Source organism: Stenotrophomonas sp. YJH_SMC_81 (genome assembly GCF_059370875.1).
Genome location: NZ_JCAFUB010000006.1, coordinates 56780 through 111224, shown reverse-complemented (window position 1 = coordinate 111224; position 54445 = coordinate 56780). Strand labels below are relative to the sequence as shown.

The following is a 54445-nucleotide window of genomic DNA, read 5'->3' as shown; positions in this document are numbered from 1 at the left end:
AGAACCGTGGCTTCTGGCTGCGGACGCTGCACCAGTGGCACTGGATCAGCTCGGCGGTGTGCCTGATCGGCATGCTGCTGTTCGCGGTGACCGGCCTGACTCTCAACCATGCCGCGAAGATCGAGGCCAAACCCCAGGTGCAGAACCAGCATCTGGAACTGCCGGCCGAGCTGCTGGGCCAGCTGGGCACGCGCGAGGACGGCAACGCGCCGATTCCGCGCCCGGCCCGGCACTGGCTGGACACGCAGCTGGGCATCGCCATCGGCGGCCGCCCGGCCGAGTGGTCGGCCGAGGAGATCTACCTGTCGCTGCCGCGCCCCGGTGGCGACGCCTGGCTGAGCATCGACCGCGAAACCGGCGCGGTGGAGTACGAATCGACCTCGCGCGGCGTGGTCTCCTACCTCAACGACCTGCACAAGGGCCGCAACGCAGGCCCCGCATGGGGCTGGTTCCTGGACCTGTTCGCCGTGGCCTGCCTGGTGTTCTGCATCACCGGCCTGTTCCTGCTGCACCTGCATGCGCGGCAACGGCGCATGACCTGGCCGCTGGTCGGCCTCGGCCTGATGATCCCGCTGTTGATCGCCCTGCTGCTGATCCACTGACTTCCACCGTGAATTCCATCCGTTCCTCCGGAGCCGCCCCATGCGCGTCACCCTGACCATCGCCCTCAGCGGCCTGCTGGCCACCTCGCCGGCCTATGCCACCACCCTCGACATCAACGTCGAAGTGCCCAAGCTCAACGTGGCCGAGTACCACCGCCCGTATGTGGCGGTGTGGCTGGAAGGCGCCGACCAGAAGGTCGCGGCCAACCTGTCGGTCTGGTACCAGCAGACCAGCAACAGCGAGGGCCACGGCACCAAGTGGCTGCCCGACCTGCGCCAGTGGTGGCGCAAGAGTGGCCGTACCCTGCAGGTGCCGGTGGACGGCGTGACCGGCCCGACCCGCCCGGCCGGCAAGCACACACTGTCGTTCAGCGACAGGCAGCCGGCACTGAAGCAGCTGGCCCCGGGCAACTACACCCTGGTGGTGGAGGCGGTGCGCGAAGTCGGCGGCCGCGAACTGCTGAAGATCCCCTTCACCTGGCCGGCCACCGCCGCGCAGAGCGGCAAGGCGCAGGGCGCCACCGAACTGGGTCAGGTCACCCTGTCCGTCAAACCCTGAAAAGGGGACGGAGGGGATTAAGTCGTAATCCCCTTCTCCTTGCCGCATCACCCCGCATCCACTGGAGTCTTCCGCATGAAGCGCACGCTCGTCCTCGCCGCCGCCCTGGCCGCTGCCCTTCCCTTCTCCGCCCTGGCCCACAAGGCCTGGCTGCTGCCCTCGCAGACCGTGATCGCCGGCAACGCACCGTGGATCACCGTCGACGGTGCGGTCTCCAACGACCTGTTCTACTTCAACCACGTGCCGCTGCGACTGGAATCGCTGGTGATCACCGCGCCGGACGGCAGCACCGTGCAGCCGCAGAACGCGACCACCGGCAAGTACCGCAGCGTGTTCGACATCGAACTGAAGCAGGCGGGCACCTACCGCATCGCCTCGGTCAATGACGGCCTGTTCGCCACCTACGAGCAGAACGGCGAGCGCAAGCGCTGGCGCGGCAGCGTGGCGACCCTTGGCGAACTGCCCAAGGACGCGAAGAAGCTGGAACTGAGCCAGTCGATCGGCCGCGTGGAGACCTTCGTCACCAACGGTGCACCGAACGATACCGCGCTGAAGCCGACCAACCGGGGGATCGAGCTGGTCGCTGTCGGCCACCCGAACGACCTGTTCGCCGGCGAGGAAGCCACCTTCCGCGTGCTGGTCGATGGCAAGCCGACCGCTGGCCTGGAGTTCGAGATCGTGCGGGGCGCCACCCGCTACCGCAACGCACAGGACGAACTGAAGCTCACCAGCGACGCCAAGGGCGAGATCAAGGTGACCTGGCCGGAAGCCGGCATGTACTGGCTGGAAACCGGCACCGAAGACAACAAGACCTCGGTGAAGCAGGCCGCCAAGCGCCGCCTGAGCTACGTCGCCACGCTGGAAGTGCTGCCGCAGTGATGTGGACCACGATGCCGGGCACACCCCGGCATCGCCGCCACGACGCATCACCATGACTGATCCCCAGCTCGACATCGCCCGCCTCGGCGGCACCACCATGGGCACCACCTGGAGCGTGTCGCTGGTCGCGCCGCGCCAGCGCGACCTGCATCCACTGCATGCCGGCATCCAGGCGCGGCTGGATGCGGTGGTGGCGCAGATGAGCACATGGGAGCCCGGCTCGAACCTGAGTCGCTACAACCGCGCCAACGCTGGCCAATGGTGCGTGCTGCCGGCCGAGACCCGCCACGTTCTGGCCTGCGCACACGCCATCGCTGCCGCCAGTGACGGCGCCTTTGACCCCACCATCGGTCCGCTGGTTGCGCTGTGGGGCTTCGGTGCACACGCCGGCGAACGCCGCCCGCCCGACGACGCTACCCTGCAGGCCACGCGTGAGCGTTGCGGTTGGCGGCGCCTGCAGTGGCAGGGCGATGCGCTGCTGCAACCGGGTGGACTGGAACTGGATCTCTCGGCGATCGCCAAGGGCTTCGGCGTCGATCACGTTACGGCTTGGCTGCGTGAGCAAGGCATTGCGGCAGCGCTGATTGAAGTCGGCGGCGAGCTGGCCGGCTACGGCCGCAAACCGGATGGCCATCCCTGGCGCGTGCTGGTGGAATCCGCACCCGAAGAAGACGCGCACAGCGAAACACCACTGCGGGTGCTGGCGTTGGATGGCAAGGCGGTCGCCACCTCCGGCGATCGCTGGCATCAGTACCAGGCCGATGGCGAGGTCTACAGCCACAGCCTCGACCCGCGCAGCGGCAGGCCGGTGCGCCAGGTCGCCGCAGCGGTCACCGTGGTGGCAGACGACGCGATGCATGCTGATGCCTGGGCCACCGCACTGACCGTCCTTGGTCGCGAACAGGGCATGGCACTGGCCGAGCGCGAAGGCCTGGCTGCACGCTACCTGCAGCGTGCAGCGGACGGCGCGCGGGAGTTCCTTAGCAGCGCCTTCCAGCGCCTGCTCGACGAGCAGGATGCATGAGCACCCGGCCGTCACGCGCCTGGCTCGGCAACGCCCTGGTCCTGCTTCTGCTGGCGCTGATCGGTTCGGCGTTGCTGCGCCTGCATCTCGGCGAAGCCTGGTGGCAGGGCGCGCCACCGGCGCGGCAGTCGCAGATCGCGGTGCTCGCTACGGCGTTGTATGCGCTGACCTGCGCCGCACTGTGGTGGCGTGGGCGCCCGCGCGACGATGCCGCCTCCGCTGACACCGCGCCGATCCTGCTGGTCTGGTCCAGCCAGACCGGTTTTGCCCGCGACCTGGCCGAACGCAGTGCCGAGGCATTGCGTGGTGCCGGCGTGCCGGTGCGCGTGCGCGGTCTGCACGACGTCGACGCCGCGTTGCTGGCCGACAGCCAGCGCGCGCTGTTCATCGCCAGCACCACCGGCGAAGGCGATCCGCCTGACCACGCGCTGCCGTTCCTGCGCGATGTCATGGTCTCGCCGCCTTCACTGCAGCACCTGCACTACGGCGTGCTCGCACTGGGCGACCGCAGCTACGGTCACTTCTGCGGATTCGGCCACCAGCTTGACCAATGGCTGCGCCAGCACGGCGCGCATCCGCTGTTCGATGCGATCGAGGTCGACAACGCCGATCCGGCAGCGCTTCGTCATTGGCAACAGCTGCTGGGACAACTCGGCGGCGGCGCCAGTGAACTGCCCGACTGGAGCCCGGCCGAATACCAGCCGTGGACGCTGCTGCAGCGCGAACATCTGAACCCGGGCAGCCCCGGCGGTCCAGTGTATTGGTTGCGCCTGCGGCCACCGGCCGGCGCAGATGTGCAGTGGCAGGCCGGCGACATCGCCGAGATCGGCCCGCAGCATGCGTCGCACACCGTGCGTGCCTGGCTGGACGCACAGCGCTTCGATGCGGACAGGGTGCTGGATGACGGGCAGACGTTGCTGACACGCGTCGCGCGCTCGCACCTGCCTTCATTGGTTCCCCCGGGTGATCTGCCCGCATTGCTGGCGACCCTGCAGCCGCTGCCGCATCGCGAGTACTCCATCGCCTCGGTGATGGCCGACGGCGCGGTGGAGCTGCTGCTGCGTCGCCAGCTGCGCGCGGACGGCACGCCTGGCATCGGCAGCGGCTGGCTGTGCGACCACGTGGCCATCGGCGAGCCGGTGCAGCTGCGCCTGCGCCGCAATGACAATTTCCATGGCGTGCCCGCCGATGTGCCGCTGCTGCTGATCGGCAACGGCACCGGCATCGCCGGCCTGCGCGCCCACCTGCACGAACGTGCCCAGCAGGGCGCACGCCGCACCTGGCTGCTGTTCGGTGAGCGCACCGCTGCACACGACTTCCATTTCGGCGACGAGCTGCAGGCAATGCTGGCGAGCGGAACGCTGGCGCGGCTGGATGCTGTGTTCAGCCGCGATGGCGGTGCGCATCGCTACGTGCAGGACCGGCTGCTGGCCGAAGCAACAACGCTGCGGCAGTGGGTGGATGACGGCGCGACGATCCTGGTCTGCGGCAGCCTGCAGGGCATGGCCCCGGCCGTGGATGGGGTGATCGAGCAGGTGCTGGGCGCCGCAGGCAAGGAAGCGCTGCTGCTGGCCGGTCGTTACCGGCGCGATGTGTATTGAGGTTGCCCCATCCACGCATGGCGTGGATCTACAGCGGGTTCGAGCCGCCTTCTGGTGGGTGCGAACCTTGGTTCGCACCATGACGCGGTGTCGGTGGCCCCATCCACGCATGACGTGGATCTACTGAACGGCGTCAATGCGTGCGAACCGCCTCCTGGTGGGTGCGAACCTTGGTTCGCACCATGGCGCGGTGTCGGTGGCCCCATCCACGCATGGCGTGGATCTACTGAACGGCGTCAATGCGTGCGAACCTTGGTTCGCACCATGGCGCGATGTCGGAGGCCCCATCCACGCATGGCGTGGATCTACTGAACGGCGTCAATGCGTGCGAACTGCCTCCTGATGGGTGCGAACCTTGGTTCGCACCATGACGCGGTGTCGGTGGCGCCATCCACGCATGGCGTGGATCTACTGAACGGCGTGTCCGGGCAGCGTGGCAATCGCACACCCGTAGATCCACGCCATGCGTGGATAGCGCCCACCGGCGCCGAGGAATCATCCCGCCGCCGCACTGACCCGGATCGCCAGCAACTCGCCCCCGCCCTGCAACGCATGCCTTTGCCGTTCACCGGCCGCCAACCACGCGGTATCGCCAGCGTGCATCGGCGGCAGACCGCTGTCAGCCCCAAATTCGGCATGACCGGCCAACAGGTAAAGCGCCCAGGCCACGCCTGGTTCGCAGAAGAAGAACATCGAGCCCACCAGCGGCCGATGCAGGAGTTCGGCCTGCAGCAGGTCGCGCTTCCACATCAGGTTGAAGTCGTGGGTGGTGCCGTCGACCAGTTCGCCGTGCAGCGTTTCCTCGCCCGCAAAGCGCACGCGCCCATGCGGCGGCAGGACTTCGGCCACGCGGCCATCCTCGAAGCGCAGGCGCACGCCATTGCCCTGCAGCAGCACCAGCTCGCGCTCCACGCCGGGAAACGCGGAGAACGCCGCGTCCAGCTCGATCTCGGCCACCGACAGGCGCAGCGCCCAGTCGTCGCCCTGCGCAGGCAGGCGCAGGATCTCGCGCGTCCAGCCCAGGCCGTTGCGCCAGCGTTCGCGGCGGTAGTCCAGGCGGGAGATGACCTGGCTCGGAGTGTGCAGCAGGGAGTCGACGTTCATCGGCGCATTGCATCACGCCGCGCGCCATCGTGCATCACCGCGTGGCCAGCGTGCCCTGGCCGCCGCACCCGCCGGCCAGCAGCTGCGAGTGTTTCAACCAGTCCTGGTCGGGGTAATAGGCGAACACCATCGTGCCGCCACGCAACGCATCGATCAGTGGCTTGGCCACCGACAGGCGCACCGCCGGACAGCCCAGGCTGCGGCCCAGCCGCCCCTGCAGCTGCGCGGTGGCCGGGTTCACATATGGCGCGCCGTGGATGACGATCGCGCGTTCGCGCGCGCGGTCATTGAAGCCCGGTTCCAGCCCGGCCAGGCGCAGCGAATACCCGTTGCCGCCCATGTAGGTCTCCTGCGCGGTGAACGCGCCGAGGCTGGACATGAAACTGCCATCGCGGTTGGAGAAGTGCTCGGTGCGGTTCTCGCCGCTGTTGCGGCCATGCGCCACCCATTCCTCGAACAGCAGGCGCTGGTGGGCCAGGTCGAACACCCACAGGCGCGGCTCGGTGGACGGCCGCGAGTAATCGATAACGCTCAGTCGATCACCGTTGATGCCAAGCTCCGGCCGCTGCAACGCACAGCGCATGGCGTGCGCCGCCAGCTGCAACACGTGGCGGTCGGCCTTGGGCGCACTGCGCGACAGCAAGGCAGCCAGATCATCGGCACTGGTGGCGAGGGCGGGCGTCTGTGCCAGCGCCGGGGCGCTGGCCGAGGTCGCCAGCAGGCCGAACGCGGCCAGCCGGCACAGGCGGGATGCAGTCATGGGCACAACGAAGGGACTCAGTTGCCCTTGAGGGTGGACCCTGGCGGCTCGGATTCCAAGACCGGCTGCATTCCGGATTCAGCCGGGCTTGGGCGGACCGCCGGCAGCGAGGTCACCAGCAGGGTCGTGCCTGGCACCAGCACCCGGTACAGCTGGCGGGCGAACTCGGCCGGCAGCGCCATCGGCAGCGAGGGGGTGGCCAGCAGGTCCGGCGTGGCCTGGGCACGGTCCTGGCCCAGCAACGGGTAGGCCGTCCACTGGTGCAGGCGCTGGTTCGCGTCCAGCGGGCTGGGCGTATCGCTGTAACCCTGCCCCATCACGAACAGGGTGGTGCCCTGGAAGGCCGGCAGCGCGTCGGCCTTCAGCGGCGACTCGCCGATCATCACGCCATCGCGCAGCACGTACAGGCGCTGGTCATGCAGGCTGACCAGGATGCCGACCTGCCCGGCCGGCGCCGCGCTGTCGTTCCACCAGGCCTGTGCCGACGCCCCACCCTCCGTCTCCGGCAGGGCCTGGCCGCGTGCATTGACCGGCGCCAGCACTGACGGATAGGCCAGGGTCATCGGCGAGCTCTTGGCATCGGCCACCACGACGGTATCGCCACGCTGGGTTTCGCTGAACAGCTTCTGCGCGAAGGCCTGCGGCAGGCGCACGCAACCGTGCGAGGCCGGATGCCCGGGCAGGCTGCCGCCATGCAGGGCGATGCCATCCCAGGTCAGCCGCTGCATGTACGGCATCGGCGCGCTGTTGTAGAGGTTGGACCTGTGGTCCTTGTCCTTCTGCAGGATGGTGAACACGCCGGTCGGTGTCTCGTGCCCGGCCTTGCCCGAGCTGATCGTGGTCAGGCCGATGGCAATACCGTTGCGGTAGACGTAGGCACGCTGCTCATCGAGGCTGACCACCAGCACGATCGGGCCGGTCGGCGAGATTTCCGGATGCCACAGGTATTCGCCCGGCTTCAGGTCGGTCGGCCCGCGCACCTCGGCGGTGCCGGCGGTGGCAGCTGCGGGCTTGGCAGCCGGTGTCGTCGCAGCGGCATGGGCCAGCAGCGGCAGGGCCAGTGCAAGGGCGAGCATCAGGGTCGTGGGGCGGTGCGGAAGCATCCAGCGGGGGTCCTTTCCATGCAGAGCGGCCAACGTACACCATCGGCCCGTGGTGGCCGCGGCAAAACCAGGCGCCGGAAATGAAACTGCCCGGCGACACAGCCATGTGTCGTACCGGGCAATCGTTACGTCCTTGTCGGCCTGCTGCCGCCCCCTCGCATCCTGCGCTGTGGGGGTAGCGTTGCATCCTGCACGCGGCCGCGTCTGTCCTGTTTGTATCTCAGCCCCTTCCACAGGTCTGTGATGCCACCATCCTGGTGATTGATGCCGCGTCCTGCGGCGGTCGGTGGTCACGGCCTTCCTGTCCGCGACCGGTGAACCAGCCTCCTGCCGGTTCCGACGATTCCTGCTGTCAGCGCCTGGGTACGGTCCGCACCGGTACCGATCCGGGTACCGGATCCGCCGGCAACAACCTGTTGCCTACGGTGATCCGCTGTCGATTCCGTTCGACGATCGCTTTCCCTATCCCCTTCACCTGCGCCAGGTCCTCGACGCGATGAAACGGGCCGTGTCTGCGCCGGTGCTCGACGATCGCCTCGGCCTTGGCGGCCCCGACCATCGTCAGTCCCTGCTGCAGCGCCTGCGCATCGGCGCGGTTGATGTCGATCGGTTCGGCGGCATGCGCCCCAGCGATCCCCACTACCAGCACCAGTGCCCTCAACACGACACTCCAAGGCACGACGTGTATCTCCCTGTGATTCTGGCCGCCCCGACCGGCAATCCCGTCGGCAGGAACAGTGTCCGTCACCACATGTGCACAGCCTATCGGTTTCCCGGATTTCCGTAAGCCAGCCAAATACCCGACGTGATGTAGGAAAAACCCTACCCGCGGCACAGGCGTAGAATGGCGCGATCACAGCCCATGCAACCGGAGTATCAGATGGACAGCGCCAAGCTCGGCCAATTCGTCAATGACAAGTGGGACAGCGAAATCGTCCCGCAGTTGGTCGACTACATCCGCATTCCCAACAAGTCGCCGATGTTCGACGCCAATTGGGTGCAGAACGGCTACATGGAACAGGCGGTCACCCTGATGGAGAACTGGGCCAAGGCCCAGCAGCTGCCCGGCCTGACGGTTGAAGTGGTGCGCCTGGAAGGCCGTACCCCACTGATCTTCCTGGAAATTCCGGCCACCGGCGCCGAGACCGGTGACGACACCATCCTGCTCTACGGCCACTTGGACAAGCAGCCGGAAATGACCGGCTGGGACGACGATCTCGGCCCGTGGACCCCGGTCCTGCGTGGCGACAAGCTGTATGGCCGCGGCGGTGCGGACGACGGCTACGCCATCTTCGGCTCGCTGGCCGCGGTGCTGGCGCTGCAGGCCCAGGGCCTGCCGCACGCGCGCTGCGTGGTGCTGATCGAAGCCTGTGAAGAGTCCGGCAGCTACGACCTGCCGGCCTATGTCGACCACCTGGCCGACCGCATCGGCAAGCCGTCGCTGGTGGTCTGCCTGGATTCGGGCTGCGCCAACTACGACCAGCTGTGGTGCACCACCTCGCTGCGCGGCCTGACCGGCGGCAATTTCACCGTGAAGGTGCTCAACGAAGGCGTGCACTCCGGCGATGCCTCCGGCGTGGTGCCGTCCAGCTTCCGCCTGCTGCGCCAGCTGCTGTCGCGCATCGAGGACCAGGACACCGGCCGCATCCTGATCGACGGCATGAACGTGGAGATCCCGGCCGAACGCCTGGAACAGGCCAAGCGCGCCGCCGAAGTGGTCGATACCGAGATCTTCGAGAAGTTCCCGATGGTCGACGGCCTGCGTCCGATGAACGAGGACCTGACCGAGCTGGTGCTCAACCGCACCTGGCGCCCGGCCCTGTCGGTCACCGGCGTCGGCGGCATGCCGCCGCTGGAATCGGCCGGCAACGTGCTGCGCCCGCAGACCTCGGTGAAGCTGTCGCTGCGCCTGCCGCCGACCGCCGATGGCAAGACCTGCGGCGAACTGTTGAAGGAAGCGCTGCTGCGCGATCCGCCGAACGGCGCGCAGGTCACCCTGGACCTGGAAAAGGCCTCTACCGGCTGGAACGCCCCGGCGATGGCGCCGTGGCTGACCCAGGCCATCGAGGACGCCAGCCAGGCCTTCTTCGGCAAGCCGGCAATGTACATGGGCGAAGGCGGCTCGATCCCGTTCATGGGCATGCTCGGTGAGAAGTTCCCGGGTGCGCAGTTCATGATCACCGGCGTGCTCGGCCCGCACTCCAATGCGCACGGCCCGAACGAGTTCCTGCACATCCCGATGGGCAAGAAGGTCACCGCCTGCGTGTCCAAGGTGATCAGCGAGCACTACGCCGCCAGCCTGCGTGGCGAGACCAGCGGTTCGCCGGTGGCTGCCGACAGCGGCACCCGCCACGGCGACCACGGCTGCTGCTGATCCGGCACCGGTGACGGACGCAGCCTGGCCTTGCTAGGCTGCGTCCACACTCAAGCGGAATCCGCGCGCATGAATGGTCTGTTCGGCAGCAGCAGCTGGTTGTACATCCTGCTGGTCGGCTTCTTCGTCGGCCTGCTCGGGCGTTTCTTCATGCCCGGCAACAACCGCATGGGCTGCCTGCTGACCATCGTGCTGGGCATTCTCGGTGCACTGCTGGCCGGTTGGTTCGGCCAGTACATGGGCTGGTACGCCCCCGGCGAACCGGCCGGTTTCCTCGGTGCGGTGGTGGGCGCGGTGGCCGTGCTGGCCGTCCTGCGCCTGTTCAGCGGCCGCCGCTGACCCCGTACCTCCTTCCCCTCCTGTTCCCGACGTTGGCGCGCCCGGCGCGCCCGGATATGCCCGCATGACCGAACCCGCCTCCGATCCCCAGCGCAGCGCGCGGCGCCTGCAGTGGGCCCGTACCCAGCTCGACGATGCCAGCGCGGTGGTCGAGCGCGCTTCGGTCGATGCCGGCATGCGCAGCTACTGGCGTACCACCAGCACCCGTGGCAGCCACATCGTGATGGACGCCCCACCGGGGCTGGAAGATCCGCGGCCGTGGCTGCGCATGCGCGGCCTGCTGCACGACCACGGCCTGCGCGTGCCCGCACTGTTGGCGCAGGACCTGGAGGCCGGCTTCCTGCTGCTGGAAGATCTCGGCGGCCCGACCCTGGCCAGGATCCTCGACGAGCGCAATGCCGATGAATGGTTCGGCCGCTCGATCGAACAGCTGCTGCGCCTGCAGGCGATTCCGGTACCGGCCGACTTCGGCCAGTTCGGCGAAGCGCTGCTGCAGCGCGATGCCGGCCTGTTCGACGAATGGTTCCTGCAGCGTCACCTGAACCTGGAACTGGACTGCGGTGAGCTCGAGGGGCTGCAGCTGGTGCATCGCCGGTTGATGGACAACGCGCTGGGCCAGGCCCAGCTGATGACCCACCGCGATTACATGCCGCGCAACCTGATGCCGGTCGACGACGGCCCCGCGGTGCTGGATTTCCAGGACCTGGTGCGTGGCCCGATCGCCTACGACGCGGTGAGCCTGTTCAAGGACGCCTTCCTGAGCTGGCCGCTGCAGCGCGTTGACGCGTGGCTGGCGCAGTACCACGAACGCGCGCGCGACGCCGGCCTGCCGGTGCCCGACCGCGCCACCTTCCTACGCGATGCCGACTGGATGGGCATCCAGCGCCACGTGAAGATCCTCGGCCTGTTCTGCCGCCTGCGCTACCGCGACAACAAGGGCCATTACCTGGACGACGCACCGCGCTTCATCGGCTATCTGGATGAAGTGCTGCCACGCTATCGCGAGCTGGCGCCTCTGCAGCAGCTGCTGGAAAACCGCATCAAGCCGGCGCTGGCCGAACTGGGCGCACCGATGCGCGTGGCCCGATGAAGGCGTTGGTCTTTGCCGCCGGGCTCGGCGAGCGCATGCGCCCGCTGACCCTGCACACACCCAAGCCGCTGCTGGAAGTGGCCGGCAAGCCACTGATCGTCTGGCACCTGGAGCGCCTGGCAGCGCTCGGCGTGCGCGAGGTGGTGGTCAACACCGCGTGGCTGGCCGAGCAGTTCCCGGCGACGCTGGGTGATGGCAGCCAGTGGGGCCTGCGCCTGCATTTCCTTTACGAAGGGCAGACCCCGCTGGAAACCGGCGGCGGCATCCTCAATGCACTGCCGGTGCTGGGCGATGCCCCGTTCCTGGTGGTGAACGGCGATATCTGGACCGATTTCGATTTCGCCACGCTGCCGCGCGAGCCGCAGGGCCAGGCACATCTGGTGCTGGTCGACAATCCGGTTCAGCACCCGAACGGTGACTATCGGCTGGATGCACAGGGCCTGCTGCACCACGACCGCGCAGGGCCATGCCTGACCTATGCCGGCATCGGCGTGTACCGCCCCTCGATCGTGGCCGACTGGCGCGCGGTGATCGGCGATGCGCCGGGCAGCGAGCGGCTGCCGCCGAGGTTCTCGGTGGTGCCGCTGCAGAAGCATTTCATGGCGCAGGGGTTGATGACGGGGCAGCACCATCGGGGGCGTTGGACCGATGTCGGGACCGTGGATCGCCTGCGCGCGCTGGATGTGGAGCTGGCGGCGAACGGCTGAGCCCCTCGTGGCTGGACGCCCACGGAAGAAAGGAAAGAAAAGCAAAAGCGGGTCGCTTCGCTGCGCTTGCTCCGGTGACGACCAACGGTCGTCACCCACCAACAGCAGTCAACAGTCAGCAGTGCAGTACGCAGTCCCGGCAGATCGCGGGAACCTGTCGAAGGCGGGGTGGCTCAGGTTGCGGGGGCGTGAGCGCCATGGATGGCGCGATCGAGGCTACATGGACGTACTTGCGCCGTCCCCCGCAACCTGACCCACCCCGCCTCCCCTCAGGAAGCCAGCCTTTGACGTTGACGTTGCTTCTGCGGGTGCAGGGCGCAGCCCTGCCAACAAACCCCGCCCTCAGTAACGAGGCCGGCCTTCTTCCAGCACCTGGCGCAGGAACGGCACGGTGATCCGCCGCTTCGCCGCCAGCGATTCGCGGTCCAGCCAGTCCAGCAGGGTGATCAATCCACCCAGCTCACGGCCGGTGTGCGACAGCAGCCATTCGATGGCCGCTTCGTCGATGGCCAGGCCGCGTCGCAGTGCACGCTCGCGCAGCACCGCAGCACGACCTTCCTCATCCAGCGGCTGCAGCAGCACGCGCACGCACTGGCCCAGGCGCGAACGCAGGTCCGGCAGCACCAGGCCCAGCTCGCCCGGCGCCTTCTGCGCCGTGTACAGCACGGTTACACCTGCAGCGCGCGCGCGGTTGTGGAAATCAAACAGCGCGATCTCGTCCTCGCGATTGCCGGCAACCTCGTCCAGCCCGTCCAGCGCCACCAGTTCGCGTGCGTCCAGCCCATCCAGCGCTGCACGAACGCGGCCGGCGGCGCTGGCCAGTGGCACGTACGTCGGCAAGCGCCCGGCCTGCTCGGCGCTGGAGCACATCGCCAGCGCCTGGTGGGTCTTGCCGGTTCCCGCCGCACCTTCCAGGTAGACCCAGTCGTGGCTGGCGCCAACCGCGATCGCGCGCAGCTGCGCCAGCGCGCCATCCGGCGCGCCGATGAAGGTCTCCAGGCGCTGGTCCCGCGGGTAATGCAGGGCCAGCGGCAGTTGCGGCACACCCATCACTTCAGGTCGGGGCCCTTGTCGTTCGGAACGATGATATGGGGGGCGTCCACTACGCCATCAAGCACGATCGCCGGCTTCTCGCCCACGTACAGCTCGCTCTGTCGGTAGCGCTGATGCGCATAGCGCAGCAGAACATTGGTCACCGCCGCCACCGGCAGCGCCAGCAGCATGCCGAGGAAGCCGAACAGCTGGCCGCCGGCCATCACCGCAAAGATCACTGCCACCGGGTGCAGGCCGATCTTGTCGCCGACGATACGCGGGGTCAGCACGTAGCTTTCCAGCAGCTGGCCCACGGTGAACACCACGCCCACCAGGATCAGCAGCTTCAGGTCGAAGCCCTGCGCCTGCACCAGTGCCGCGATCACCGCCATCAGCACGCCAGTGGTCGCGCCCAGGTACGGTATGAAGCTGATCAGGCCGGCAATCAGGCCGATCAGTAAGCCCAGCTTGAGGCCGACCAGCGTCAGGCCGCCGGCATAGATCACGCCCAATGCCAGCATCACCAGGAACTGTCCGCGGATGAACGCGCCCAGCACCTCGTTGGACTCGCGCGCCAACGCGCTGATGGTGCCGATCTGGTTGCGCGGAATGACCGACGCCACCCGCTCGACCAGCTTGTCCCAGTCGCGCAGGAAATAGAACGCCAGGATCGGCAGCAGCAGGATGTTGACCACCCAGGTCACCATCGCAAAGCCCGAACGCGAGACGTAGCCCATGAATGTGGTGGCGAAGCCGCCGGCCTGCTGCCAGTGGCTGCGCACCCATTCGATCAGGCGGTCCGGATCCAGCCACTGCATCACTTCCAGGCCGGTCTTCTGCTCGAACCAGGGGATCCCCTTCTCCATCAGCCACGCCTGTGCCTGCGGCGCGACCGCGATCAGGGTGGTGATCTGGCGCTCGATCATCGGCACCAGCACCAGCAGCAGCGCCACGATCACCAGCACCATCGCCGCGAACACCAGCACCACGCCGGTCATGCGCGAACGGCCGGTGGCCTCGATGCGGTCCACCAGCGGGTCGCCCAGCCACGCCAGCGCCAGCGCCAGCACGAACGGGGTCAGGATCGGTGCCAGCAGCCACACCACCCAGCCGACCAGGCCGGCGAACAGGATGTACTTCAGGCGGCGCAGGAACTGCGCGATTTCGGCTTCCGGGGTCAGGGTCATCGCAAACGGTACTCGTTGCTGACCGGCACGGCCACCGGGGCACCGGTGGTGTCATCGATCGGGGTCGGCAGGGCCGGCAGCGTCGCGCTGGGCACCAGCACGCCGTTGTCGCCCAGCATGCGGTTGAAGCCGGCCAGGCCGGTGGTCATCTCCAGGCTCAGCTCCAGCTGGCCGGCCGAGGCGTGCAGCGGGGTGACATTGCGCACCACCGGCACCTCGCGCAGCCCGGCGGCAAGGCGCAGGTAGTCGTCGGCACTGTTGATGCCGGTGACCACCACGCGGTAGGTCCCGGCCTGGCCGACGGCGGCACCCGCCTTGGCATAGCGCCTGACCAGCGCGTCGGCGGCGCCGTCGGCACCGGCGGCCATCGCGCGCATGGCGTTGGCGTCCTTGCTGGTCCACTTGTTCAGCTCACGGCCGTTGTCGACGAACACCCAGTCCGCCTGCCAGCCGCCGTTGGCGCGGTAGAGCTTGCCGATCAGCTGCATCGGCGGCGCGTAGCGCGACGAGGCGCGGGCCACGGCGGCACTGTCCTGGCGCCAGATGGCACCGGCCAGCGCCTGTTCGGCGGCACCGCCGCTGGGCAGGCCGAGCTTGTAACCCCGCTCGATGGCGCGGTTCAGCAGCGGGCGGGCGGCGTTGGCCTGCTGCACGCTGACCAGGCGCGGGCCACTGCCGTCGTCGACGGCCAACCACACCACCGGCTTCGGCCGCGGCTGCGGCCACAGCGGCAGACCCAGCGCCGAGACCAGCGAGTCAACGTCATCCTCGCGGAAGCGGGCCACCAGCAGGGTCCTGAAGCTCGGCGCGCCGCTGGCGCCCACGCTCTGGTCCTGCTTGTAGTCGTAGCTGGCCACGTAGTCCTTGGCGTTGCGCAGCGCCTGCACCACGCCGGGGCGGGACATCACGTTGCGGTCGCCCGACAGTTTGCCCAGCACCACGCTCAGGGCACGGGCCAGGGCGCCGTTGCGATCGGCTTCGGCCTGGCTGTTGACGGGCACTTCGGCCTCGTACGCACCCGAGGCGGTGGCAACATCTCCCTCGGTGCGCAGGCCGCTCTGGGCCATCGTGGCCACCGGCAGGCTCAGTGCAAGGAGCAGGGTCAGAATCAGGCTGCGGCGCATCAGGACATCCATTGGCTCGACGAATCCGGGGGAATTGTTGCCCGAATACGGCCTTTGCGCCAATGCGGCCTGTTAAAATCGCTCGTTCAACCCCTGCCAGCGCCGACGCCCGTGACCAACACCCCGTCTTCCGCCCCCTCCCCCCTCACCTACCGTGACGCGGGTGTCGACATCGACGCCGGCAACGCGCTGGTCGAGCGGATCAAGCCCCTGGTCAAGCGCAGCTTCCGCCCGGAAGTGATGGGCGGCCTGGGCGGCTTCGGCGCCCTGTTCGACCTGTCCAACAAATACCGCGAGCCGGTGCTGGTGTCGGGTACCGACGGCGTGGGCACCAAGCTGAAGCTGGCCCACCAGCTGAACCGCCACGATACGATCGGCATCGACCTGGTCGCGATGTGCGTGAACGACGTGCTGGTGCAGGGCGCTGAGCCGCTGTTCTTCCTGGACTACTTCGCCACCGGCAAGCTGGACATCGACACCGCCGCAGCGGTGGTGGGCGGCATCGCCAACGGCTGCACCGAGGCCGGCTGCGCGCTGATCGGCGGTGAAACCGCTGAAATGCCCGACATGTACGCCCCGGGCGAGTACGACCTGGCCGGCTTCACGGTCGCTGCGGTCGAGAAGAGCGAGCTGAAGGACGGCGCCAGCGTGGCCGCCGGCGACGTGCTGATCGGCATCGCCTCGTCCGGCCCGCATTCCAATGGCTACTCGCTGGTGCGCCGCATCTACGACCGCGCCGGCCGCCCGGCCGACCTGGAACTGGAAGGTGGCGTGAAGCTGGTCGATGCGCTGATGGCACCGACCCGCCTGTACGTGAAGCCGATCCTGTCGCTGCTGAAGTCGCACGGCGACGCCATCCACGGCATGGCCCACATCACCGGTGGCGGCCTGACCGAGAACATCATCCGCGTGGTGCCCGACGGCCTCGGCCTGGACATCCAGGCCTCGTCCTGGACCCTGCCGCCGGTATTCCAGTGGCTGCAGAAGCAAGGCGCGGTGGCCGACAGCGAGATGTGGCGCACTTTCAACTGCGGCATCGGCTTCGTGCTGATCGTCGCGCCGGACCAGGTGGCTGCGGTGTCCGAGGCGGTCAAGGCGCAGGGCCTGGAGCACTGGACCATCGGCCAGGTGGTCACCGCCGAAGGCGCCGAGCGCGTCCGCATCGGCTGAACCCGACCCCGAGGAGCCCGCATGGACGCAACGCCCCCCCTGGCACCCACCCCGGTACCGCCGCCGTTGGCGGCCGTGCCGGTCTTCAGCAGGCAGGACGCTGACCACCTGCGCGCGCTGTCCATCGCGCACTACGTGTTCGGCGGCCTGATCGCGCTGCTCTCGCTGTTTTTCATTCTGTACATCGTGCTCGGCATCAGTGCGCTGAGCGGCCATCTGCCGATGAACTCCGGGGGCCAGCCCTCGTCGCCGGCCGAACAGCGCCTGTTCGGCTGGGTGTTCACGGTGCTGGGGACCGTGTTCGTCGCCGGTGGCCTGGGCATGGCCGCATTCGTCATCCAGGCCGGACGCTGCCTGGCCCAGCGTCGTCGCCACCTGCTGTGCCTGATCGTGGCCGGCCTGCTCTGCCTGTGCGCGCCGCTGGGCACCGTTCTGGGGGTATTCACCCTGGTTACGCTGCTGCGCCCGCAGGTCAAGGCCGCCTTCGATGCAAGGGGTGCAACGACATGACGACACCCGGCGCACCACCGCCACTGCCGCAGCAGACCCTGGCGCAGCTGCAGCTGGCCAGCCACCTGCAGACGCTGAAGGTGCTGTTCTACGCGCTGGCGGTTTTCCACTGGATGGCCGCGCTGGCATTCCTCGGTTTCATCGGCCTGGTCGCCAGCTCACGCGGGCTGGCCGATGGCGCGGTACTGGCCACGGTGTACGGGGTCATTTCGCTGCTGGCTGCCGCGCTTGGCGTCGTGCAGCTGCACACCGCACGCCTGCTGTCGCGCCGCACCGGGCTGGCCTGGTGCCAGCGCGCGGCCTGGCTGGCGGTACTGGCTGGCCCGCTGGGCATGGCCCTGACCGCCTATGCCTGGGTGTTCCTGTCCAAGCCTGACATGGCCGCACTGTTCGACCGTGGCGACCATCTCAGCGTCTGAGCTTGCCGGCAGACGCCCCCTCCCCTGATCGACTCCCCATGTCCGCGCCTGCCCTCTCCACGACCGCCTCGCCTGCCGCTTCCCGTTTCACGGGCCCCAAGAAGCTGGCCTTCGCCGCCGTGCTGGCGGTGTTCGCGATCAGCTGGATCCACCCGCTGTGGCCCACCGAGCAGGCCCTGCACAGCACCCTGACCGTGATCGGGCTGGCCGCACTGCTATGGGTCGACCGCCGGGGTGGCTGGCTGGGCAACGGTGCCTTCATCGCGATCTGCGGCTTCATTGCACTGCACTGCGTGGCTGCGCGCTGGCTGTACTCGAACGTGCCCTACGACGCATGGGCGCAGACGCTGACCGGCTGGTCGCCGAATGTGGCGTTTGGCTGGCAGCGTAATCATTTCGACCGGCTTATCCACTTCCTGTTCGGCGTCTGCTTCACGCCTGCGCTGCTGCAGCTGGCACGCCATGCCTGGCCGGCGCTGCGCCGCGGCCAGGCTTTCACCCTGGCGGTGATGGCAGTGATGTGCGCCAGCCTGGTCTACGAGTGGTTCGAGTGGGCCATCGCACTGGCCCTTTCGCCCGACGCCGCCGAGGCCTACAACGGGCAGCAGGGCGACATGTGGGACGCGCATGCCGACATGCTGCTGGCGACCGTGGGCAGCCTGCTGAGCTGGCCGTTGATCCGCCGGAGTGCCCGGCAATGACCACGCCCACCCGCATTGCCGTGCTCGCCTCCGGCCGCGGCAGCAACCTGCAGGCCATCCTTGATGCAATTGCCGACGGCCGCCTGCCCGCCGAGGTTGTCGGCGTGTTCTCCGACCGCCCAGCCGCCGCCGCGCTGCAACGGGTCGGTGCACGCCTGCGCTGGGCACATGCGCCGAAGGAATTCGACGACCGCGCCGCCTACGAGCAGGCCCTGGGCGATGCACTGGCCGCGGTCGCGCCGGACTGGATCGTCTGCGCCGGCTACATGCGCATTCTCGGCGCAGCCTTCGTGCAGCGCTTCAATGGCCGCCTGGTCAACATCCACCCCTCCCTGCTGCCACTGCACAAAGGGCTGGATACGCATGCGCGGGCGCTGCACGCCGGCGATGCCGAGCACGGGGCCAGCGTGCATCTGGTCGTTCCCGAACTGGATGCCGGCGCCGTGCTGGCCCAGGTACGGGTACCGGTGATGCCCGGCGATGACGCCGACAGCCTGGCCGCGCGCGTGCTGGCGGTGGAGCATCCCCTGTTGATCGCCACCCTCCAGCTGCTGTGCGCCGGCCGCCTGACTGAACGGGAGGGGCAGCCGCACCTGGACGGTCACCCCCTGTTTAGCCCACTGGCCCTAGATTCCGCCGGGAACCTGAACCGGTAACGCCCACGCACACGCCCCGCTGACTGCGGGGCTGGCATCCTGCCCCCCTCCTGCAGCTCCTGTCCTCCATGAAGACCACGACCCTGCTGTCCACTTCATTGCTGCTGTCGCTTGTCGTGCTTCCCGGCGTGGGTTGGGGCCAGGTGCAAGCGCCTGCGGCCCCTGCGCAGCCGGCGCCCGTAGTACAGCCGCCCGCAGAACCGGCCGTGCCGATGCCCCCGGCGCTGGCCTGGGAGCCGCCGCCGCTGCAGCCGTTCACCGCGACCTACCAGGCCTTCTACAAAGGCAAGGAGGCCGGCGACGCCAGCATGCAGGTCACCCACACCGGCGGCAACCAGTGGCGGGTGGACATGCAGGTGGTCGGCCGCCGCGGCTTCGCCAGCGTGCTGGGCCTGAACATCGAGCAGAGCACGGTGTTCGAAGAGCGCAGCGGCGTCTATGCGCCGCTCAGCCAGAGCACGGTGCGCAAGGGCCTGTTCCTGGGCAAGAAAGCGGTCGGCACGTACAACTGGCAGGCCGGCACCGCGCAGTGGAGCGGCGACGTCAAGAAGGAACGTGCGCAACCGATCGCGCTGCAGCCGGGCGACCAGAGCGCGCTGCTGATCAATCTGGCGATCATGCGTGATGCCCGCCCGGGCGCCACCATGCACTATCGCTACGTGGACATGGGCAAGGTCCGCCAGCACGACTACCAGGCCGCGCCGCAGACCGAGAATGTCGAGGTCGGCGACCTGTCCTACAACGCGCTGCGGGTCTACCGGACCAACGGCGGCAACAACGAGACCATCCTCTGGATCGCCAACGGTGTCCCCACCCCGGTGCGCATCCTGCAACGCGAAGACGGCGAAGACCGCGTCGATCTGCGCCTGATCGAGTACCAAGGAGTCTGAGCATGAGCACCCTGACCCGCCCCCTCACCTGGATCGCTGCAGCCGCACTGTCGGTGGCCAGCCTGCCGGCCATGGCCCTGCAGCCATTCAAGGCCGATTACCTGGCCAGCTACATGGGCATGCAGGCCAATGGCAGCATGACGCTGAGCAGCGAGGGAGCCAACAAGTGGCGCTACACGCTGCAGGTGAAGAACCAGCTGGCCGACCTGAGCCAGAGCACCGTGTTCGAAGAGGTGCGTGGCCAGCTGCGCCCGCTCAGCAGCCAGGACCGTTCGGCACTGCTGGTGAAGAAGCGCAATGTGCAGGCCAACTACAACTGGACCAGCAACCAGGCCACCTGGACCGGCGACATCAAGCCGGACCGTGCGGGCCCCATCGCGTTGAAGACGGGCGACATGGACGCGCTGCTGATCAATCTGGCGATCGCCCGCGACCTGGCCGCCGGCAAGCCGCTGACCTATCGCATGGTCGACGAAGGCCGCATCAAGAACATGACCTACCGCGTGATCGGCAAGGAATCGATCACCGTGGGCGGCAAGAGCTACGAGGCCACCAAGGTCTCGCGTGCCGACGGCAACAAGGAGCTGATCGCCTGGATCGTGCCGGAATTCCCGGTGCCGGCGCGCATGCTGCAGCGTGAGAGCGGCCGCGATGCGCTGGACCTGACCATCAAGGCGATGAACTGACGGGCAAACCGGTAGTGCCGGCCGCTGGCCGGCATTTGTGCGGTGCTCCACGAGGTTGACGGGGTTGCCGGCCAGCGGCCGGCACTACCAAAAGAAAACGCCCGCTTTCGCGGGCGTTGTTCTTACTTCTTTTCCTCGGCCGCGGCCGGCTTGAACTCGGTGCGGCAGTCCACGCGGATCTGCTCGCCGGTGCTGCGCCAGACGAAGGTGCGGCAATGGCGGTTGCCGTCCTGGCTGTCGTTCACCGCGACCGCGTAGAACGATTCGATGATCTCGTCACGCGAGACCGTGCCGTCGCCGTTCCAGTCCATGTCCTTCTGCTCGATGCCCTGGGTGATGGCGATGTTGGCGTACCAGGCATAGCCCAGCCACGCCAGCACGATCAGCACCAGGGCCAGCAGCGCCTTGCGGCGCGGGCTGAACTTGCCGCGCAGGATCATGGCACGCGCCGGATGGTGGCACCGAGCGAAGACAGCTTCTCTTCGATGTTCTCGTAGCCACGATCAAGGTGGTAGATGCGGTCGATGGTGGTCTCGCCGCTGGCCATCAGGCCGGCCAGGATCAGCGACGCCGACGCACGCAGGTCGGTGGCCATTACCGGTGCGCCACTCAGGTGCTCGCTGCCACGCACGATGGCGGTGTGGCCTTCAACCTGGATGTCCGCGCCCAGGCGCAGCAGTTCATTGACGTGCATGAAACGGTTCTCGAAGATCGTTTCGTTGATCACGCCCACGCCGTCGGCCACGCAGTTGAGTGCCATGAACTGCGCCTGCATGTCGGTCGGGAACGCCGGGTACGGCGCGGTGGTCAGGTTGACCGCCTTCGGCCGCTTGCCCTGCATGTCCAGGGTGATGGTGTCTTCGGTGGTCTCGATCTTCGCGCCGGCCTCGACCAGCTTGGACAGCACCGCGTCCATGGTGTTCGGGCGCGCACGGTTGACCGTAACCTTGCCGCCGGTCATCGCCGCAGCGACCAGGAAGGTACCGGTTTCGATGCGGTCGGGCAGCACTTCGTGGCGGCCGCCGGACAGGCGCTCGACGCCTTCGATGACCAGGCGGGCAGTGCCCAGGCCTTCGATCTTCGCGCCCAGCGCGATCAGGCAATGCGCCAGATCGGTCACTTCCGGTTCCATCGCGCAGTTGTCGAGGATGGTGGTACCTTCGGCCAGCACCGCGCCCATCAGCACGTTCTCGGTGCCGGTGACGCTGACCATGTCGAAGGTGAAATGGCCGCCCTTCAGGCGCTTGGCGCTGGCCTTGATGAAGCCGTTCTCGACCACGATCTCGGCACCCAGCGCCTGCAGGCCCTTGATGTGCTGGTCGACCGGACGCGAACCGATCGCGCAGCCGCCGGGCAGCGACACTTCGGCCGCGCCGAAGCGGGCCAGCAGCGGGCCCAGCACCAGGATCGAGGCGCGCATGGTCTTGACCAGCTCGTACGGCGCAACGTGCTGGTTGACCGAACGCGGGTCGACCACGATCGCACTGCCACGCGACAGCGTGCCCTGGTCGATGGTGACCTTGGCACCCAGCTCGCCCAGCAGCTTCACCGTGGTGACCACGTCGTGCAGGTGCGGCACGTTGGTGATCTCCACCGGCTCATCGGCCAGCAGGGTCGCGCAGAGGATGGGGAGGACGGCGTTCTTGGCGCCGGAGATGCTCACTTCACCGTGCAGCGCAGCGCCGCCGGTCACAACGATCTTGGCCATGTATTCGGGATCTTCTGCGGTTCAGCCGGCTTCGGCCGGGGTCACGGTTTTCAGTGCCAGCGCGTGGATCGCGCCGCCCATCAGGTCGCCCAGCGTGGCATAGACCATGCGGTGGCGGGCCAGCGGCATCTTGCCGGCGAAGGCCTCGCAGACCACGGTCGCTTCGAAATGCACGCCATCATCGCCCTGCACATCGGCGCGGGCGCCAGGCAGGCCGGTTTCGATCAGATTGCGGATGGTGTCGGCGTCCAACGGGCTTTCCTAATAAAATGTGCCTCCATTCTACTTCCGCTGCGTGGCGTCCGCATGGCCGAATCCCTGTTGCCCCCCCGTTCCGTCGACCCTGCCGGCCTGGTCGCCAGTGGCCGCCGCGTGTTCGAGATCGAGCGGCAGGCGCTGGATGCCGTCGCCGACCGCCTTGGCGAGGCCTTCCAGCAGGCCTGCGAGGCGATCCTGGCCAGCCGCGGCCGGGTGGTCGCCACCGGCATGGGCAAGTCCGGCCACATTGCCCGCAAGATCGCCGCCACCCTGGCCTCCACCGGCACACCGGCGTTCTACGTGCATCCCGGCGAAGCCGGCCACGGCGACCTGGGCATGATCACCGAAGCCGACGTGGTGCTGGCCCTGTCCTATTCGGGCGAGTCCGATGAGGTGCTGATGCTGCTGCCGGTGCTCAAGCGCCAGGGCAACGTGCTGATTTCCATGACCGGCCGCCCGCAGTCGAGCCTGGCCACCGCCGCCGACATCCACCTGGATGTAAGCGTGCCGGCCGAGGCCTGCCCGCTGGCGCTGGCGCCGACCTCCAGCACCACCGCCTCGCTGGCGATGGGCGATGCGCTGGCCGTAGCCCTGCTTGACGCACGCGGCTTCACCGCCGACGACTTCGCCCGCTCGCACCCGGCCGGCAGCCTCGGCCGTCGCCTGCTGCTGCACATCACCGATGTCATGCATACCGGCGAGGACCTGCCCAGCGTGAGCGCCGATGCCAGCCTCAGCGAGGCGCTGGTGGAAATGAGCCGCAAGCGGCTCGGCATGACCGCCGTGGTCGACGCCGATGGCGTGCTGATCGGCCTGTTCACCGACGGCGACCTGCGCCGGGCGCTGGACAGCGCGCTGGACGTGCGCACCGCGAAGATCGCCGATGTGATGACCCGCAACCCGCGCACCATCGGTGCCGACCAGCTGGCCGTAGAGGCCGCGCGGCAGATGGAGACCCAGAAAATCAACGGCCTGATCGTGGTCGATGGCCAGGGCCGTGCGGTCGGCGCCCTGAACATTCATGACCTGTTGCGGGCCCGGGTGGTTTAACCGACAGTCCGTAGACCCCATTCAGTCTGTAATGCCCCACACGCCCCCACCGAGCCTGATCGCCTGATGCCCTGGTCCCCGCTGCCCGCGTTCCCCGCCCACCTGCATGCCGCTGCGGCCCGCGTCCGCCTGGCCTGCTTCGACGTGGACGGTACCCTCACCGACGGTCGGCTGTACTACGACAAGGACGGCAACGAGAGCAAGGCGTACTTCGTGCAGGACGGTCTGGGCCTGAAACTGCTGCAGCAGCACGGCATCCATCCCGTGCTGATCACCGCGCGCAACAGCCAGTCCGCGCTCAAGCGCGGCGCCGACCTCGGCATCGACACCCAGATCGCCGTGGGCGACAAGCTGGCCAGCGTGCAGGCGCTGTGTGCGCAGCATGGCATCGGCCTGGAGCAGGTGGCCTTCATGGGCGACGACCTGCCGGACCTGGCGCCGCTGGGCGCGGTCGGCCTGGCGGTGGCGCCAGCCAACGCCCACCCGTGGATCGCCGAGCGCGTGCACTGGCAGACCCGCGCCGATGGCGGACGTGGCGCCGCCCGTGAACTGTGCGACATCCTGCTGGCCGCCCAGGGCCATGTGGACGCGGTCCTGGCGAGGTTCGGCGCATGAACCTGCCCACCCTGAACTGGCGCACCGTGCTCGGCATCGGCCTGCTGCTGGCGGCCCTGCTCAGCAGCTGGGCCGCCCTGCGCAACCGTGACAAGGGCCCGGCCACTGCCGGCCAGGACGCCGGCGTGGACTACATCCTGCACGACTTCCAGATCGTCGCACTGGATGAGCAGGGCAAGGAATCGACCACCCTGCGCGCACCGCGGCTGGAACGGCAGCGCGGCGACCAGACCATCAACATCGCCACCCCACTGTTCGAGATGCCGGACAAGGATGGCAAGCACTGGACCCTGCGCGCCGAGACCGGCTGGCTCAGCGCCAAGGGCGACGAGATGAAGCTGCGCGGCAATGTCGCTGGCGACAGTCCGGCCGATCCGGGCGTGGTGCCGACCACGTTCCGCACCGACCACCTGGACGTGTTCCCGAAGGAGAACCGTGCCCGCACCGATGCGCGGGTCACCATGACCCGTCCCGGCATGGAACAGTCCGGCGTGGGCTTCGAGGTGGATTCGAAGAACAACACGTATCATTTCCTCAGCCAGTCCAAGGGCCGATACACGCCCCGACGCTGATTCCGCCACCCTCCTGCGACGTCCCCGGACCGGCGCAAGGAAGGCGGCCCACCCACCCGCCGCCGGTTTCCCGGACGGCCCCACCGGTAGAACGGACCCCGATGAAGATTCCCTTTGCAGCCGTACTCGCGCTCGGTCTCCTTGTTCCCAGCGTTGGCTTTGCCAAGTCCACCGACCGCAACGAGAACATGACCATCGACTCGGGCGCTCAGTCGGGCGTGCTCACCGGCGATGGCAAGACCGTGCTCTCGCAGGGCGTAACCGTTACCCAGGGCACGCTGGACATCCGCGCGTCCGAAGCGGAGATCTACCTCAAGGACGGCGAGGCCGTGCGTGCGGTATTCACCGGCAAGCAGGCCACGATGAAGCAGCAGCTCGACGACGGCACCTGGATGGACGCGGTGGCTGATCGCATCGACTACGACATCAAGACCGAGATCATCACCCTGACCGGCAGCTACAAGGTCACCAGCGCGCGCGGCACCAATGCCGGCCAGCGCATGGTCTACAACACCCGCACCGGGGAGATGAACTCCGGTGGCGATGGCAGCCGCGTGCGCACTGTCATTCCGCCGAAGAACAAGAACGCGGCGGCACAGCCGGCCGCCGCACCCAAGGCGGCGGCTCCGGCCAGCACGCCGGCCAAGCCGGCGGGGAGCAAGAAGTAATGCTCGTCGCCAAGGGCCTGCGCAAGCGCTACAAGCAGCGCGAAGTCGTCAAGGACTTCGGGCTGACCCTCGACGCCGGTGAAGTGGTCGGCCTGCTCGGCCCCAACGGTGCCGGCAAGACCACCTGCTTCTACATGATCGTCGGCCTGGTCGCCGCCGATGCAGGCAGCATCGTGCTCGACGGCAAGGACATCACCAGCGACCCGATGTACACCCGTGCCAAGCAGGGCGTGGGCTACCTGCCGCAGGAGCCGTCGGTGTTCCGCAAGCTGACCGTGGCCGACAACCTCCGCCTGGTGCTTGAACTGCGCGAAGACCTGGATTCGGCCGGCCGCGAGCGCGAATTGAACAGCCTGCTCGACGAGCTGCAGCTGGGCCATGTCGCCGACCAGCTCGGTGCCAGCCTGTCCGGTGGCGAACGTCGTCGCTGCGAGATCGCCCGCGCACTGGCCGCGCAGCCGCGCCTGATCCTGCTCGACGAACCGTTTGCCGGTGTCGACCCGATCTCGGTGGGCGAAATCCAGCGCATCGTCACCCATCTCAAGCAGCGTGGCATCGGCGTGCTGATCACCGACCACAACGTGCGCGAGACCTTGGGAATCTGCGACCGCGCGTATATCCTCGCCGAGGGTACCGTGCTGGCCCAGGGCTCGCCGGAGGCGATCCTGGACAACGCTGACGTACGTCGCGTCTACCTTGGGGATTCCTTCAAGCTGTGACCGCAGGTGCTGGGTCCCTTTCCTTCCATTCGGCACAGGCATGAAGACTCGGCTGCAGACATCGTTGGGACAGCAGCTGGTGCTCACCCCCCAGCTGCAGCAGGCGATCAAGCTGCTGCAGATGTCCACGACCGAGCTGGAGCTTGAAATTGCCCAGGCCGTGGAAAGCAATCCGCTGCTGGACTGGGCCGACAGCAACGACAGCAGTGCCGCCAATGAAGGCGGCGACAACACGGACGCCGACACGCCGGCCGAACGCACCGACAATGGCGACGACTGGGCACCGGCCGAGCTCGACTGGAGCGCTGCCGGCAGTGGCGGCAGCTTCGACGATGATGATGACGCCGGCAGCGCCGCCGAGCGCGTGGCCGAAACCGAGACGCTGGCCGACCACCTGCTGTGGCAGCTGCACCTGTCGCATCTTTCCATGCACGACCGCAGCATCGGCGCTGCGCTGATCGATGCGTTGGACGACGACGGTTACCTGCGCGAACCGCTGGCCACCATCGCCGAAACCCTGCTGCCGTCGGTTCATGCCGATGAGGATGAAATCCTTGCGGTGCTGCATCGCATCCAGCGCTTCGACCCGGTCGGCGTTGCCGCGCGCACGCTCGGCGAATGCCTGCAGCTGCAGCTGGATCTGTTGCCTGGCGACACCGCGGGCCTGGCGCTGGCGCGGCAGATTGCCGCAGGCCCGCTGGAACGACTGCCACGCAGTGGCGTCGCCGGTCTGGCCCATGAACTGAAACAGCCGCTGGACGAGGTCGAGACAGCGGTCGCCCTGCTGCGCTCGCTGGACCCGCGTCCGGGGACCCAGATCGCGCCGCTTTCGCAGGATACCTACGTGGTGCCCGACGTGGTGGTGTGGCGGCAGAACGGCATCTGGCGCGCGGCGCTGGCCGCCCATGCCGGGCCGAAGGTGGTGATCCACCGTGGCTACGAACAGCTGATCCGCCGCTGTGGCGAGGCCGACGCCGGCTACCTGCGTGGCCAGCTGCAGGAGGCGCGCTGGCTGCTGAAGGGCCTGCAGCAGCGCGGTGAAACCCTGCTGCGGGTGGTACGCAGCCTGATTCTGCAGCAGGCCGGTTTCCTCGAGTTCGGCGAACAGGCGCTGCGTCCGCTGACCCTGCGCGAGATCGCCGCCGAACTGGGCCTGCACGAGTCGACGGTGTCGCGCGCGATCGCCCGCAAGCATGTGCGCACACCGCGCGGCACGTTGCCGCTGCGTGCCTTCTTCGCCTCGGGCATCGATACCGAAGGCGGTGGCGAGGCGTCCAGCACCGCCATCCAGGCGATGATCCGGCGCCTGATCGACGACGAAAACCCGCGCAAGCCGCTTTCTGACGCCAAGCTGGCTGACCTGCTCAAATCGTCGGGAATTCCAGTAGCGCGACGCACCGTGGCGAAGTATCGTGAAGCCATGAACATCTCCGCCTCGCACGAAAGGGTCAGAATCGCTTGACGCACCGCCGCGCCCGGCGGAGAGGTTCATTGGCACATCCGAACACAGGAGAAACCCGATGCGCATCGAAACGTTTGGCAAAGACGTCGAAGTCACCCCGGCCCTGCAGTCCTATGTGGAGGAGAAGCTGGCCCGGATCGGAAAACACTTCGACCAGCACTGCGAAGCGCGGGTGACCCTCAAGCTGCAGAAGACCGAACACCACGTCGACGCCAGCCTCAACATCCCGGGGCAGACCCTGCACGCCGAGGCCGGCGGCCAGACCATGTATGCCGCGATCGACCTGCTTGCGGACAAGCTTGACCGCCTGGTCATCAAGCACAAGGAGAAAAAACAGCAGCACGCACCGCTGCCGGTGGGTGACAATGGTGGCTGATCGCCACCGTTCCCCGCAGACATGCCCCTGACTGACCTCCTGGCGGCCGTGCAGACCCAGCTCTGCGCGGCCACCGACCGCGACAGCGTCCTGCAGGCCGCCGCCGGGTTGCTGGCCTGCCGCCAGGCCAATGCCGAACAGATCTATCTGAACCTGTGCCAGCGCGAAGCCCTGGGCAGCACCGCGATCGGCCACGGTATCGCCATCCCCCACGGCCGCGCGCCGACCCTGGACCGCCCCCGTGGCGCCCTGCTGCGTCTGGCGAGCCCGGTCGACTTCGGCGGCGATGAGCCGGTGGACCTGGTGTTCGCGATGGCCGTCCCCGCCCACTACACCCACCAGCACCTGATGCTGCTGTCCGAGCTGGCCGAGCTGTTTTCCGCGCCGGATATCCGCCAGGCCCTGCGTGAGGCCGGCGATGCCCGGGCCCTGCGCGAGGCGCTGGACATGACCCCACCTGCGAGCGCCGCATGAATACCAGCATCACCGCCCGTGAACTGTTCGAACAGCAGCGCGAGCGGCTGGGGCTGCGCTGGGCCGCAGGAAAATCCGGTGAGAAGCGCGAGCTGGAGGCCGGCAATACCGTCTCGCGGCGTCCCTCGCTGGCCGGCTACCTCAACGCCATCTATCCCAACAAGGTGCAGATCCTGGGCACCGAGGAACTGTCCTGGCTGGATGCGCTGGAACCGCGCCAGCGTTGGGAGACCATCGAAAAGATCATGCAGTCGCACCCGCTTGCACTGGTGCTGACCCGCAACCAGGCCTGCCCGGAAGACCTGCGCGCCGCCGCCGATGAATCCGGCACGCCGCTGTGGTTGTCGCCCAAGCGCGGCCACGAACTGCTCAACCACCTGTCCTACCACCTGGCGCGCACGCTCGCACCGAGGGTGATCCTGCACGGCGTGTTCATGGAGATCTATTCCATTGGCGTGCTGATCACCGGCGAGGCCGGGTCGGGCAAGAGCGAGCTGGCACTGGAGCTGCTCAGCCGTGGTCACCGCCTGGTCGCCGACGACGCCCCCGAGTTCACCCAGATCGCCCCGGATGTACTCGACGGCACCTGCCCCGAACTGCTGCAGGACCTGCTGGAAGTGCGCGGCCTGGGCGTGCTGAACGTGCGCGAGATGTTCGGCGACACGGCTGTAAAGAAGAACAAATACCTTCGGCTGATCGTCCACCTGACCAAGCCGATGACCGAACCCACCCCGCATGGCTACGAGCGTCTGACCGGCGACTCGGGCACCCGCCATGTGCTGGACCTGGACGTTCCGCTGATCACCCTGCCGGTGATGCCCGGCCGCAACCTGGCCGTGCTGACCGAAGCCGCCACCCGCCTGCACATCCTGCGCACCAAGGGCATTGACCCGGCGGCCATGTTCATCGCCCGCCACAGCAACCTGCTGGAACGGCGAACACCCTGATCCTCCTGCCCCTCGAAGAGCCTGTCCATGAGCACCGCAATCCCCACCGCCCCGACCCTGATCATCGTCAGCGGCCTGTCCGGCTCGGGTAAATCCGTCGCCCTGAAGACCTTCGAGGACCAGGACTACTACTGCTCGGACAACCTGCCGATCCACCTGCTGCCGGACTTCGTGCGCAGCCTGCTGGCCAACCACGACGGCAGCGCACCGCGCCGCCTGGCCGTAGGCATCGATGTCCGCGGCCAGGCCGACCTGAGCCAGCTGGGCGACTGGCGGCAGCTGGCCACCGACGCCGGCGTGGAAGTGAAGGTACTGTTCTTCGAGGCCAGCGACGAAACGGTGCTCAAGCGCTACGCCGACACCCGCCGTCGCCATCCGCTGAGCCAGCTGGGCCTGTCGCTGCCCGAAGCGATCGCCCGCGAGCGCGAGCTGACCGCACCGTTGCGCCGCGAGGCCGATGCGGTGATCGATACCAGTACCCTCAACGTGCACCAGCTGCGGCGGCGGATCATCACCGAGTTCGCGATGGACCATGCCACCGGCCTGTCGCTGCTGTTCGAATCATTCGCCTACAAGCGCGGCGTACCGGCCGAGGCGGACTTCGTGTTCGATGCGCGGGTGCTGCCCAATCCACACTGGGACCCGGACCTGCGCGCGCTGAGCGGCCGCGAGCCGGGCGTGCGCGACTATCTGGAAGCGCAGCCCGACGTGCAGCGTTACCTGGCCCAGCTGATGGATTTCCTGGATACCTGGCTGCCGAAACTGGGGGATGGCACCCGCAGCTACGTGACCGTGGCGTTCGGCTGCACCGGCGGCAAGCACCGCTCGGTGTTTCTGGCCGAGCGCATGGCCCGGCACGCCCGCGAGATGGGCTGGCAGGACGTGGCCACCTACCACCGCGAACAGGATTGAGGGTGGTCGGCCGGGCTGCGCCCGGCACCCGTTGGTAGTGCCGGCCGCTGGCCGGCAACAGCAACAGCAAAAGCAAAAGCGGCATTCCGTGGGATGGCGGGGCGGTGTGGGTAGGTGTCGACCTTGGTCGACACGGTAGATCCACGCCATGCGTGGATGAATCGCTGCCAGGCATCGAAAAACGCATGGGGTCGGATCCCTTTTTCAATGAAAAAGGGCCCCGACCCGAGCAACACTGAATACGGGACACAGTACCCCTCATCTGCTGCTATCGCCGATTCACCTTGACCTGTTAACGTGCAGTAATGACCTGTGGCATTCTCCTCGTAACACATCCCGGGGTCGGGACCGCCCTGCTTGACGTGGCGACCCGGCTCCTGCGGCAGTTGCCGCTGAAAACCGAAGCTTTCGAAGTACCGTTCGACGCAGACCTGGACGCCCTGCTCCCGCTCGCCTCGGCCGCTTTGCGGCGGGTCGATGGAGGTGACGGCGTGCTGATCCTGACCGACCTGTACGGCGCCAGCCCCGCCAACCTTGCCGGGCAGCTGGCCCGGCTGGGGACCCCGGTTCGCCGGGTATCGGCGCTGAGCCTGCCGATGTTGCTGCGGGTGATGAATTATCCGGAACAGGGACTGGATCAACTGCCCGCCACAGCCGCGGCGGGTACCCGTAATGGAGCGATAGTCGACGATGCTTGAACGAGAACTCACCGTCAGCAACCGCCTGGGCCTGCATGCCCGGGCCACCGCCAAGCTGGTGCAGACCCTGGCACCGTTCCGCTGCAACGTGACCATGGCCGCCAAGGGCCGTGAGATCAACGCCAAGAGCATCATGGGCGTGATGCTGCTGGCCGCCGGCCAGGGCACCCCGGTCACCGTGCGCATCAACGGCGAGGACGAAGCCGCCGCGATGGAAGCGGTGGTCGGCCTGTTCGAACGCCGCTTCGACGAGGACAGCTGAGCGTGCCGCGCGCACGCGCCAGCCAGGTCCCTTCCGGCCAACGGCCGGTACAGCTGCTGGCCGGCCACGGCGCCGCGCGCGGAACGGCGATGGGCCGGGCACGCGTGCGGCTGCCGCATGCGCTGGAGGTGGCCGAGCAGCGCGTGGCCGCCCACCAGGTCGAGGCCGAACTGGCGCGCCTGCACCGGGCGCTGGATGCCGCGCGTACGGAAATGCACGAGCTGCGCCAGCGCCTGCATGGCGCCCTGAACCAGGAAGCGGGCGAGTTCCTCGACCTGCACGCGCTGCTGCTGGACGACCCCGAGCTGCTGCACGGCCTGGACGAGCTGATCCGCAGCGGCCCGTACAGCGCCGGCTATGCCTTGCGCCTGCAGCGCGACCGCCTGGCCAAGGTCTTCGATGGCATGGACGATGCCTATCTGAAGAGCCGCATGGACGATCTCGACCATGTGATCGGGCGCATCCACGCCTTCCTGCAACCCGAACGGCCGTCGGCGGTGAAAGGCCTGGCCGGCGAGATCCTGGTCTGCGACAACATCGCGCCCTCCGAGCTGGCGCAGCTGCAGGCACAGGGCGTGGTCGGCATCGTCACGGCCGCCGGCAGCGCGCTGTCGCACAGCGCGATCCTGGCGCGCAGCCTGCACCTGCCCCTGATCGTCAACGTGCCGCAGCTGCTCAGCCGCATCGCCGATGGCGATGTGCTGATCATCGATGGCGCCGACGGCAGCATCACCGTCAACCCGCAGGCCGACAACCTGCGGGACTACCGCGTCCGGCTGAAGGAGCACGCGCGCGAGCAGCGCGAGCTCGGCCGCCTGCGCAGCAAGCCCAGTCGTACCCGCGACCAGGTCGACATTGCCCTGCTGGCCAATGCCGAATCACTGGAAGACGTGACCCAGGCACATGCACTGGGCGCGCAGGGGCTCGGCCTGTACCGCACCGAATTCCTGTTCCTGCAGCGCAATGAGCTGCCGGACGAAGAAGAGCAGTTCCAGACCTACCGCGATGCCGCGCTGGGCATGAGCGGGCGGCCGGTCACCATACGCACGCTGGACCTGGGCGCGGACAAGGCCGACCGTACCGGCCTGACCCTGAGTAACGAAGAGAACCCTGCACTCGGCCTGCGCGGAGTGCGCCTGTCGCTGGCACGGCCGAAGGTGGCCGACACCCAGCTGCGCGCGATCCTGCGCGCGTCTGCGTACGGCAAGCTGCGCGTGCTGGTGCCAATGGTCAGCACCCGCGAGGAGCTGCTGGCCGTGCGCCGGCGCATGCTCAAACTGACCGAACAGCTGCGCGGCGAAGGCCACATGGTGTCCGACCATGTACCGCTGGGCGCGATGATCGAAGTCCCCGCCGCTGCGCTGGCGCTGGAGAGCTTCATCGACCTGGTCGATTTCCTGTCGATCGGCACCAACGATCTGGTGCAGTACCTGCTGGCTGCCGACCGCAACAACGAGGCGCTGGGCGAGTTGTATTCACCGTTGCACCCGGCCGTGCTGCGGCTGCTGCAGATGGTGATCGAGACCGGCGCGCGTCACCGCGTCCCGGTGGCGGTCTGCGGCGAGATGGCCGGTGATGCCCGGATGACCCCGCTGCTGCTGGCGCTGGGCCTGAGCGAGTTCAGCCTGCACCCCGGTACGTTGCTGGAGGTACGCCGCGCGATACGCGACGCTGACCTGGGCGCACTGCGCGCCCGTGCACCGAAACTGCTGGCCGCGCGCGACCGCCGCGCCATCGAACGCTGGCTGGCGCTGGTGGCGGAAACGGCCTGAGCGCCAAGGGTGGTGCCATCCGGCGGCTATGCGCTGAAACATCGCCTTGCGATAATGACGCGCTGAACACCCCTGTTGCCGCATCCTTGCCGGGATCGCGGCTTTTCTTATCCCGCGGGAGCTGCGATGGCTGAAGCTGTACGCCACGACAAGACTGCGCGCCAACTGCGGATGCTGTCCGATGCACTGGACAGCGGCCGGCTGGGCCCGGTACGTCGCCTGGTCAACACCCTGGCCCCGGCCGAGATCGGCAACTTGCTTGAATCGCTGCCGCCGGGCAAGCGCGAGGTGGTGTGGGGCCTGGTCGATCCTGAAGACGACGGCGAGGTGCTGGTCCACGTCGGCGAAGACGTGCGCGAAAGCCTGCTCGCGGACATGGACCCGGACGAGATCATCGCCGCGGTCGAAGACCTGGACATCGACGATCTGGCCGACCTGGTCGAAGACCTGCCGGATACGGTCATCGATGAAGTCCTCAAGTCGATGGACCGCGAGAACCGCGAGCGGCTGGAACAGGTGCTGTCCTATCCCGAGGACAGCGCCGGCCGCCTGATGAACCCGGACGTGGTGACCGTGCGCGCCGACGTCAACGTCGACGTGGTGCTGCGCTACCTGCGCCTGCGCGGCGAATTGCCGGACCACACCGACCACCTGTTCGTGGTCAGCCGGCGGCACCAGTATCTCGGCCGGGTGTCGCTGGCGGCACTGGTGACCCATGAGGACACCACCCCGATCAACCGCCTGATCGACGACGAGCAGCCGGCCATCGACGTCGGCGAGAGCGACCAGGAAGTGGCACGGCAGTTCTCCGACCATGACTGGATCTCCGCACCGGTAGTGGACGAGAACAACATCCTCGTTGGCCGCATCACCATCGATGACGTGGTCGACATCATCCGCGGCCAGGCCGAGCACCAGGCGCTGGGCGCCGCCGGCCTGGACGAGGACGAGGACCTGTTCAGCCCGGTCTGGCGCGCCATGCGCCGCCGCCTGATGTGGCTGTCGATCAACCTGTGCACGGCCTTCCTGGCCTCCAGCGTGGTCGGCCACTTCGAGGGCACCATCGACAAGCTGGTGGCGCTGGCGGTGCTGATGCCGATCGTGGCCGGCCTGGGCGGCAATGCCGGCACCCAGGTGCTGGCGCTGATGGTGCGCGGCCTGGCGTTGGGCCAGGTGGGCGCCTCCAACGCGCGCACGCTGCTGTGGAAGGAAGTGCGGGTGGCCGCGCTCAACGGCCTGCTGCTCGGCTCGATCCTGGGGCTGATCGTGCTGGTCTGGTTCCACTCGCCCGGGCTGTCGGCGGTGATCGCCATCGCGCTGACCTGCAACCTGCTGTTCGCGGCACTGGCCGGCGTGCTGGTGCCGCTGACCCTGAAACGCTTCGGCTTCGACCCGGCGCTGGCCAGTGGCATCTTCCTGACTGCCGTGACCGACTCGATGGGCTTCTTCACCTTCCTCGGCCTGGCCACGCTGGTGCTGCTGCATTGATCCCTGCCGGGCCGGATCCCCGCAACGCGGAGCTCCGACCCACACCAAGACCCAGGGTCGGATCCCCGCAGCGCGGGGCTCTGACCCGATTCCAACTGGACCCTCATGGCCACCACGATCGAAAACTATTTCCAGCCCGGCTGGCGCGACCAGCAGCACACCTGCCCGGCCTGCGAATGGAAGGGCTGCTCGCGTGCCATGGAGATGGAGCTGGACGAGGACGCCACCGAGTACGACTGCCCGGTCTGCGAAAACCCGTTGCTGGTGGTGCTGCACCCGGACATGGCGCAGGTGCAGGCCGCCGCCGCCAGCGGCAATGCCGAAGCCCAGGAACAGCTGGATATCATCGCCAGCTTCCCGCGCCCGCAGTGATGCGGCGCATGATGCCGCGTTGACCTGCGGCGGACTAGGATGCGGCTGAACCCACCGCTCCGGGAACGTCGATGGTCCGTACGATGATGCGCTGGCTGCCGATGCTGGCGATCCTGATGATGGCCGGCTGCGCCTCGCACCCGGACAGCACACGTGGCCGCTTCGAATCGCGTGCGGTGAAAGTGGATGGCCGTACCGCCTATTACCAGGTGTTCATTCCGGCAGCCGCGGCGCGCACGCCTGGCGCACTGCCGGTGGTGCTGTTCCTGCATGGATCCGGCGAGCGTGGCGGCGACGGCGTCAAGCAGACCCATGCCGGGCTGGGGCCGCACCTGCGCAGGCACGCGGCCGACTTCCCCGCGTTGGCCGTATTCCCGCAGGTGCCGGGCCGCCAGGAATGGAGCGGGCGCAACAACCGCGTTGCGCTGGCCGCCCTGGACGCCACCATCGCCGAGTTCGGTGCCGATCCCTCGCGGCAGTACCTGACCGGGATGTCGATGGGCGGCTATGGCAGCTGGAACATCGCGCTGGATCAACCCGGGCGCTTCGCCGCGATCGTGCCAGTATGCGGCGCAGTGCTGGCGCCGCGCGCGGTGCGTCCGACCCTGTTCGTCGAAGAGGTGGCCCAGGAATCCGATCCTTATGCCGTGATCGCCAAGCGGCTTCGGCACACACCGATCTGGATCTTCCATGGTGCGCTGGATGACGTGGTGCCGCCGGATGACGACCGCCGGCTGCACGCCGCATTCCAGAACGCCAACGCGCGTGACGTGCGCTACACCGAGTACCCCGAAGGCAACCACAATGCCTGGGACGCCACCTACGCGGACCCGGCAATGTGGGCATGGCTGTTCGCGCAGAAGCGCTGAACCGCGGCTTCTGCTGGGAAACATCTGTTGGTGGATACCTACCGTTGGTCGGCTTGGGTATTGGTGGGTGCCGACCGTTGGTCGGCACTATCTCTCCGCTTCGGGGTAATCCATTGCTTGGTACCTCCCATCAATCTCCCATCGGCACCAGGCATACGGGTACTCTCCCAGGCAGCTCGCCAAGTTCGCCCTGACCGGGTTGGCGACGATGTACATCGCATGGCGAAACAGTGATTCTTCAGAACGAATGGCGTGATCGTGATAGCTCGATTGCCAAAATGGTCCTGTCTTGCCCAGCATGCGGTTGATCCGCAATGCACTGCTCGATTTGAAGCGTTGCATGATGTAGTCCAGCGAGAACGCACGGATCTCCACAAGCCAATGGATGTGGTCCGGCATGACCACATAGGCAAGTGAGTGCGTCAGGCCATCATCATCAATGCGACGGAACACATCCATCACCTCCTGTGCCGCAGTGGCATCATCGAAGTAGCGTCGACGTTCCTGGGTGACGGTGGTCAGGATGTAGGATTGCCCGATCCGGGAATGGCGGCCAAGGCGTAGGCGTGCGCGGTTCATGGGCCCAAGCGTGCGCCTGCCGGTATCTCTCTTCTATCGGGCAACACGTCAATACAGGTAGGCCCGAAACCATTCAATGGCCAGGCCCGCACTTCACCGCACTGATGGTTCAGTGCCGACCAACGGTCGGCACCCACCAAAGTGGTCAGCCCAGCAAGGTTTCCAGCACGGCCATGCGCACGGCGACCCCGTTGGCGACCTGGCGCAGCACCCACGATTGCGGGCCATCGGCCACGTCGTCGGTCACTTCCACGCCGCGGTTGATCGGGCCCGGGTGCAGTACCGCAGCGTCCTTGCCGGCACGCGCCAGGCGCGCGCGGGTCAGGCCGTACTGCGCGTGGTACTGCTCCAGCGACGGCACCAGGCCTTCTTCCATGCGCTCGCGCTGCAGGCGCAGCATCATCAGCGCGTCGACGCCTTCCAGCATCGCGTCGAAATCATCGCCGACCACGCAACCCTTCAGGGTCTCGTCGTCCGGCAGCAGCGACTGCGGGCCGCACACGCGGATCTCGCCCACGCCCAGCGTGCGCAGCGCGTGCAGGTCGGTGCGCGCCACGCGCGAGTGCTTCACGTCGCCGACGATCACCACCTTCAGCTTCGAGAAATCCGGGCCCTTGGCCTGGCGCAGGGTCAGCATGTCCAGCAGGCCCTGGGTCGGGTGCGCGCTGCGGCCGTCGCCGGCGTTGATCAGTGCGGTGCCCTCGCCCGCCGCCTCGGCCAGCGCGGCCACGGCGCCGTCATCGGGGTGTCGCACCACGAAGCCGCGCACGCCCATCGCTTCCAGGTTGCGCAGCGTGTCGCAGGCGGTTTCGCCCTTGCGCGTGGACGAGGTCGAGGCATCGAAGTTCAGCACATCGGCCCCGAGGCGCTGCGCGGCCAGCTGGAACGAGCTGCGGGTGCGCGTGGACGGCTCGAAGAACAGCGTGCACACCGCCGAACCGGCCAGCACGTGGCGCTTGTTGCCGACACGGCCGACTGCGGCGTCGCGGATCTGCCCTGCCCGATCGAGCAGCTGCAGCAGGGTTTCGCGCGGCAGGCCCTCCAGGGTCAGCAGGTGGCGCAGGCGTCCGGAGGCATCGATTTGCTGGGCAGTCATGGCGGGAGTCGTGCAGTCAGGGAATGGGGGTGGCGTCGTCGGGGGACGACAGCCAGCGGTCGATGATCACCGCCGCGGCCACGGCGTCGAGGGCGGCCGCATCACGGCGACGCTTGCGCCCTTCGGCGCGCTCGACGGCGAAACGGCGGGCCGCCTCGACCGAGCTGGAACGCTCGTCGATCATCACCACCGGCAGCTTGAAGCGTTCCCGCAGCTGGCGGGCAAAGCCCTGCGCACGCTTGCGGTTGGGCTGGTCCTGGCCGTCCAGGGTCAGCGGGTCGCCGACCACCAGGCCGTCGGGCTTCCATTCCTTGAGCAGGCGTTCGATCGCGGTCCAGTCCGGGCCGTTGCCGTGCACATCGACCACCGCCACCGCGCGCGCATGGGCGGCGAAAGCACTGCCGATGGCCACGCCGATGCGTCGCGAGCCAACATCAAAACCCAGAACGGTGCCGTCACGGCGGATCGCCGGCGCAGCAGGAACCGGGGCGGGCGTGATGGGCTCAGACATGGCCGCTGTAGTCGGTCAGCCGGAACAGGTCCACGCCGATGCGCGAAGCCGCTCCCTGCCAGCGCTGCTCCAGCGGCAGCTGGAACACCAGCTCGGCATCGGCCGGCACGGTCAGCCAGCTGTTCTCGGACAGCTCGCTTTCCAGCTGCCCTGCGCCCCAGCCGGCACAGCCGAGGGTGACCACCGCATTGGCCGGGCCTTCGCCACGCGCCATCGCTTCGAGGATGTCGCGCGAGGTGGTCAGGTACAGGCCGTGGCCCACGGTCAGGCTGGAATCCCACGCGCGCGCGTCGTCATGGATGACGAAGCCGCGTTCGGGATGCACCGGACCGCCATTGAGCACCATGCGCGCCTGCAGCTCGCCATCACCGGTGGTGATGTCCATCTGCGCGAGCACTTCACCCAGCGTGTATTCGGAAGGCTGGTTGACCAGCACGCCCATCGCCCCGTTCTCGTCGTGCTGGCAGATCAGCGCGACGCTGCGGGCAAAGGTCGCGTCGAGCAGCGACGGCAGCGCGACGAGCAGGTGATCGGCAAGGGAGGTCGGCATTACAGGCATGGGCCCATTCTACCTGCTGGGGGCGGGATGGTCGCGCGATGGCGCCGAACCGCGATGGGCTAGGATGGTGCTTTGCCACGGAAGGTCATTGATGCCATCTTCATCGCCCCTGACCCTGCCGGCACGCAGCGCCATCGTCCTGATCGCCCTGCTGCAGGGCCTGATGCTGTACGCCGCGCAGGAGCTGTCCGATGCCTGGCCGTTCCGCGATATCGGCTGGCGCTACTGCTGGTACGCCTGGGTGCTGGCCATTCCCAGCGCGGTGGCGCTGAGCCTGGTCGAGCTGGGCCAGCGCCGCCTGTGGCTGCAGGCCGCGCTCGGCTCGGCGGTGGTGCTGGCGCTGGCCGCCTGGATCGGCTGGAACCTCAATGGCGAGACCGCACTGGAATCGGGCGCGCTGCAGTTTCCGTTGACCCTGGGCATGGGCGTGGCGGTGTTCGTGGCCCTGCCCTGGTGGCAGTTCCAGCTGCAGCATGGGCACTGGCGCGCCAGCTATCCCGAGTTGTTCGAGCGCGCCTGGCAGAACGGTTTGACCCTCGCTTTGGCGGCGCTGTTCACCGGGCTGACCTGGCTGCTGCTGTGGCTGTGGGCAGCGCTGTTCCAACTGCTGGACGTGAATGTCTTCCGCGACCTGTTCCGGCAGGACGCTTTCATCGCACTGGCCACCGGCAGCCTGGCCGGGTTCGGCGTGCTGATCGGGCGCACCCAGCACCGCGCGATCCAGATCACCCGCCAGGTGCTGTTCGCGATCTGCCGTGGGCTGCTGCCGCTGCTGTCGTTCATCGCCGTATTGTTCGTGCTGAGCCTGCCGCTTACCGGGCTGGAACCGCTGTGGAAGACCCGTTCGGCCGCCAGCCTGCTGGTGGTGGTGTCGCTGCTGCTGGTGGCGTTCACCAATGCGGTCTACCAGCACGGGGAAGACAGTGTCTCCTACCCTCTGGTGCTGCGCAGGCTGGTCGAAGCCAGCCTGCTGACGCTGCCGGTCTACGCCGCGCTGGCACTGTATGCATTGGGCCTGCGCGTGGCGCAGTACGGCTGGACCCTGGATCGCTTCTGGGCGGTACTCGTCGCATTGGCCACGGCCGGCTATGCCGTGGGCTACGCGCTGGCGGTGCTGCGCCGGCAGCGCCGCTGGCTGCAGATGCTGGAGCCGGTCAACCGCTGGATGTGCTGGGCGGTGCTGGCACTGGCCCTGCTGGGCAACTCGCCCCTGCTGGACCCGGTGCGGCTGACCCTGTCCAGCCAACTGGAGCGGCTGCGCGCGGACCCGCCGGCGATCACCAGCAGCGACGTCAACGTGCTGCGCTTCGATCTGGGGCGCCGTGGCGTGCAGGCGCTGCGCGAACTGCAGCGCGATCCGGCCATCACCGCTGATGCCAACGCGCCACAGGTGATCGCTGCAGCACTGGCACGCACCTCACGCTGGGACGACGGCCATCGCCTCGACAAGGGGCCGCAGGACGTCGCCGCGCTTCAGCGCGCGCTGAAGCTGGCCAAGGGATCCAGTTCGCCACCGGACGACTGGTGGAAAGCTCTGGCCACCCGATCGATCAATGGCGAATCCTGCGCCCAGAGCGAGCGCGACTGCCTGATCGTGCATCGCGACCTGGACGGCGATGGTACCGGCGAGGTGCTGCTGTGCGAGCTGAACACCCACCGTGGACCGGACTGCGTACTGTACGCACGTGGCAAGGATTCGCAGTGGCGCCGGGCCGGTGCGCTGTTCGGCACCGTCAGCGGCCAGGCCGAGACGATCAACCAGGCCCTGCGTGACGGCAGACTCACGCTCATTCCACCGCGCTGGCCGATGCTGTCCATCGGCGGGCACCCTGCGGTGGCCATCGATCCCGAATCCGAATCCGATTCCAACGAGCCTTCCCCATGAGCGGCTACTGCCTCATCGCCCCGGGCCATCCGGTGCACGACTATTACCACGCCAACGAGTACGGCTTCCCGCAGCGTGACGAGCGCGAGCTGTTCGAGCGGCTGGTGCTGGAAATCAACCAGGCCGGCCTGAGCTGGGAAACGATCCTGAAGAAGCGCGAGGGCTTCCGCGCGGCCTACGACGGCTTCGATGTCGACCGCGTGGCCGCGTATGCCGAACAGGACATCGAGCGCCTGCTGTCGGACGCGGGCATCATCCGCAACCGGCTGAAGCTACTGGCGGCGATCCACAACGCGCAGGTGATCCAGCAGCTGCGGGCCAGCCATGGCAGCTTCGCGGCGTGGCTGGATGCACACCACCCGCGCAGCAAGGCCGACTGGGTGAAGCTGTTCAAGAAGACGTTCCGCTTCACCGGCGGCGAGATCACCGGCGAATTCCTGATGAGCCTGGGCTACCTGCCCGGTGCGCACGCCGAGGATTGCCCGGTGCATGCGCGGCTGCTGATGCTGTCGCCGCCGTGGTTGAAGGCCGCCGCCCGCTGATGGATATCCGCCGGGCATGGCCCGGCGCTGCCATGCATGGGTTCAGGTAGTGCCGGCCGCTGGCCGGCAACACCGTTGAACGTCACACGCCCATGTAGCGGCCGGGGCGGTGGTTGAACATCAGCACCAGGCTGAGCACCACCGCGCCGATGGCCGAGTACAGCACCTTCGATGGCGACAACACGAAGAACGCGGCCACCATCAGGCAGGCGTCGTAGGACATCTGCACCTTGCCCGCGCTCCAGCCACGGGTGCGCTGCAGGTACACCGCCAGGATGCCGATGCCACCAAGGCTTGCACGGTGGCGGATGAAGAACAGGATGCCCAGGCCGGACAACGCACCACCGACGATCGCCGAGTACAGCGGGTTGATGTGCGAGAAGTCGATCCAGCGCGGCAGCAGGTCGGTCAGCACGCCACAGGCGGTGACCGCAGCGAAGGTCTTCAGGGTGAATTCCCAGCCCATGCGCCGCAGCGCCACCCAGTAGAACGGCAGGTTGACCAGCACGAACACCAGGCCGAAGTTCCAGCCCATCGCGTAGTGCAGCAGGAAGGCCATGCCCGCCATGCCGCCGATCATCAGCCCGCCCTTGGCGAAGATGGCCAGGCCCAGCGAGGCCACAATAGTGGCCAGCACCATGCCCTGCACGTCCTCGGCGATCGAGTGACGCAGCGCTTTGTCGTCGGCGGTGGTGCCGGCGCTGTCGGGCGGCGGGGTCAGCGGACCGGCGGTGACCAGGTGGCCGTCAGCGTCGTCGCACGGCGCGGGGCCATGGGAGGGAAGGGACATGCGGGTGGGGGAACAGCAGGTGGGGAGCGCTATTAGACACGATCCGCATGACAGTTGCAGATGAAATCGTTCAGCTGAATGCGTCCTGCCCTGCCCTCCGCCGGCCGCTGGTTACCCCTTTCCGGCCAGGTGGTATGCCACCAGCGCGTTGGCGTGGCCATGGCCCAGGCCGTGCTCGCTCTTCAGGAAGCTGACCAGTTCCAAGTGTTTCAGGCCCTTCTTCCCCGCCAGCAGCCCGAACCAGTGCGCCACCGGCTGCCCGTAGGTCTTCTCGATGGAGGGGAAGTACGAGGCCGGGCCTTTCGGCTTGGTGTCAGTGCTCATCTGCAGCTCCCGTTGAAGTCATTCATTCGACGAACCACAGTCCCTGAAATCGACATACCCACACGTTTGACCCGGTGCCGACCAACGGTCGGCACCCACCAAGGCAGAATGCCGTTCCAACAGCTCGCGGGAAACTGTCGAAGGCGGGGTGGCTCAGGTTGCGGGGCGTGAGCGCCATGGGCCCGAGGCATGCCTCGGGCGGGTTGGGCAGGACGCCCCCCCGGTCTTGCCGTGTGCGCAGGACAGCGCACACGAGCAAGCGCGACCGAGCCACACGGACGGCGTCCCCCTCAACCGGACCCACCCCGCCATCCCACGGAATGCACGCATTTGACGTTGACGTTGCCTTGGCTTGAAGCAGGTGCCGGGCGCAGCCCGGCCGTATCATTCCCGCATGCCCCGCGAAAATCTCAACGACCTGCAGGCCTTCGTCCACGTTGCCCGCGAGGGCAGCTTCACCAAGGCTGCCGCCCAGCTGGGCGTGTCCCAGTCCGCGCTCAGCCATGCCATGCGCGGACTGGAGCAGCGCCTGGGCGTGCGCCTGCTGACCCGCACCACCCGCAGCGTCTCGACCACCGAAGCCGGTGCCCGCCTGCTCGATACCCTGGCCCCGCGCCTGGCCGAGATCGAGGACGGGCTGGCCGCGCTGGCCGAGTACCGTGAACGCCCGGCCGGCACCATCCGTATCAATGCCACCGGCCACGCTGCCGAGTACATCGCCTGGCCCAGGCTGGCGCCGCTGCTGCAGCAGTATCCGGATTTGAAGGTGGAACTGGCGGCCGACTACGGGTTGGCCGACATCGTGGCCGAGCGCTACGACATCGGCATCCGCTTGGGCGAGCGGCTGGCGCGCGACATGATCGCCGTACCGATCAGCCCGCCGCTGCGCATGCGCGTGGTCGGGGCGCCCAGCTACTTCCGCCAGCACGCGGTGCCGCGGCATCCGGACGACCTGGCCGGGCACAACTGCGTGACCCTGCGGCTGCCCACGCATGGTGGGCTGATGCCGTGGGATTTCGGCCAGGACGGCAATGAACTGAGCGTGCGCGTGAGCGGCCAGTGGACGTTCAACACCATGGGCATGACCCGCACCGCTGCGCTGGCAGGCAGCGGATTGGCCTGGCTGCCGGAAGACCAGGTGCAGCCGATGCTGGACGATGGCCGGCTGCAATCAGTGCTGGACGACTGGTGCCCGCACTTCGATGGCTACTACGCGTACTACCCTTCGCGCCGCCACGTGACCGTGGCGATGCGGACGGTGCTTGATGCGCTGCGCGGGCCGATGGCTGGATGAGGTGTGCGGACCAACGGTCCGCACCCACCTCGGTCCGCACCCGGTGATCAGCCCTTGGCCTGTGCCGCACGCTGCGGGTTGTAACGCTCGCCAACGATCGACACTTCGTCCAGCGCCTGCGCGATGCGTTGCAGTTCTTCCGGTGCCAGCTGCAGGTCGACCGCGCCCAGGTTCTCTTCCAGGCGATGAACCTTGGTGGTGCCCGGAATCGGCACGATCCACGGTGCCTGCGCGAGCAGCCAGGCCAGTGCGACCTGCGCAGGCGTCGCACCGCGCGCTGCCGCAATCGTGCTGATGCGATCCACCAGCGCCTGATTGGCGCGGCGCGCCTCCACTTCGAAACGCGGCACGCTGTTACGGAAGTCGTTGGCGTCGAAGGTGGTATCGGCGTTGATCGCACCGGTCAGGAAGCCGCGGCCCAGCGGGCTGAACGGCACGAAGCCGATGCCCAGCTCCTGCAGCGTCGGCAGCAGCTCACGCTCCGGTTCGCGCCACCACAGCGAGTACTCGCTCTGCACGGCGGTGACCGGCTGCACCGCATGCGCGCGACGCACGGTGGCAGCGCTCGCCTCGGACAGGCCGAAGTGGCCGACCTTGCCCTCGGCGATCAGGTCGCGCACGGTGCCGGCCACATCCTCGATCGGCACGTTCGGGTCGACGCGGTGCTGGTAGAACAGATCGATATGGTCGGTACGCAGGCGCTTGAGGCTGGCTTCGGCCACGGCACGGATGTTCTCCGGGCGGCTGTCCAGGCCGGCATCGGTGCGCGCGTCCTTGAAACCAAACTTGGTGGCGATCACCAGCCTGTCGCGGTAGGGCGCCAAGGCCTGGCCGAGCAGGTCTTCGTTGGTGTACGGGCCGTACACCTCGGCGGTGTCGAAGAAGGTCACGCCGCGCTCGACGGCAGCGTGCAGCAGGGCGATGCCCTGGCTCGGTTCGACCGGCTGGCCGTAGGCATGGGTCAGGCCCATGCAACCCAGGCCCAGGGCGGAAACCTTCAGGCCGCTGCGGCCGAGTTCACGTGTCTGCATCGTCGTACTCCAGAGGGGGAGTGCTGACGATACGCCTGCGGTGGCGATGGATTGAGCCGGCTGGACCGCAGTCGGTCATGACTGGAATTCATCAATCCGGTCATGACCGTTGCCGGCCAGGTCAGCGGATTTCGGAGATCTCCACCCCATCCAGCCCCTGCGACAGGGTGCGCGCGTCGCCGCCCTGGCTGAGCTTGATGCGCAGGCGCACCTCGTTCTGCGAATCGGCGTAACGCAGCGCGTCCTCGTAGCTGATCTCGCCGGCCTGGTACAGCTCGAACAGGCTCTGGTCGAAGGTCTTCATGCCCAGCTGGACCGAGTCCTTCATCACTTCCTTCAGCTTGTGGATCTCGCCGTCGCGGATGTAGTCCTGTACCAGTGGCGTGCCCAGCAGGATCTCCATCGCCACCTTGCGCGAGCGGCCATCGGGCGACGGCACCAGCTGCTGCGCGACCACGCCCTTGAGGTTCAGCGACAGGTCCATCAACAGCTGGTTGCGGCGGTCTTCCGGGAAGAAGTTGACGATGCGGTCCATCGCCTGGTTGGCATTGTTGGCATGCAACGTGGCCAGCACCAGGTGGCCGGTTTCGGCGAACGCGATGGCGTGGTCCATGCCTTCGCGGGTACGCACCTCGCCGATCATGATCACGTCCGGCGCCTGGCGCAGGGTGTTCTTCAGCGCAGCTTCCCAGCTGTCGGTATCGATGCCGACTTCGCGCTGGGTGATGATGCAGCCCTCGTGCTTGTGCACGAATTCGATCGGGTCTTCGATGGTGATGATGTGGCCGGTCGAATTCTGGTTGCGGTAACCGATCATCGCCGCCAGCGAAGTCGATTTACCGGTACCGGTGGCACCGACGAACAGGATGATGCCGCGCTTGGTCATCGCCAGCGTCTTGATGATCGGCGGCAGGCTCAGCTCTTCCACGGTCGGAATGCGCGTCTCGATGCGACGCAGCACCATGCCGACCTGGTTGCGCTGGTAGAAGCAGCTCACGCGGAAACGGCCGACACCGGACAGGCCGATGGCGAAGTTGCATTCGTGGGTCTTCTCGAATTCCTCGCGCTGTGCCGGGGTCATCACGTTGAGGACCAGGTCGCGGCTCTGCTGCGGCGTCAGTGGCGTCTGCGTGATCGGCGAGATCTTGCCGTTGACCTTCATCGCCGGTGGCATACCCGCAGTGATGAACAGGTCAGAGGCGCGCTGGTGCGCCATCAGCTTGAGGAACGAAGTGAAATCGATGGTGGTCGCGGTGGTGTTCACGGCGGGCTCCCGGAAAGCGGTTTACCAGGTAACGGTCGGTGGAGGAAACAACACGGAGCGGCCGCGCCATTGCGCGCGCCGCCCGTCGCTGTCCCGCCTTACTCGAACAGGCGCTTGTCCTTGGCGTACTCGCGGGCCTGGTTGCGGGTGATCAGGCTGCGCTTGACCAGGTCCTGCAGGTGCTGGTCCAGGGTCATCATGCCGTACTGCTGGCCGGTCTGGATGGCCGAGTACATCTGCGCCACCTTGTCCTCGCGGATCAGGTTGCGGATGGCCGGGGTGCCGACCATGATTTCCCACGCCGCGGTACGGCCGCCGCCGACCTTCTTCAGCAGTGCCTGCGAGATCACCGCACGCAGCGACTCGGACAACATCGAACGCACCATCGGCTTTTCGCCGGCCGGGAACACGTCGATGATACGGTCGATGGTCTTGGCCGCCGAACTGGTGTGCAGGGTGCCGAACACCAGGTGGCCGGTTTCCGCAGCGGTCAGTGCCAGGCGGATGGTTTCCAGGTCGCGAAGTTCGCCGACCAGGATGATGTCCGGGTCCTCACGCAGTGCCGAGCGCAGTGCTTCGTTGAACCCATGCGTGTCACGGTGCACTTCGCGCTGGTTGATCAGGCACTTCTGCGAGGTGTGCACGAATTCGATCGGATCCTCGACGGTGAGGATGTGGCCGTATTCGTTCTTGTTGATGTAGTCGATCATCGCCGCCAGCGTGGTCGACTTGCCCGAGCCGGTCGGGCCGGTCACCAGGATCAGGCCCTGAGGTTGCTGGATCACCTCGCGGAACAGCGGCGGGCAGGCCAGGTCCTCGAGGGTGAGCACCTCGGACGGAATGGTACGGAACACCGCACCGGCGCCGCGGTTCTGGTTGAACGCGTTCACACGGAAGCGCGCCAGCGACGGGATCTCGAAGGAGAAGTCCACTTCGAGGAATTCCTCGTAATCGCGGCGCTGCTTGTCGGACATGATGTCGTACACCAGCGCGTGGACCTGCTTGTGGTCCAGGGCCGGGATGTTGATCCGGCGAACGTCGCCGTCCACGCGGATCATCGGCGGCAGGCCTGCAGACAGGTGCAGGTCGGACGCTTTGTTCTTTACGGAAAACGCCAGCAGTTCGGCGATATCCATGAGCGGCTACTCCCCAATAACGGCTTCGACTGGAAGGATCTTTCCCCGGGCGGCAGTATAGCCTCCTGATTCAACGGAACGCGTTACGTGGCCACTCCCCTGCCCCAGATCCTGAGCAACCTGCATGCCGCCGCCGAGGCGGCCGGCCGGCCCGATCCGCGCCTGCTGGCCGTGTCCAAGACCCAACCGGCCGAGGCCGTGGCCGCGCTGGCCGCACAGGGCCAGCAGGCCTTCGGCGAGAACTATGTGCAGGAAGCGCTGGCCAAGATGCAGGCACTGCAGCACCTGGCGCTGGAGTGGCACCTGATCGGCCACCTGCAGTCGAACAAGGCCGAGGCGGTGGCCACCCATTTCGACTGGGTGCAGAGCGTGGACCGGCCCAAGCTGGTAACGGCGCTGGCGCGCCATCGCCCGGCCGCACGCGGCCCGCTGAATGTGCTGATCCAGGTCAACATCGACGATGAATCGAGCAAGCACGGCTGTGCACCGGAGGATGTCGAGGGGCTGGCCGCAGCGATTGCCGCCGAGCCCTCGCTGTGCCTGCGTGGCCTGATGGCGATTCCTGCGCCGTGGCCCGAGGTGGAGCGCCGTCGGGATGCGTTCGTGCGCATGCGCACACTTTTCCAGTCGCTGGCCGCCCAGCGCGCGCAGGTCGACACGCTGTCGATGGGCATGAGCAGCGACTACGCCGAAGCCATCGCCGAGGGCGCCACCCTGGTGCGCATCGGCACCGCCCTGTTCGGCGCGCGCGCGCGCCCGGCCTGATTTTCCAAGGAGACTTCCATGGCAGCTGATTCCATCACCTTCATCGGCGGCGGCAACATGGCCCGCAGCCTGATCGCCGGCCTGATCCGCCAGGGCGTGCCCGCCGCGCACATCCATGTGGCCGAACCGGTTGCAGCGCTGCGCGAGTCGCTGGCTGCCGACTTCGGCGTGCAGGTACACGACAACGCCACCGATGCCGGCGCACAAGGCAGCACCTGGCTGCTGGCGGTGAAGCCGCAGGTGCTGCGTGAGGTCTGCCAGTCGCTGCAGGCACTGGCCCAGGCAAACCGGCCGCTGGTGGTGTCGATCGCTGCCGGCATCACCAGCGCACAGCTGGAGCGCTGGCTGGGTGGCAACCTGCCGGTGGTGCGCGCAATGCCCAATACCCCCGCTCTGCTCGGCGCCGGCGTGACCGGCCTGTATGCCACGCCCTCGGTGAATCCGCAGCAGCACGCGCAGGCCGAACAGGTGCTGGCCAGCGCTGGGCGCACGGTGTGGATCGAACGCGAGGCACTGATGGATTCGGTCACCGCCGTGTCTGGCAGCGGGCCGGCCTATGTGTTCCTGCTGGCCGAAGCGATGGAAGCGGCGGGCATTGCCCAGGGCCTGCCGGCCGAGGCCGCGCGCACGCTGGTGGTGCAGACCCTGCTGGGCGCCTCGCGCATGCTGGATGAGGCCGGTGAGAGCCCCGCAGAGCTGCGCCGACGCGTGACGTCACCCAACGGCACTACCCAGGCCGCGATCGAGAGCTTCCAGGCTGGCGGCTTCGAGGCACTGGTGGACAAAGCACTGCGCGCCGCGCAGGTGCGTGGACAGGAATTGTCTGCTGCGAATGATTGATCCCCTGGGGTCAGACCCCTTTGCCGAGGCAAAGGGGTCTGACCCGATCTAACCCGATGATCATTGCCCCAACGTGGTCATGACGAAATCGACGAAGCACTGCAAACGGGGGCGCGGGCGTCGATCGGGCAGGTAGATCAGGTGCATCGGCCGCGGTTCCGGCAGGTAGTCGCGCAGCAGTGGTTTCAACCGCCCTGCCGCGATCTCCGCCGCCAGCAGTGCGGTGGGCTGCAGTACCAGCCCGGCCCCGGCTACGGCGGCTTCGCGCAATGCGAAGCCATCGTTGCTGCTCAGCCGTGCCTCCCAGTCGACCTGTTCGCCGTTGGCCAACTGCCAGCCATGCCCGCCGCGCCAGGCCAGATGGCTCAGGCAGTCGTGCCCCTGCAGGTCATCCGGTGTTCGCGGCGTGCCGCGCCTGCGCAGGTAAGACGGCGCCGCGCACAGGCTCATCGCATACGGCGGCAGCGGCCGCGCCACCACCTCCTGCGATGGCAACGGCCCGACCCGGATCGCCGCGTCGAAGCCATCTTCGATCAGGTCCACGCGGCGGTTGCTCAGGTCCAGCTCGATATTCAACTGCGGCTGCGCGCGCAGCAGGCCGGCCAGCTGCGGCGCCAGCACGCAGCTGCCCCAGGTGGTGGGCGCGCTTATCCGCAACAGGCCACGCGGCTGTACCTGCAGGCCGGCCACATCGGCCTCGGCCTGCTGCACCTGCTCCAGCACCTGCCGGCACCCGGCCAGGTAGGCGCTGCCGGCTTCGGTCAAGCGCTGGCGGCGGGTGTTCCGTTGCAGCAACGCGGTGCCCAGATGTGCTTCCAACTGCTGGATGTACTTGCCCACCATCACCGCCGACACCTGCAGCTGTTCGGCGGCGCCGGCGAAGCTGCCGCGCTCGGCCACTGCCACGAAGGCCTGCATGCAGCGAAGGGTATCCATTGCTAATCCAGAGTTAGGAATCTGCAAATCATACGCCGCTTACCTAACCACGCTGTGACGGCGCAGACTGCGCTCACTCCCACACGCAAGGAACGGCCATGAAGATCCTCCTCGTCGGTGCCAGCGGCACCCTCGGCCAGGCAGTCGCCCGTCAGCTCGGCCAACAGCATCAGATTCTCGCCGCCGGCCGCCGCAGTGGCGAACTGCGCGTGGACCTGACCGATGACGCCAGCGTCGCCGAACTGTTCGCCCGCACCGGTGCAGTCGATGCGGTGATCTCCACCACCGGCTCGGTGCATTTCGGACCGCTGCAGGAGATGACGCCGGCACAGTTCAACAGCGGCCTGCAGGACAAGCTGCTGGGCCAGGTGCGGCTGGCACTGGCCGCCCAGCACCACCTCAATGCCGGTGGCTCGATCACCCTGACCAGCGGCATCATCAGCGCGCAGCCGATCCGCGACGGCGTCAACGCCACCGCAGTGAATGCCGCACTGGAAGGCTTCGTGCGCGCCGCCGCACTGGAGCTGCTGCCGCGCGGCCTGCGCATCAACGTGGTCAGCCCGAACGTACTGATCGAATCAATGGCGGCCTACGGCCCCTACTTCCCGGGCTTCGAAGCGGTAAGCGCACAACGCGCCGCACTGGCCTTCCAGCGTGCAGTGGAAGGCATCCAGAGCGGCGAGACGATCACGGTCTGGTAAGAAAAAGGGGACGGAGGGGATCAAGTCGTTTTCGTCCGCCGGGCATGGCCCGGCGCTACCGGGAGCGCGTCCCCTTTTTCATTCCCAGCGCATCGGGCCATCGCCGCGTTCGCCGAGAACGTCGCCAGGGTTGGCCAGGCGGCAATGCTGCAGTGACAGGCAGCCACAGCCGATGCAGCCGGTCAGTTCATCGCGCAGCAGCTGCAGCATGTGGATGCGCTCTTCCAGCTCGGTGCGCCAGCGCGCGGACAGCTTGGCCCAGTCAGCCTTGGTCGGTGCACGGCCTTCAGGCAGGCTCTCGAAGGCGCGGCCGACCGCTTCCAGTGGCATGCCCACCCGCTGCGCAACGCGGATCACCGCCAGCCGGCGCAGCACGTCGCGGCTGTAACGGCGTTGGTTGCCCGAGGTGCGCAGGCTGCTGATCAGCCCCTTGCGCTCGTAGAAATGCAGTGCGGAAACGGCCACGCCACTGCGCTGGGAGACCTCGCCAACGCTGAGTTCCTGGGATGCCATTGCTTGACCTCAACTATAGTTGAGGTGGCATGCTGCTATCTTCGCCGCCCGTTGACAAGCGCGGCCCGCCCCTGACCGGTATGACCCCGACCCTCTCTCCCGCCGACACCCGCCTGCCGGCTGACACATCGATCCTGTCCGCGCGCTACCGCGCCACCACCCTCGGCATGGTCGCGCTGGTCGCGCTGCACGCCTTCGAAGCATTGGCCGTCGCGGCCGCGATGCCCACGGTGGCCGAAGCACTCAGCGGCCTGCGCCTGTATGCGCTGGCCTTCGGTGGCACACTGGCCACCAGCGTGATCGGCATGACCCTGGCCGGACGCTGGGCCGACCGCCAGAGCCCGGCACGGCCGCTGTGGTACGGCCTGGCCTGCTTCGTGCTGGGCCTGCTGCTGGCCGGCTTCGCCGTGCGCATGGGCATGCTGGTGGCCGGGCGCCTGCTGCAGGGCCTGGGTGCGGGCGCGATTTCGGTCTCGCTGTACGTGATGGTCGGCCGCAGCTACCCCGAGCACCTGCGGCCGAAGGTGTTCGCGGCATTCTCGGCGGGCTGGGTGGTGCCCTCGATGGTCGGCCCGGCGCTGAGCGGCCTGATCGTCCAGCATCTCGGCTGGCGCTGGGTGTTCCTGGCGGTGCCGCTGCTGGCAGTCCCTGCTGCCCTGTTGCTGCGGCCTGCGCTGGCGCGCATGCAGCCCTCCGCCGACAGCAACGACGACGAGGGGCGCGGCAACGTCGTACGTTGGGCCAGTGGTGCATCGCTGGCGGCGCTGCTGCTGTACTTCGGCGGCCAGCAGCACGGTCCGACCGCCCTGCTCTGCATCGGCGTGGCGATGCTGGCGCTGCTGCTATGCGTGCATCGCCTGCTGCCGGCCGGAACGCTGATCCTGCGCAGGGGCCTGCCCAGCGTGATCGCACTGCGCGGCATCGCCGCCGCCGCATTCTTCGCCTGCGAAGCCTACCTGCCGCTGCTGCTGCAGCGCGAACGCGGGCTCCCGCCCAGCTGGGCCGGCGCGGTGCTCAGCCTCGGCGCACTCGGTTGGTTCGCCGGCTCCTGGCTGCAGGGTCACCAGCAGCGCGGCTGGTCACGCCAGCAGCTGCTGCGCGTCGGCACGGCGATGATGACGGTCGGCATCGCCGCAACGCTTGCGGTGTTGTTCAATGCAGTGCCATTGCCGGTGGCCCTGGTGGGCTGGACGGTCACCGGTTTCGGCATGGGCATGATCTACGCCAGCCTCTCGGTACTCACGCTTTCGCTGTCAGCAGCGCATGAGCAGGGTGCCAACACGTCGGCCCTGCAGCTGAGCGAGGCCCTGTCGGTGACCACCGCGCTGGCGGTCTCCGGTGCGTTGTTCGCGCTGTTCGTGGAAAGCGCGCCGCACACCGGCTACCTGCTGTGCCTGGCGATCACCTTCGGCCTGGCGGTGCTGGCCGCGGTGATCGCGCGGCGGGTGTAGCGTCGCCCGGTTTCGGCAGTGTCGGCCGCTGGCCGGCACCATCACGGGATTCCCGCGTGCGCGGAGAGTGCCGGCCAGCGGCCGGCACTACCGGGTCCCCGTCCCCCACGTCATCGATATCCCGGTGCAGGATGCGCCGCACTTCCAGCACCGCTTGCGGGGTCTCCTGCACGCTGTGGCCGGAAATGATCACCTTCTCCGACTGTGCACCCGGCAGGTGCGCACTCCAGTACGGCACCAGTCCGTCATCGGACTTGTCCACCGGCAGCTCCGGCTTGCGCTGGGCGATGATCGAGTGGTACTTCAGTCCCGCTTCGATCGGCAGCTGCGCTGCGGCCTTGACGAACGGATCGCTGGCCTTGAGGTTGTCGATGCTGTTGGGAATCTTCGGCTTGGCCGTGCCATCGACCTGCTGCTCGGCCTGCGCCAGCGCCATGAACACGTCCTCGAACTTGCCGAGAATGGTCAGCGGCAGGCGCACCAGCCGGCCCAGCAGGCGCCCGACCTTGTTGCCGGCGATGTCCGTGCCCTGGTGGGGAGCGGCGATGAAGATCGCACGCTCCACGTTCGGCTGTGCCTTGAAATGCAGCAACGGCCCCAGCTTGTTCTGCACGCGCTTCAGACGCTCGCCCTTCAGGTCATAGTTGGCCAGCAGGTCGTTCCACAGCACGTCACCGGAATCGCTCACCAGCAGCCGCGCGAGCACGCCGCCCATGCTGTGGCCGATGTAGACCATATCCTTCGATGCACGCGTGCTGCCATTGGGATCGAAGTGCTTCAGCGTGTCGTTGAACGCGTTGGCGATCTCGTAGCGGTTCAGCGCGATCGGTGCGTTGGTCGGGTAATAGACCTGCCACACCTGGAACTGCTGGCGCAGCTCGGGGTCGCCCATGATCTCGTTGGCCAGGTTCACCCAGGCTTCCGGGCTGCTGGCCAGGCCGTGTAGCATGAAGATGATGCGGCGGTTCGGGTCCCACGGTTGCATCAGGTAGATGTGTGGCTCGCCGATGCCCTCGCTCATGCCGAACAGGGTGCGCAGTGACTGCCGGGCGAAGCCGCTCTGGGCAAGCCACAGGCCGTAGGCTGCGGTGAAATTGCCGGCCAGCGGCACCTGCTCGCCGTGCAGGGTGATGCGCTCGGTGGCTTCCGGCGAATAGGCATCCAGTTCAACCCGGCGCGTCCGCATCACATCGTCCAGGCTGCTGCCTTCGAAACGCAGCAACGCGGTGACGTTGATCGAGGACATCTCGCTGAACTCGGGCACCGAATCGTCATGCCGGTGGCGACGGCCACGGCGTGCGCCCTCTTCGTCATCCTGCGGTGTCTCGGCCTTCGGGCCCTCAGGCGCGATCACCGGTGCGACCAGCTTCGGCGGGTCCATCACCATCACCAGCTCGGCACCGAAGCCATCACGGCGATAAGTACTGCGCAGCCCGACGAAGCTGACCGTGCCGGCCGGCACCAGCTGTGCGGGAATGCTCTTCAGGTTCAGCTGCTGGTAGTTGGAGGCCAGCGACCAGCTGCCAACCGCGATCGGCTTCGTGTAGTCCTCGCCAGCCAACGCAGCGGCGCGCGCGCGGACGAACAGCACCACCGCTGCCTTCTCGGCGGCGTAGTTGTAGTAGTCGCGCACCTGTGTCTGCCGGTCCTCGAAGGCACGGTCGGACGGCGATCGGCCGCTGTAGAACAGGTAGGCATAGGCGTAGCGCGCGGCTTCCAGCCAGGCGTCCAGCGCTGCGTCGCTCATCGGCGGATCACCGGCTGCGGTCTTCTTCGGCGTCAGCGCCAGCGCGGCCTTCACCCACAGTTCGGACAGCGCCGACAGCCGCTGCTCGACATTGAGATCGTCGGTCATCAGCAGCGTGCTGCGGCAGACCAGGAAGTCCTTCTCGCACTGCGATTCGTCCAGGCCTGCCGCGCTGAGCGTCTCGCGCGCGGCGGGGCTGAGCTTGCCGGTATTGAGCACGTCGGCACGCTTGTTGACCAGCGAATCGCTGGATTTGACCTGCTTGACGGTGACCATCGCGCAACCGCTGCTGCCCAGCAGCAGGAAGGCGGCGAACAACACCGGCAGCGCACGCTGCCAGCGGATCAGGAGGAGTCGAGTCATTACTGCGGGTCCTGCTCGGTGCCAGGCACGCCCTGGCGGATCACGGTGGAGAAGTGTTCGCCGCTGCCCAGGTCCAACGCACGCTGGGTGATGCGGCCCTTGTCGTGCAGCTCGGCGTACGGCACACCCGGGGTCAACGCACCCACTTCCTGTGCGTACTCGGCCAGGTACCCGGACAGCAGCAGGCGATAGTCCAGCGGCAGGCGCGGCGCGATATGGCGGGCCAGGTCGAAGACGATGGTGGTGCAGTTGCTGGTGAGCGTGTTGTAGAAGCCCGGCTTGGCATCCAGTTCGCGTGCCTGTGCGATGTACGCGGCAAACAGCTCCTTCAACTGCGCGCGGTCCATGCCATGCAGGCGGTACAGGTAGACGTCCTCAC

At 67.6% G+C, this 54445-nt stretch carries 61 protein-coding genes and 1 pseudogene (2 of these 62 cut by a window edge); 39 read left to right on the top strand and 23 right to left on the bottom strand.

Annotated elements, in window-relative coordinates:
* The 5 genes from AC5P8U_RS14135 to AC5P8U_RS14115 all read left to right on the top strand — a co-directional run.
* Positions 1-602, top strand: the 3' portion of a protein-coding gene (locus AC5P8U_RS14135; protein WP_088496720.1) for a PepSY-associated TM helix domain-containing protein. 37 nt of this gene lie to the left of the window's left edge; the window shows 602 of its 639 coding nt (coding positions 38-639); the start codon falls outside the window, past its left edge; its stop codon occupies positions 600-602.
* A gap of 40 nt (positions 603-642) precedes the next feature.
* Entirely contained in the window at positions 643-1161 is a 519-nt protein-coding gene (locus AC5P8U_RS14130) for a DUF2271 domain-containing protein (protein WP_151355064.1), read from the top strand.
* Positions 1162-1236: 75 nt separating this feature from the next.
* The gene (locus AC5P8U_RS14125) at positions 1237-2040 is read left to right on the top strand and encodes a DUF4198 domain-containing protein (protein WP_088496718.1); all 804 of its coding nucleotides are present in this window, start codon (positions 1237-1239) and stop codon (positions 2038-2040) included.
* Between the two features lie 52 nt (positions 2041-2092).
* A complete protein-coding gene (locus AC5P8U_RS14120; protein ID WP_111007906.1) occupies positions 2093-3064 on the top strand; it encodes an FAD:protein FMN transferase in 972 nt (323 codons plus the stop codon).
* Positions 3061-4665 carry a sulfite reductase subunit alpha gene (locus tag AC5P8U_RS14115; RefSeq protein WP_447897376.1) on the top strand — a complete coding sequence of 535 codons (1605 nt, stop codon included), beginning with the start codon at positions 3061-3063 and terminating at the stop codon, positions 4663-4665. Before AC5P8U_RS14120 ends, AC5P8U_RS14115 begins: the two co-directional genes overlap by 4 nt.
* Before the next feature lie 495 nt (positions 4666-5160).
* Here the strand turns inward: AC5P8U_RS14115 and AC5P8U_RS14110 are convergent, their stop codons facing one another.
* From AC5P8U_RS14110 to AC5P8U_RS14095, 4 genes are all read right to left on the bottom strand, one after another.
* A complete protein-coding gene (locus tag AC5P8U_RS14110; RefSeq protein WP_088496716.1) occupies positions 5161-5769 on the bottom strand; it encodes a HutD/Ves family protein in 609 nt (202 codons plus the stop codon).
* 34 nt (positions 5770-5803) lie between these two features.
* Positions 5804-6529: a murein L,D-transpeptidase catalytic domain family protein gene (locus tag AC5P8U_RS14105; protein WP_069139006.1), complete on the bottom strand. Its 726-nt coding sequence runs from the start codon at positions 6527-6529 to the stop codon at positions 5804-5806.
* A 17-nt stretch (positions 6530-6546) separates the two neighbouring features.
* Complete coding sequence (locus tag AC5P8U_RS14100) at positions 6547-7632, bottom strand: L,D-transpeptidase (protein WP_061479234.1); 1086 nt, start codon at positions 7630-7632, stop codon at positions 6547-6549.
* 352 nt (positions 7633-7984) lie between these two features.
* Complete coding sequence (locus AC5P8U_RS14095; RefSeq protein WP_032953992.1) at positions 7985-8311, bottom strand: ComEA family DNA-binding protein; 327 nt, start codon at positions 8309-8311, stop codon at positions 7985-7987.
* Between the two features lie 201 nt (positions 8312-8512).
* On the opposite strand from AC5P8U_RS14095, the gene AC5P8U_RS14090 reads away from it, so the two are divergent.
* The 4 genes from AC5P8U_RS14090 (at position 8513) to murU (ending at position 12142) form a co-directional block, all read left to right on the top strand.
* Positions 8513-10006 (top strand): M20 family metallopeptidase, encoded by a 1494-nt coding sequence (locus tag AC5P8U_RS14090; protein WP_049467454.1) that lies wholly within the window; start codon positions 8513-8515, stop codon positions 10004-10006.
* Between the two features lie 69 nt (positions 10007-10075).
* A complete protein-coding gene (locus tag AC5P8U_RS14085) occupies positions 10076-10345 on the top strand; it encodes a GlsB/YeaQ/YmgE family stress response membrane protein (RefSeq protein ID WP_005415577.1) in 270 nt (89 codons plus the stop codon).
* Between the two features lie 64 nt (positions 10346-10409).
* Positions 10410-11435, top strand: a complete 1026-nt coding sequence (locus tag AC5P8U_RS14080; protein ID WP_414607190.1) for an aminoglycoside phosphotransferase family protein — start codon at positions 10410-10412, stop codon at positions 11433-11435.
* A complete protein-coding gene (gene murU, locus AC5P8U_RS14075) occupies positions 11432-12142 on the top strand; it encodes an N-acetylmuramate alpha-1-phosphate uridylyltransferase MurU (RefSeq protein WP_072168608.1) in 711 nt (236 codons plus the stop codon). Before AC5P8U_RS14080 ends, murU begins: the two co-directional genes overlap by 4 nt.
* Positions 12143-12484: 342 nt before the next feature.
* Here the strand turns inward: murU and hda are convergent, their stop codons facing one another.
* From hda to AC5P8U_RS14060, 3 genes are read right to left on the bottom strand one after another with little or no spacing between them, the layout of a single operon-like run.
* Positions 12485-13192, bottom strand: coding sequence for a DnaA regulatory inactivator Hda (gene hda, locus AC5P8U_RS14070; protein WP_053500213.1), 708 nt, complete (start codon positions 13190-13192; stop codon positions 12485-12487).
* Complete coding sequence (locus AC5P8U_RS14065; RefSeq protein ID WP_088497774.1) at positions 13192-14361, bottom strand: AI-2E family transporter; 1170 nt, start codon at positions 14359-14361, stop codon at positions 13192-13194. The genes hda and AC5P8U_RS14065 overlap by 1 nt, the downstream gene beginning before the upstream one ends.
* The gene (locus tag AC5P8U_RS14060; protein ID WP_072168183.1) at positions 14358-15497 is read right to left on the bottom strand and encodes a DUF2066 domain-containing protein; all 1140 of its coding nucleotides are present in this window, start codon (positions 15495-15497) and stop codon (positions 14358-14360) included. Before AC5P8U_RS14060 ends, AC5P8U_RS14065 begins: the two co-directional genes overlap by 4 nt.
* A gap of 99 nt (positions 15498-15596) precedes the next feature.
* Between AC5P8U_RS14060 and purM the strand changes: the two genes are divergently transcribed.
* From purM to AC5P8U_RS14025, 7 genes are all read left to right on the top strand, one after another.
* Positions 15597-16655 carry a phosphoribosylformylglycinamidine cyclo-ligase gene (gene purM / locus AC5P8U_RS14055; protein WP_111007648.1) on the top strand — a complete coding sequence of 353 codons (1059 nt, stop codon included), beginning with the start codon at positions 15597-15599 and terminating at the stop codon, positions 16653-16655.
* A 21-nt stretch (positions 16656-16676) separates the two neighbouring features.
* Complete coding sequence (locus AC5P8U_RS14050; protein ID WP_005415570.1) at positions 16677-17165, top strand: hypothetical protein; 489 nt, start codon at positions 16677-16679, stop codon at positions 17163-17165.
* A complete protein-coding gene (locus AC5P8U_RS14045) occupies positions 17162-17584 on the top strand; it encodes a hypothetical protein (RefSeq protein WP_005415569.1) in 423 nt (140 codons plus the stop codon). The genes AC5P8U_RS14050 and AC5P8U_RS14045 overlap by 4 nt, the downstream gene beginning before the upstream one ends.
* A 38-nt stretch (positions 17585-17622) precedes the next feature.
* Positions 17623-18285 carry a DUF2238 domain-containing protein gene (locus AC5P8U_RS14040; protein WP_072168185.1) on the top strand — a complete coding sequence of 221 codons (663 nt, stop codon included), beginning with the start codon at positions 17623-17625 and terminating at the stop codon, positions 18283-18285.
* Positions 18282-18941, top strand: a complete 660-nt coding sequence (gene purN, locus AC5P8U_RS14035; RefSeq protein WP_334271310.1) for a phosphoribosylglycinamide formyltransferase — start codon at positions 18282-18284, stop codon at positions 18939-18941. Before AC5P8U_RS14040 ends, purN begins: the two co-directional genes overlap by 4 nt.
* A gap of 68 nt (positions 18942-19009) precedes the next feature.
* The gene (locus AC5P8U_RS14030) at positions 19010-19831 is read left to right on the top strand and encodes a DUF3108 domain-containing protein (protein WP_072168187.1); all 822 of its coding nucleotides are present in this window, start codon (positions 19010-19012) and stop codon (positions 19829-19831) included.
* Positions 19832-19833: 2 nt separating this feature from the next.
* Complete coding sequence (locus tag AC5P8U_RS14025; protein ID WP_005415565.1) at positions 19834-20517, top strand: DUF3108 domain-containing protein; 684 nt, start codon at positions 19834-19836, stop codon at positions 20515-20517.
* Between the two features lie 122 nt (positions 20518-20639).
* Here AC5P8U_RS14025 and AC5P8U_RS14020 read toward each other — a convergent pair whose 3' ends face one another.
* The 3 genes from AC5P8U_RS14020 to AC5P8U_RS14010 are packed head-to-tail and all read right to left on the bottom strand — an operon-like array spanning position 20640 to position 22477.
* Positions 20640-20957 (bottom strand): hypothetical protein, encoded by a 318-nt coding sequence (locus AC5P8U_RS14020; protein ID WP_032957609.1) that lies wholly within the window; start codon positions 20955-20957, stop codon positions 20640-20642.
* The gene (gene murA / locus AC5P8U_RS14015) at positions 20954-22225 is read right to left on the bottom strand and encodes a UDP-N-acetylglucosamine 1-carboxyvinyltransferase (RefSeq protein ID WP_088497780.1); all 1272 of its coding nucleotides are present in this window, start codon (positions 22223-22225) and stop codon (positions 20954-20956) included. Before murA ends, AC5P8U_RS14020 begins: the two co-directional genes overlap by 4 nt.
* 21 nt (positions 22226-22246) lie before the next feature.
* Complete coding sequence (locus AC5P8U_RS14010) at positions 22247-22477, bottom strand: BolA family protein (protein WP_005408396.1); 231 nt, start codon at positions 22475-22477, stop codon at positions 22247-22249.
* 54 nt (positions 22478-22531) lie between these two features.
* Here AC5P8U_RS14010 and AC5P8U_RS14005 point away from each other — a divergent pair, with 54 nt between their 5' ends.
* The 16 genes from AC5P8U_RS14005 to AC5P8U_RS13930 all read left to right on the top strand — a co-directional run bounded on the left by AC5P8U_RS14005 (position 22532) and on the right by AC5P8U_RS13930 (position 35739).
* Positions 22532-23533, top strand: coding sequence for a KpsF/GutQ family sugar-phosphate isomerase (locus AC5P8U_RS14005; RefSeq protein WP_061479792.1), 1002 nt, complete (start codon positions 22532-22534; stop codon positions 23531-23533).
* A 66-nt stretch (positions 23534-23599) separates the two neighbouring features.
* Positions 23600-24148, top strand: coding sequence for a KdsC family phosphatase (locus AC5P8U_RS14000; protein WP_049415164.1), 549 nt, complete (start codon positions 23600-23602; stop codon positions 24146-24148).
* Positions 24145-24720: an LPS export ABC transporter periplasmic protein LptC gene (lptC, locus tag AC5P8U_RS13995; protein WP_005415560.1), complete on the top strand. Its 576-nt coding sequence runs from the start codon at positions 24145-24147 to the stop codon at positions 24718-24720. Before AC5P8U_RS14000 ends, lptC begins: the two co-directional genes overlap by 4 nt.
* A 101-nt stretch (positions 24721-24821) precedes the next feature.
* Positions 24822-25388 (top strand): lipopolysaccharide transport periplasmic protein LptA, encoded by a 567-nt coding sequence (gene lptA / locus AC5P8U_RS13990; RefSeq protein ID WP_088497781.1) that lies wholly within the window; start codon positions 24822-24824, stop codon positions 25386-25388.
* Complete coding sequence (gene lptB, locus AC5P8U_RS13985; protein ID WP_005415558.1) at positions 25388-26107, top strand: LPS export ABC transporter ATP-binding protein; 720 nt, start codon at positions 25388-25390, stop codon at positions 26105-26107. The genes lptA and lptB overlap by 1 nt, the downstream gene beginning before the upstream one ends.
* Before the next feature lie 40 nt (positions 26108-26147).
* Positions 26148-27569: an RNA polymerase factor sigma-54 gene (locus AC5P8U_RS13980; protein WP_072168191.1), complete on the top strand. Its 1422-nt coding sequence runs from the start codon at positions 26148-26150 to the stop codon at positions 27567-27569.
* Positions 27570-27627: 58 nt separating this feature from the next.
* Positions 27628-27945, top strand: coding sequence for a ribosome hibernation-promoting factor, HPF/YfiA family (hpf, locus tag AC5P8U_RS13975; RefSeq protein ID WP_005415556.1), 318 nt, complete (start codon positions 27628-27630; stop codon positions 27943-27945).
* 21 nt (positions 27946-27966) lie between these two features.
* Complete coding sequence (locus AC5P8U_RS13970) at positions 27967-28419, top strand: PTS sugar transporter subunit IIA (RefSeq protein WP_072168192.1); 453 nt, start codon at positions 27967-27969, stop codon at positions 28417-28419.
* On the top strand, positions 28416-29366 hold the full coding sequence (gene hprK, locus AC5P8U_RS13965) for an HPr(Ser) kinase/phosphatase (RefSeq protein WP_005408388.1): 951 nt from the start codon (positions 28416-28418) through the stop codon (positions 29364-29366). The genes AC5P8U_RS13970 and hprK overlap by 4 nt, the downstream gene beginning before the upstream one ends.
* A gap of 27 nt (positions 29367-29393) precedes the next feature.
* Positions 29394-30278, top strand: coding sequence for an RNase adapter RapZ (gene rapZ / locus AC5P8U_RS13960; RefSeq protein WP_005415554.1), 885 nt, complete (start codon positions 29394-29396; stop codon positions 30276-30278).
* 305 nt (positions 30279-30583) lie between these two features.
* A complete protein-coding gene (locus AC5P8U_RS13955) occupies positions 30584-30976 on the top strand; it encodes a PTS sugar transporter subunit IIA (protein ID WP_005408386.1) in 393 nt (130 codons plus the stop codon).
* A complete protein-coding gene (locus tag AC5P8U_RS13950) occupies positions 30969-31238 on the top strand; it encodes an HPr family phosphocarrier protein (protein WP_005408385.1) in 270 nt (89 codons plus the stop codon). Before AC5P8U_RS13955 ends, AC5P8U_RS13950 begins: the two co-directional genes overlap by 8 nt.
* A 2-nt stretch (positions 31239-31240) precedes the next feature.
* Positions 31241-33010 (top strand): phosphoenolpyruvate--protein phosphotransferase, encoded by a 1770-nt coding sequence (ptsP, locus tag AC5P8U_RS13945; RefSeq protein WP_227836595.1) that lies wholly within the window; start codon positions 31241-31243, stop codon positions 33008-33010.
* Positions 33011-33136: 126 nt separating this feature from the next.
* Positions 33137-34498, top strand: a complete 1362-nt coding sequence (gene mgtE / locus AC5P8U_RS13940) for a magnesium transporter (RefSeq protein ID WP_049410631.1) — start codon at positions 33137-33139, stop codon at positions 34496-34498.
* 105 nt (positions 34499-34603) lie between these two features.
* Complete coding sequence (locus AC5P8U_RS13935) at positions 34604-34870, top strand: hypothetical protein (protein ID WP_447897345.1); 267 nt, start codon at positions 34604-34606, stop codon at positions 34868-34870.
* Between the two features lie 71 nt (positions 34871-34941).
* Positions 34942-35739 (top strand): carboxylesterase family protein, encoded by a 798-nt coding sequence (locus tag AC5P8U_RS13930; protein WP_088497784.1) that lies wholly within the window; start codon positions 34942-34944, stop codon positions 35737-35739.
* 87 nt (positions 35740-35826) lie between these two features.
* Here the strand turns inward: AC5P8U_RS13930 and AC5P8U_RS13925 are convergent, their stop codons facing one another.
* From AC5P8U_RS13925 to AC5P8U_RS13910, 4 genes are all read right to left on the bottom strand, one after another.
* Positions 35827-36318 carry an REP-associated tyrosine transposase gene (locus tag AC5P8U_RS13925; protein ID WP_088497785.1) on the bottom strand — a complete coding sequence of 164 codons (492 nt, stop codon included), beginning with the start codon at positions 36316-36318 and terminating at the stop codon, positions 35827-35829.
* 145 nt (positions 36319-36463) lie between these two features.
* Complete coding sequence (locus AC5P8U_RS13920; RefSeq protein WP_072168199.1) at positions 36464-37414, bottom strand: aspartate carbamoyltransferase catalytic subunit; 951 nt, start codon at positions 37412-37414, stop codon at positions 36464-36466.
* Between the two features lie 16 nt (positions 37415-37430).
* The gene (ruvX, locus tag AC5P8U_RS13915; RefSeq protein WP_049410643.1) at positions 37431-37925 is read right to left on the bottom strand and encodes a Holliday junction resolvase RuvX; all 495 of its coding nucleotides are present in this window, start codon (positions 37923-37925) and stop codon (positions 37431-37433) included.
* Positions 37918-38484 (bottom strand): YqgE/AlgH family protein, encoded by a 567-nt coding sequence (locus AC5P8U_RS13910; protein ID WP_072168200.1) that lies wholly within the window; start codon positions 38482-38484, stop codon positions 37918-37920. The genes ruvX and AC5P8U_RS13910 overlap by 8 nt, the downstream gene beginning before the upstream one ends.
* A 91-nt stretch (positions 38485-38575) precedes the next feature.
* Between AC5P8U_RS13910 and AC5P8U_RS13905 the strand changes: the two genes are divergently transcribed.
* Together AC5P8U_RS13905 and AC5P8U_RS13900 are read left to right on the top strand one after the other, a co-directional pair.
* On the top strand, positions 38576-40369 hold the full coding sequence (locus AC5P8U_RS13905; protein ID WP_439426655.1) for a DUF4153 domain-containing protein: 1794 nt from the start codon (positions 38576-38578) through the stop codon (positions 40367-40369).
* Positions 40366-40911, top strand: a complete 546-nt coding sequence (locus tag AC5P8U_RS13900; protein WP_447897346.1) for a DNA-3-methyladenine glycosylase I — start codon at positions 40366-40368, stop codon at positions 40909-40911. The genes AC5P8U_RS13905 and AC5P8U_RS13900 overlap by 4 nt, the downstream gene beginning before the upstream one ends.
* 82 nt (positions 40912-40993) lie before the next feature.
* On the opposite strand, the gene AC5P8U_RS13895 is transcribed toward AC5P8U_RS13900, so the two are convergent.
* Positions 40994-41701, bottom strand: coding sequence for a YitT family protein (locus AC5P8U_RS13895; protein WP_353762006.1), 708 nt, complete (start codon positions 41699-41701; stop codon positions 40994-40996).
* 111 nt (positions 41702-41812) lie between these two features.
* Entirely contained in the window at positions 41813-42025 is a 213-nt protein-coding gene (locus AC5P8U_RS13890; RefSeq protein ID WP_439426654.1) for a DUF4287 domain-containing protein, read from the bottom strand.
* Positions 42026-42419: 394 nt separating this feature from the next.
* Between AC5P8U_RS13890 and AC5P8U_RS13885 the strand changes: the two genes are divergently transcribed.
* Positions 42420-43319: a LysR family transcriptional regulator gene (locus AC5P8U_RS13885; protein WP_088497788.1), complete on the top strand. Its 900-nt coding sequence runs from the start codon at positions 42420-42422 to the stop codon at positions 43317-43319.
* A gap of 47 nt (positions 43320-43366) precedes the next feature.
* Here the strand turns inward: AC5P8U_RS13885 and AC5P8U_RS13880 are convergent, their stop codons facing one another.
* The 3 genes from AC5P8U_RS13880 to AC5P8U_RS13870 form a co-directional block, all read right to left on the bottom strand.
* Positions 43367-44350, bottom strand: coding sequence for an aldo/keto reductase (locus AC5P8U_RS13880; protein WP_072168205.1), 984 nt, complete (start codon positions 44348-44350; stop codon positions 43367-43369).
* A gap of 121 nt (positions 44351-44471) precedes the next feature.
* Positions 44472-45614, bottom strand: coding sequence for a PilT/PilU family type 4a pilus ATPase (locus AC5P8U_RS13875; RefSeq protein WP_005415539.1), 1143 nt, complete (start codon positions 45612-45614; stop codon positions 44472-44474).
* A gap of 98 nt (positions 45615-45712) precedes the next feature.
* A complete protein-coding gene (locus AC5P8U_RS13870) occupies positions 45713-46750 on the bottom strand; it encodes a type IV pilus twitching motility protein PilT (RefSeq protein ID WP_004147099.1) in 1038 nt (345 codons plus the stop codon).
* Between the two features lie 87 nt (positions 46751-46837).
* Here AC5P8U_RS13870 and AC5P8U_RS13865 point away from each other — a divergent pair, with 87 nt between their 5' ends.
* Both AC5P8U_RS13865 and proC read left to right on the top strand, forming a co-directional pair.
* Entirely contained in the window at positions 46838-47515 is a 678-nt protein-coding gene (locus AC5P8U_RS13865; protein WP_005415538.1) for a YggS family pyridoxal phosphate-dependent enzyme, read from the top strand.
* A gap of 18 nt (positions 47516-47533) precedes the next feature.
* A complete protein-coding gene (proC, locus tag AC5P8U_RS13860) occupies positions 47534-48355 on the top strand; it encodes a pyrroline-5-carboxylate reductase (protein ID WP_072168207.1) in 822 nt (273 codons plus the stop codon).
* Positions 48356-48415: 60 nt separating this feature from the next.
* Here proC and AC5P8U_RS13855 read toward each other — a convergent pair whose 3' ends face one another.
* Positions 48416-49291, bottom strand: a complete 876-nt coding sequence (locus tag AC5P8U_RS13855) for a LysR family transcriptional regulator (RefSeq protein WP_227836593.1) — start codon at positions 49289-49291, stop codon at positions 48416-48418.
* 98 nt (positions 49292-49389) lie between these two features.
* Here AC5P8U_RS13855 and AC5P8U_RS13850 point away from each other — a divergent pair, with 98 nt between their 5' ends.
* Entirely contained in the window at positions 49390-49992 is a 603-nt protein-coding gene (locus AC5P8U_RS13850; RefSeq protein WP_005415535.1) for a short chain dehydrogenase, read from the top strand.
* Positions 49993-50070: 78 nt separating this feature from the next.
* On the opposite strand, the gene soxR is transcribed toward AC5P8U_RS13850, so the two are convergent.
* Positions 50071-50505 (bottom strand): redox-sensitive transcriptional activator SoxR, encoded by a 435-nt coding sequence (soxR, locus tag AC5P8U_RS13845; RefSeq protein ID WP_005415534.1) that lies wholly within the window; start codon positions 50503-50505, stop codon positions 50071-50073.
* A 29-nt stretch (positions 50506-50534) separates the two neighbouring features.
* Here soxR and AC5P8U_RS13840 point away from each other — a divergent pair, with 29 nt between their 5' ends.
* Positions 50535-51956 (top strand): MFS transporter, encoded by a 1422-nt coding sequence (locus tag AC5P8U_RS13840; protein ID WP_447897347.1) that lies wholly within the window; start codon positions 50535-50537, stop codon positions 51954-51956.
* Between the two features lie 97 nt (positions 51957-52053).
* Here the strand turns inward: AC5P8U_RS13840 and AC5P8U_RS13835 are convergent.
* Both AC5P8U_RS13835 and AC5P8U_RS13830 read right to left on the bottom strand, forming a co-directional pair.
* A pseudogene (locus tag AC5P8U_RS13835) lies at positions 52054-54066 on the bottom strand (esterase/lipase family protein); the annotation flags it as partial.
* On the bottom strand, positions 54066-54445 hold the final stretch of the coding sequence (locus AC5P8U_RS13830) for an Lnb N-terminal periplasmic domain-containing protein (protein WP_447897349.1). It continues 595 nt past the right edge of the window; 380 of the gene's 975 nt are visible here — the last part of the coding sequence; its start codon lies off the right edge, out of view — the gene reads right to left on this strand; it ends in the stop codon at positions 54066-54068. The pseudogene AC5P8U_RS13835 and the gene AC5P8U_RS13830, both read right to left, overlap by 1 nt.

Bases quoted from the DNA above. Each gene is read 5' to 3' on its own strand.
- AC5P8U_RS14130 (WP_151355064.1), top strand. From the start codon at position 643: ATGCGCGTCACCCTGACCATCGCCCTCAGCGGCCTGCTGGCCACCTCG.
- AC5P8U_RS14125 (WP_088496718.1), top strand. From the start codon at position 1,237: ATGAAGCGCACGCTCGTCCTCGCCGCCGCCCTGGCCGCTGCCCTTCCC.
- AC5P8U_RS14120 (WP_111007906.1), top strand. From the start codon at position 2,093: ATGACTGATCCCCAGCTCGACATCGCCCGCCTCGGCGGCACCACCATG.
- AC5P8U_RS14115 (WP_447897376.1), top strand. From the start codon at position 3,061: ATGAGCACCCGGCCGTCACGCGCCTGGCTCGGCAACGCCCTGGTCCTG.
- AC5P8U_RS14110 (WP_088496716.1), bottom strand. From the start codon at position 5,769: ATGAACGTCGACTCCCTGCTGCACACTCCGAGCCAGGTCATCTCCCGC.
- AC5P8U_RS14105 (WP_069139006.1), bottom strand. From the start codon at position 6,529: ATGACTGCATCCCGCCTGTGCCGGCTGGCCGCGTTCGGCCTGCTGGCG.
- AC5P8U_RS14100 (WP_061479234.1), bottom strand. From the start codon at position 7,632: ATGCTTCCGCACCGCCCCACGACCCTGATGCTCGCCCTTGCACTGGCC.
- AC5P8U_RS14090 (WP_049467454.1), top strand. From the start codon at position 8,513: ATGGACAGCGCCAAGCTCGGCCAATTCGTCAATGACAAGTGGGACAGC.
- AC5P8U_RS14085 (WP_005415577.1), top strand. From the start codon at position 10,076: ATGAATGGTCTGTTCGGCAGCAGCAGCTGGTTGTACATCCTGCTGGTC.
- AC5P8U_RS14080 (WP_414607190.1), top strand. From the start codon at position 10,410: ATGACCGAACCCGCCTCCGATCCCCAGCGCAGCGCGCGGCGCCTGCAG.
- murU (WP_072168608.1), top strand. From the start codon at position 11,432: ATGAAGGCGTTGGTCTTTGCCGCCGGGCTCGGCGAGCGCATGCGCCCG.
- hda (WP_053500213.1), bottom strand. From the start codon at position 13,192: ATGGGTGTGCCGCAACTGCCGCTGGCCCTGCATTACCCGCGGGACCAG.
- AC5P8U_RS14065 (WP_088497774.1), bottom strand. From the start codon at position 14,361: ATGACCCTGACCCCGGAAGCCGAAATCGCGCAGTTCCTGCGCCGCCTG.
- AC5P8U_RS14060 (WP_072168183.1), bottom strand. From the start codon at position 15,497: ATGGATGTCCTGATGCGCCGCAGCCTGATTCTGACCCTGCTCCTTGCA.
- AC5P8U_RS14050 (WP_005415570.1), top strand. From the start codon at position 16,677: ATGGACGCAACGCCCCCCCTGGCACCCACCCCGGTACCGCCGCCGTTG.
- AC5P8U_RS14045 (WP_005415569.1), top strand. From the start codon at position 17,162: ATGACGACACCCGGCGCACCACCGCCACTGCCGCAGCAGACCCTGGCG.
- AC5P8U_RS14040 (WP_072168185.1), top strand. From the start codon at position 17,623: ATGTCCGCGCCTGCCCTCTCCACGACCGCCTCGCCTGCCGCTTCCCGT.
- purN (WP_334271310.1), top strand. From the start codon at position 18,282: ATGACCACGCCCACCCGCATTGCCGTGCTCGCCTCCGGCCGCGGCAGC.
- AC5P8U_RS14030 (WP_072168187.1), top strand. From the start codon at position 19,010: ATGAAGACCACGACCCTGCTGTCCACTTCATTGCTGCTGTCGCTTGTC.
- AC5P8U_RS14025 (WP_005415565.1), top strand. From the start codon at position 19,834: ATGAGCACCCTGACCCGCCCCCTCACCTGGATCGCTGCAGCCGCACTG.
- AC5P8U_RS14020 (WP_032957609.1), bottom strand. From the start codon at position 20,957: ATGATCCTGCGCGGCAAGTTCAGCCCGCGCCGCAAGGCGCTGCTGGCC.
- murA (WP_088497780.1), bottom strand. From the start codon at position 22,225: ATGGCCAAGATCGTTGTGACCGGCGGCGCTGCGCTGCACGGTGAAGTG.
- AC5P8U_RS14005 (WP_061479792.1), top strand. From the start codon at position 22,532: ATGGCCGAATCCCTGTTGCCCCCCCGTTCCGTCGACCCTGCCGGCCTG.
- AC5P8U_RS14000 (WP_049415164.1), top strand. From the start codon at position 23,600: ATGCCCTGGTCCCCGCTGCCCGCGTTCCCCGCCCACCTGCATGCCGCT.
- lptC (WP_005415560.1), top strand. From the start codon at position 24,145: ATGAACCTGCCCACCCTGAACTGGCGCACCGTGCTCGGCATCGGCCTG.
- lptA (WP_088497781.1), top strand. From the start codon at position 24,822: ATGAAGATTCCCTTTGCAGCCGTACTCGCGCTCGGTCTCCTTGTTCCC.
- lptB (WP_005415558.1), top strand. From the start codon at position 25,388: ATGCTCGTCGCCAAGGGCCTGCGCAAGCGCTACAAGCAGCGCGAAGTC.
- AC5P8U_RS13980 (WP_072168191.1), top strand. From the start codon at position 26,148: ATGAAGACTCGGCTGCAGACATCGTTGGGACAGCAGCTGGTGCTCACC.
- hpf (WP_005415556.1), top strand. From the start codon at position 27,628: ATGCGCATCGAAACGTTTGGCAAAGACGTCGAAGTCACCCCGGCCCTG.
- AC5P8U_RS13970 (WP_072168192.1), top strand. From the start codon at position 27,967: ATGCCCCTGACTGACCTCCTGGCGGCCGTGCAGACCCAGCTCTGCGCG.
- hprK (WP_005408388.1), top strand. From the start codon at position 28,416: ATGAATACCAGCATCACCGCCCGTGAACTGTTCGAACAGCAGCGCGAG.
- rapZ (WP_005415554.1), top strand. From the start codon at position 29,394: ATGAGCACCGCAATCCCCACCGCCCCGACCCTGATCATCGTCAGCGGC.
- AC5P8U_RS13955 (WP_005408386.1), top strand. From the start codon at position 30,584: ATGACCTGTGGCATTCTCCTCGTAACACATCCCGGGGTCGGGACCGCC.
- AC5P8U_RS13950 (WP_005408385.1), top strand. From the start codon at position 30,969: ATGCTTGAACGAGAACTCACCGTCAGCAACCGCCTGGGCCTGCATGCC.
- mgtE (WP_049410631.1), top strand. From the start codon at position 33,137: ATGGCTGAAGCTGTACGCCACGACAAGACTGCGCGCCAACTGCGGATG.
- AC5P8U_RS13935 (WP_447897345.1), top strand. From the start codon at position 34,604: ATGGCCACCACGATCGAAAACTATTTCCAGCCCGGCTGGCGCGACCAG.
- AC5P8U_RS13930 (WP_088497784.1), top strand. From the start codon at position 34,942: ATGGTCCGTACGATGATGCGCTGGCTGCCGATGCTGGCGATCCTGATG.
- AC5P8U_RS13925 (WP_088497785.1), bottom strand. From the start codon at position 36,318: ATGAACCGCGCACGCCTACGCCTTGGCCGCCATTCCCGGATCGGGCAA.
- AC5P8U_RS13920 (WP_072168199.1), bottom strand. From the start codon at position 37,414: ATGACTGCCCAGCAAATCGATGCCTCCGGACGCCTGCGCCACCTGCTG.
- ruvX (WP_049410643.1), bottom strand. From the start codon at position 37,925: ATGTCTGAGCCCATCACGCCCGCCCCGGTTCCTGCTGCGCCGGCGATC.
- AC5P8U_RS13910 (WP_072168200.1), bottom strand. From the start codon at position 38,484: ATGCCTGTAATGCCGACCTCCCTTGCCGATCACCTGCTCGTCGCGCTG.
- AC5P8U_RS13905 (WP_439426655.1), top strand. From the start codon at position 38,576: ATGCCATCTTCATCGCCCCTGACCCTGCCGGCACGCAGCGCCATCGTC.
- AC5P8U_RS13900 (WP_447897346.1), top strand. From the start codon at position 40,366: ATGAGCGGCTACTGCCTCATCGCCCCGGGCCATCCGGTGCACGACTAT.
- AC5P8U_RS13895 (WP_353762006.1), bottom strand. From the start codon at position 41,701: ATGTCCCTTCCCTCCCATGGCCCCGCGCCGTGCGACGACGCTGACGGC.
- AC5P8U_RS13890 (WP_439426654.1), bottom strand. From the start codon at position 42,025: ATGAGCACTGACACCAAGCCGAAAGGCCCGGCCTCGTACTTCCCCTCC.
- AC5P8U_RS13885 (WP_088497788.1), top strand. From the start codon at position 42,420: ATGCCCCGCGAAAATCTCAACGACCTGCAGGCCTTCGTCCACGTTGCC.
- AC5P8U_RS13880 (WP_072168205.1), bottom strand. From the start codon at position 44,350: ATGCAGACACGTGAACTCGGCCGCAGCGGCCTGAAGGTTTCCGCCCTG.
- AC5P8U_RS13870 (WP_004147099.1), bottom strand. From the start codon at position 46,750: ATGGATATCGCCGAACTGCTGGCGTTTTCCGTAAAGAACAAAGCGTCC.
- proC (WP_072168207.1), top strand. From the start codon at position 47,534: ATGGCAGCTGATTCCATCACCTTCATCGGCGGCGGCAACATGGCCCGC.
- AC5P8U_RS13855 (WP_227836593.1), bottom strand. From the start codon at position 49,291: ATGGATACCCTTCGCTGCATGCAGGCCTTCGTGGCAGTGGCCGAGCGC.
- AC5P8U_RS13850 (WP_005415535.1), top strand. From the start codon at position 49,390: ATGAAGATCCTCCTCGTCGGTGCCAGCGGCACCCTCGGCCAGGCAGTC.
- soxR (WP_005415534.1), bottom strand. From the start codon at position 50,505: ATGGCATCCCAGGAACTCAGCGTTGGCGAGGTCTCCCAGCGCAGTGGC.
- AC5P8U_RS13840 (WP_447897347.1), top strand. From the start codon at position 50,535: ATGCTGCTATCTTCGCCGCCCGTTGACAAGCGCGGCCCGCCCCTGACC.